General features: G+C 73.1%; 34 protein-coding genes and 2 pseudogenes. 24 read left to right on the top strand and 12 right to left on the bottom strand.

Annotation, left to right across the window (positions count from 1 at the left end; all coding sequences use genetic code 11):
- Window positions 1-123: 123 nt before the first annotated feature.
- Complete coding sequence (locus tag P3H78_RS29770) at window positions 124-1,302, bottom strand: saccharopine dehydrogenase family protein (RefSeq protein ID WP_276112285.1); 1,179 nt, start codon at window positions 1,300-1,302, stop codon at window positions 124-126.
- A 258-nt stretch (window positions 1,303-1,560) separates the two neighbouring features.
- On the opposite strand from P3H78_RS29770, the gene P3H78_RS29775 reads away from it, so the two are divergent.
- The 3 genes from P3H78_RS29775 (at window position 1,561) to P3H78_RS29785 (ending at window position 6,200) form a co-directional block, all read left to right on the top strand.
- Window positions 1,561-2,700 (top strand): CaiB/BaiF CoA transferase family protein, encoded by a 1,140-nt coding sequence (locus tag P3H78_RS29775; RefSeq protein WP_276112286.1) that lies wholly within the window; start codon window positions 1,561-1,563, stop codon window positions 2,698-2,700.
- A gap of 66 nt (window positions 2,701-2,766) precedes the next feature.
- Complete coding sequence (locus tag P3H78_RS29780) at window positions 2,767-3,981, top strand: acetyl-CoA C-acetyltransferase (protein ID WP_276112287.1); 1,215 nt, start codon at window positions 2,767-2,769, stop codon at window positions 3,979-3,981.
- A gap of 41 nt (window positions 3,982-4,022) precedes the next feature.
- Window positions 4,023-6,200, top strand: coding sequence for a 3-hydroxyacyl-CoA dehydrogenase NAD-binding domain-containing protein (locus tag P3H78_RS29785; RefSeq protein WP_276112288.1), 2,178 nt, complete (start codon window positions 4,023-4,025; stop codon window positions 6,198-6,200).
- A 12-nt stretch (window positions 6,201-6,212) separates the two neighbouring features.
- Here P3H78_RS29785 and P3H78_RS29790 read toward each other — a convergent pair whose 3' ends face one another.
- A complete protein-coding gene (locus P3H78_RS29790) occupies window positions 6,213-6,956 on the bottom strand; it encodes a MerR family transcriptional regulator (protein ID WP_276112289.1) in 744 nt (247 codons plus the stop codon).
- Between the two features lie 241 nt (window positions 6,957-7,197).
- Here P3H78_RS29790 and P3H78_RS29795 point away from each other — a divergent pair, with 241 nt between their 5' ends.
- Complete coding sequence (locus P3H78_RS29795; protein ID WP_276112290.1) at window positions 7,198-8,664, top strand: amino acid permease; 1,467 nt, start codon at window positions 7,198-7,200, stop codon at window positions 8,662-8,664.
- A gap of 134 nt (window positions 8,665-8,798) precedes the next feature.
- Here the strand turns inward: P3H78_RS29795 and P3H78_RS29800 are convergent, their stop codons facing one another.
- From P3H78_RS29800 to P3H78_RS29815, 4 genes are read right to left on the bottom strand one after another with little or no spacing between them, the layout of a single operon-like run.
- Window positions 8,799-9,209 (bottom strand): hypothetical protein, encoded by a 411-nt coding sequence (locus tag P3H78_RS29800; RefSeq protein ID WP_276112291.1) that lies wholly within the window; start codon window positions 9,207-9,209, stop codon window positions 8,799-8,801.
- Window positions 9,210-9,247: 38 nt separating this feature from the next.
- On the bottom strand, window positions 9,248-9,661 hold the full coding sequence (locus P3H78_RS29805; RefSeq protein ID WP_276112292.1) for a DUF4279 domain-containing protein: 414 nt from the start codon (window positions 9,659-9,661) through the stop codon (window positions 9,248-9,250).
- A 29-nt stretch (window positions 9,662-9,690) separates the two neighbouring features.
- Window positions 9,691-10,953, bottom strand: a complete 1,263-nt coding sequence (locus tag P3H78_RS29810) for a putative T7SS-secreted protein (RefSeq protein WP_276112293.1) — start codon at window positions 10,951-10,953, stop codon at window positions 9,691-9,693.
- The gene (locus P3H78_RS29815; protein ID WP_276112294.1) at window positions 10,950-12,482 is read right to left on the bottom strand and encodes a M1 family metallopeptidase; all 1,533 of its coding nucleotides are present in this window, start codon (window positions 12,480-12,482) and stop codon (window positions 10,950-10,952) included. Before P3H78_RS29815 ends, P3H78_RS29810 begins: the two co-directional genes overlap by 4 nt.
- Before the next feature lie 209 nt (window positions 12,483-12,691).
- Between P3H78_RS29815 and P3H78_RS29820 the strand changes: the two genes are divergently transcribed.
- Together P3H78_RS29820 and P3H78_RS29825 are read left to right on the top strand one after the other, a co-directional pair.
- The gene (locus tag P3H78_RS29820; RefSeq protein WP_276112295.1) at window positions 12,692-14,665 is read left to right on the top strand and encodes a Xaa-Pro dipeptidyl-peptidase; all 1,974 of its coding nucleotides are present in this window, start codon (window positions 12,692-12,694) and stop codon (window positions 14,663-14,665) included.
- Between the two features lie 218 nt (window positions 14,666-14,883).
- Window positions 14,884-16,521, top strand: a complete 1,638-nt coding sequence (locus P3H78_RS29825) for an ABC-F family ATP-binding cassette domain-containing protein (RefSeq protein WP_276112296.1) — start codon at window positions 14,884-14,886, stop codon at window positions 16,519-16,521.
- Between the two features lie 65 nt (window positions 16,522-16,586).
- Here the strand turns inward: P3H78_RS29825 and P3H78_RS29830 are convergent, their stop codons facing one another.
- The 3 genes from P3H78_RS29830 to P3H78_RS29845 all read right to left on the bottom strand — a co-directional run bounded on the left by P3H78_RS29830 (window position 16,587) and on the right by P3H78_RS29845 (window position 21,293).
- On the bottom strand, window positions 16,587-17,153 hold the full coding sequence (locus tag P3H78_RS29830; RefSeq protein ID WP_276112297.1) for a putative glycolipid-binding domain-containing protein: 567 nt from the start codon (window positions 17,151-17,153) through the stop codon (window positions 16,587-16,589).
- 68 nt (window positions 17,154-17,221) lie between these two features.
- Window positions 17,222-19,651, bottom strand: a complete 2,430-nt coding sequence (locus tag P3H78_RS29835; protein ID WP_276112298.1) for a Tex family protein — start codon at window positions 19,649-19,651, stop codon at window positions 17,222-17,224.
- A gap of 886 nt (window positions 19,652-20,537) precedes the next feature.
- Window positions 20,538-21,293 carry an enoyl-CoA hydratase/isomerase family protein gene (locus P3H78_RS29845; protein WP_276112299.1) on the bottom strand — a complete coding sequence of 252 codons (756 nt, stop codon included), beginning with the start codon at window positions 21,291-21,293 and terminating at the stop codon, window positions 20,538-20,540.
- Between the two features lie 121 nt (window positions 21,294-21,414).
- Between P3H78_RS29845 and P3H78_RS29850 the strand changes: the two genes are divergently transcribed.
- Both P3H78_RS29850 and P3H78_RS29855 read left to right on the top strand, forming a co-directional pair.
- Window positions 21,415-21,990 carry an HdeD family acid-resistance protein gene (locus P3H78_RS29850; protein WP_276112300.1) on the top strand — a complete coding sequence of 192 codons (576 nt, stop codon included), beginning with the start codon at window positions 21,415-21,417 and terminating at the stop codon, window positions 21,988-21,990.
- Window positions 21,991-22,256: 266 nt separating this feature from the next.
- Window positions 22,257-22,760 (top strand): ATP-binding protein, encoded by a 504-nt coding sequence (locus P3H78_RS29855; protein WP_276112317.1) that lies wholly within the window; start codon window positions 22,257-22,259, stop codon window positions 22,758-22,760.
- Window positions 22,761-22,777: 17 nt separating this feature from the next.
- Here the strand turns inward: P3H78_RS29855 and idi are convergent, their stop codons facing one another.
- The 3 genes from idi to galE all read right to left on the bottom strand — a co-directional run bounded on the left by idi (window position 22,778) and on the right by galE (window position 25,560).
- The gene (idi, locus tag P3H78_RS29860) at window positions 22,778-23,371 is read right to left on the bottom strand and encodes an isopentenyl-diphosphate Delta-isomerase (protein WP_276112301.1); all 594 of its coding nucleotides are present in this window, start codon (window positions 23,369-23,371) and stop codon (window positions 22,778-22,780) included.
- A 124-nt stretch (window positions 23,372-23,495) separates the two neighbouring features.
- Window positions 23,496-24,434, bottom strand: a complete 939-nt coding sequence (locus tag P3H78_RS29865; RefSeq protein WP_276112302.1) for a cation diffusion facilitator family transporter — start codon at window positions 24,432-24,434, stop codon at window positions 23,496-23,498.
- A gap of 154 nt (window positions 24,435-24,588) precedes the next feature.
- Window positions 24,589-25,560 carry a UDP-glucose 4-epimerase GalE gene (galE, locus tag P3H78_RS29870; protein ID WP_276112303.1) on the bottom strand — a complete coding sequence of 324 codons (972 nt, stop codon included), beginning with the start codon at window positions 25,558-25,560 and terminating at the stop codon, window positions 24,589-24,591.
- 268 nt (window positions 25,561-25,828) lie between these two features.
- Between galE and P3H78_RS29875 the strand changes: the two genes are divergently transcribed.
- The 16 genes and pseudogenes from P3H78_RS29875 to P3H78_RS29945 form a co-directional block, all read left to right on the top strand.
- Window positions 25,829-27,637 carry a DUF5941 domain-containing protein gene (locus tag P3H78_RS29875; protein WP_276112304.1) on the top strand — a complete coding sequence of 603 codons (1,809 nt, stop codon included), beginning with the start codon at window positions 25,829-25,831 and terminating at the stop codon, window positions 27,635-27,637.
- A complete protein-coding gene (locus tag P3H78_RS29880) occupies window positions 27,634-28,386 on the top strand; it encodes a phosphocholine cytidylyltransferase family protein (protein WP_276112305.1) in 753 nt (250 codons plus the stop codon). The genes P3H78_RS29875 and P3H78_RS29880 overlap by 4 nt, the downstream gene beginning before the upstream one ends.
- The gene (locus P3H78_RS29885; RefSeq protein WP_276112306.1) at window positions 28,374-29,435 is read left to right on the top strand and encodes an iron-containing alcohol dehydrogenase family protein; all 1,062 of its coding nucleotides are present in this window, start codon (window positions 28,374-28,376) and stop codon (window positions 29,433-29,435) included. Before P3H78_RS29880 ends, P3H78_RS29885 begins: the two co-directional genes overlap by 13 nt.
- Complete coding sequence (locus P3H78_RS29890) at window positions 29,413-30,192, top strand: CDP-alcohol phosphatidyltransferase family protein (protein ID WP_276112307.1); 780 nt, start codon at window positions 29,413-29,415, stop codon at window positions 30,190-30,192. The genes P3H78_RS29885 and P3H78_RS29890 overlap by 23 nt, the downstream gene beginning before the upstream one ends.
- A 5-nt stretch (window positions 30,193-30,197) precedes the next feature.
- Window positions 30,198-31,082, top strand: a complete 885-nt coding sequence (locus P3H78_RS29895) for a glycosyltransferase family 2 protein (protein ID WP_276112318.1) — start codon at window positions 30,198-30,200, stop codon at window positions 31,080-31,082.
- Between the two features lie 87 nt (window positions 31,083-31,169).
- Window positions 31,170-32,099, top strand: coding sequence for an ABC transporter permease (locus tag P3H78_RS29900; protein ID WP_276112308.1), 930 nt, complete (start codon window positions 31,170-31,172; stop codon window positions 32,097-32,099).
- Entirely contained in the window at window positions 32,092-32,895 is an 804-nt protein-coding gene (locus P3H78_RS29905) for an ABC transporter ATP-binding protein (RefSeq protein WP_276112309.1), read from the top strand. The genes P3H78_RS29900 and P3H78_RS29905 overlap by 8 nt, the downstream gene beginning before the upstream one ends.
- A 351-nt stretch (window positions 32,896-33,246) precedes the next feature.
- Window positions 33,247-34,143, top strand: coding sequence for a squalene synthase HpnC (hpnC, locus tag P3H78_RS29910; RefSeq protein ID WP_276112310.1), 897 nt, complete (start codon window positions 33,247-33,249; stop codon window positions 34,141-34,143).
- A complete protein-coding gene (gene hpnD, locus P3H78_RS29915; protein ID WP_276112311.1) occupies window positions 34,140-35,090 on the top strand; it encodes a presqualene diphosphate synthase HpnD in 951 nt (316 codons plus the stop codon). Before hpnC ends, hpnD begins: the two co-directional genes overlap by 4 nt.
- Window positions 35,090-35,167, top strand: a pseudogene (locus tag P3H78_RS33450) (hypothetical protein); the annotation flags it as partial. The gene hpnD and the pseudogene P3H78_RS33450, both read left to right, overlap by 1 nt.
- Window positions 35,161-36,585 (top strand): annotated as a pseudogene (gene hpnE, locus P3H78_RS29920) (hydroxysqualene dehydroxylase HpnE); the annotation flags it as partial. The pseudogenes P3H78_RS33450 and hpnE, both read left to right, overlap by 7 nt.
- 65 nt (window positions 36,586-36,650) lie before the next feature.
- Entirely contained in the window at window positions 36,651-37,790 is a 1,140-nt protein-coding gene (locus P3H78_RS29925; protein ID WP_276112312.1) for a polyprenyl synthetase family protein, read from the top strand.
- Window positions 37,791-37,902: 112 nt separating this feature from the next.
- Entirely contained in the window at window positions 37,903-39,912 is a 2,010-nt protein-coding gene (shc, locus tag P3H78_RS29930) for a squalene--hopene cyclase (protein ID WP_276112313.1), read from the top strand.
- Entirely contained in the window at window positions 39,912-40,553 is a 642-nt protein-coding gene (locus tag P3H78_RS29935) for a phosphorylase family protein (RefSeq protein WP_276112314.1), read from the top strand. The genes shc and P3H78_RS29935 overlap by 1 nt, the downstream gene beginning before the upstream one ends.
- A gap of 5 nt (window positions 40,554-40,558) precedes the next feature.
- Window positions 40,559-41,581, top strand: a complete 1,023-nt coding sequence (hpnH, locus tag P3H78_RS29940) for an adenosyl-hopene transferase HpnH (protein ID WP_276112315.1) — start codon at window positions 40,559-40,561, stop codon at window positions 41,579-41,581.
- Window positions 41,582-41,585: 4 nt separating this feature from the next.
- Window positions 41,586-41,783 (top strand): flavodoxin-dependent (E)-4-hydroxy-3-methylbut-2-enyl-diphosphate synthase (locus P3H78_RS29945; RefSeq protein WP_276112316.1); only part of this gene is annotated, 198 nt, incomplete at its 3' end.

Below are 41,783 nucleotides of genomic sequence, written 5' to 3' on the forward strand. Positions count from 1 at the left end.
GCCGGGCATTACGGTGGGACACGAAGACCTCCGTGCGGTGCAGTCCTAGACAGCTCCACCACACCGGAGGTCTTCGCCATGATCAAGCCCTGCAGCTGTCAACAACGCTCGTGATCAATACACCTAGCGGGTCGCCGCGACTCTGAAGGTGATGCCCGCCGCGCGCAGCCGCTCGATCAGCGCGTCGCCCATGGCCACGGCGGTGGTCAGCTGGCCCGCCACGGGGGGCAGGTCGTCGAAGGCCAGCGCGAGGGCCGCCTCGGCGAACATCTTCGCCGTCTCGTCGTAGCCCGGATCGCCGCCCGCGACCTCCGTGCGCACCCGGCGCCCTCCGCCCTCGCCGACGAAACGCACGGAGAACCAGCTCCGGGCCCGCTTCTCCGGGCTCGGGCCCTCGCCCGGCTTGAGCCGGCCGGACAGCCAGCGGCGCGCGGCCGGGACCTGGGCCGCGACGGCGACCGTGCCGACCGCCGCGATGCCGCCCAGCGCGAACGGCAGGTGCTCCACGGCCGCGTAGTGGCGGTAGCGGAAGTCGGGCCCGTAGCGGTCCAGGGCCCGTGCCGACCGGGCCACGATCTGCGGGTCGATCGTCGGCAGCGGCAGGGCCCACGCGCCGACCTCCTTGGCGAAGCGCGGCGCGCCGGCCGGGGCCGACGCCCGCCGCCCCACCAGACGCGGTTCGTACCGCCCCCGGTCCCGGGCCGCGGACCACATCTGCCGGGCCCGCGAGAACTGGGTGAGCGCGGAGGCGAAGGTGCCTCCCGAGAAGGCCGCGTCCACCCGGACGAACCCGTCCACGGTCAGCGGAACGCCCTCAGGCAGTTGCTGCATCGTGAAGTAGGCGCCCAGGTCGTGGGGGACGGAGTCGAACCCGCAGGCGTGCACCAGGCGCGCCCCGGACTCCCGCGCGCGGGCGTCGTGCCGGACGTAGACCAGGTCGACGAACTCGGGCTCGCCGGTCAGGTCCAGATAGTCCGTGCCGTGCTCCGCGCAGGCGGCGACCAGCTCCTCGCCGTAGTGCACGTAGGGGCCCACGGTGGTGGCCACCACGCGGGCCTGCCGGGCGAGTTCGTGCACCGAGGCCGGGTCGCCGACGTCCGCGCGCAGCACGTCGGGCTCCGCGCCGCCGGGCAGGTTCTCGCGCAGCTCGCGGAGCCGCTCCTCGCTGCGGCCCGCGATCGCCCAGCGCATCTCCCGGGGAGCGTGCGCGGCGAGATACTCCGCGGTGAGCGCTCCGACGAAGCCCGTGGCTCCGAAGAGCACGAGATCGTACGGACGGTCGGTCCTGTTCATCCTGCTCATGACACCCCTTGGTCCCGCTCCGGCCGGCTGTGGTCGCGCAGCCCGCGCCGCTGTCGGTGGCCGAGGCTAGCGTGAAGGGTGCGAGGCCCGGCGAGGGGCCCGAGGGTCCCGGCCACCGGGCGGCGGCCGGGCGGGCGGGCCGAGCGGGAGAAAGGCCGCGAACTTGACTAAGCGCTTGCTCGTCGGGTCTTGTGCCGACTGGAACACGTTCTTAGCATCGTCGGTGTTACATCGGTTGTGTCACAGCGAGGGGGCTGGATGACAACGGCTCGGACGCCGGGGCGGCACGGCCCGCTCACCGGCGTGCGCGTGGTCGAGCTCGCGGGCATCGGGCCCGGCCCGTTCGCCGCCATGCTCCTGGCCGACCTGGGCGCCGACGTCGTCCGGGTGGACCGGCCCGGCGGCCCCGGTCTCGGGATCGACCCCGCGCACGACGTCACCAACCGCAACAAGCGGTCGGTCCTCGTCGACCTGAAGGACCCCGACGGCCCCGGCCGCGTCCTCGACCTGGCCGCCCGCGCCGACGTCCTCGTCGAGGGCTACCGCCCCGGCGTCGCCGAGCGCCTCGGCGTGGGCCCGGACGCCTGCCACGCCCGCAACCCCCGTCTGGTCTACGGCCGGATGACCGGCTGGGGCCAGCAGGGCCCGCTCGCCCCGCGCGCCGGGCACGACATCGCCTACGTCGCCGTCACCGGCGCCCTCGGCCTGATCGGCCGTCCCGGCGAGCCGCCGGCCGTGCCCGCCAACCTCCTCGGCGACTACGCGGGCGGCTCGCTCTACCTCGTCGTCGGGATCCTCGCCGCCCTCCACCACGCGCGGGCCACCGGCGCCGGCCAGGTGGTGGACGCCGCGATCGTCGACGGCACCGCCCACCTGTCCGCCATGATCCACGGCATGCTCGCCGCCGGCGCCTGGCAGGACCGCCGCGGCGCCAACCTCCTCGACGGCGGCTGCCCCTACTACGGCACCTACGGGACCGCCGACGGCGGGTACATGGCGGTCGGTGCCCTGGAGGAGCGCTTCTACGGCGAGTTCCTCACCCTGCTCGGCCTGGCGGACCACGCCCCGGCCCACGCCGACCCCGGCCGCTGGGGCGCCCTGCGCGAGGCCGTCGCCGCCCGCTTCACGACCCGCACCCGGGACGAGTGGACGGAGGTCTTCCGCGACTCCGACGCCTGCGTCGCCCCCGTCCTGTCGCTGCGCGAGGCCCCGCACCACCCCCACCTCGCGGCCCGCGGCACCTTCACCGACCACGCCGGCATCACCCAGCCGGCCCCGGCACCCCGCTTCTCCGCGACCCCCACCGCCGTCCGGGCCGGACCCGCGCTCCCCGGCGCCGACACGGACGCCGTGGCCCGCGACTGGGACGTGCCCTCGCTCCGGGAGGACGGCGCCTGACGGACCCCCGGCCCGGCCGTCCCCCCACCCCGGCCCCGACCCCACCCCTCGTTGAAAGGCTTGTCAGTGAGCACCGAAGCGTACGTGTACGACGCGATCCGCACCCCGCGCGGGCGTGGCAAGGCCAACGGAGCCCTGCACGGCACGAAGCCCGTCGACCTGGTCGTCGGTCTCATCCACGAGATCCGCGACCGCTTCCCCGGCCTCGACCCGGCGGCCGTCGACGACATCGTGCTCGGTGTCGTCGGACCGGTCGGCGACCAGGGGTCCGACATCGCCCGCATCGCCGCCGTCGCGGCGGGGCTGCCGGACACCGTCGCGGGCGTCCAGGAGAACCGCTTCTGTGCCTCCGGCCTGGAAGCGGTCAACATGGCCGCCGCCAAGGTCCGCTCCGGCTGGGAGGACCTGGTGCTCGCCGGCGGCGTCGAGTCGATGTCCCGGGTGCCCATGGCCTCGGACGGCGGCGCCTGGTTCAACGACCCGATGACCAACCTCGAGACCAACTTCGTGCCGCAGGGCATCGGCGCCGACCTGATCGCCACCATCGAGGGCTTCACGCGCCGGGACGTCGACGAGTACGCCGCCCTGTCCCAGGAGCGGGCCGCCGCCGCCTGGAAGGACGGCCGCTTCGACCGCTCCGTCGTCCCGGTGAAGGACCGCGGCGGCCTCGTCGTCCTCGACCACGACGAGCACATGCGCCCCGGCACCACCGCCGACTCGCTCGCCTCGCTGAAGCCCTCCTTCGCCGACATCGGCGAACTCGGCGGCTTCGACGCGGTGGCGCTGCAGAAGTACCACTGGGTGGAGAGGATCGACCACGTCCACCACGCGGGCAACTCCTCCGGCATCGTCGACGGCGCCTCGCTGACCGCGATCGGCTCCCGTGAGGTCGGCGAGCGCTACGGCCTCACCCCGCGCGCCCGGATCGTGTCCGCCGCCGTCTCCGGCTCCGAGCCCACCATCATGCTCACCGGACCCGCCCCGGCCGCCCGCAAGGCGCTCGCCAAGGCCGGGCTGACCATCGACGACATCGACCTCGTCGAGATCAACGAGGCGTTCGCCGCGGTCGTGCTGCGCTTCGTCAAGGACATGGGCCTGTCCCTGGACAAGGTCAACGTCAACGGCGGCGCGATCGCGCTCGGCCACCCGCTCGGCGCCACCGGCGCCATCATCCTCGGCACCCTCGTCGACGAGCTGGAGCGCCAGGACAAGCGGTACGGCCTCGCCACGCTGTGCGTCGGCGGCGGCATGGGCATCGCCACGATCGTCGAGCGCGTCTGACCTCCCTGCGCCCCCCAGAGACCTCAACGGAGACCCCTGCCATGACCGAGAGCACCACCATCCGCTGGGAGCAGGACGACACCGGCGTCGTCACCCTCGTCCTCGACGACCCGGACCAGTCCGCGAACACCATGAACGCGGCCTTCCGCGCCTCCCTCGCCGCGGTCACCGACCGCCTGGAGGCCGAGAAGGACTCCATCCGCGGCATCATCTTCACCTCCGCCAAGAAGACCTTCTTCGCCGGCGGCGACCTGCGCGACCTCATCCGTGTCACCCCGGAGACGGCCCAGGACCTCTTCGACGGCGGCCTCGCCATCAAGCGCGACCTGCGCCGCATCGAGACCCTGGGCAAGCCGGTCGTCGCGGCGATCAACGGCGCCGCCCTGGGCGGCGGCTTCGAGCTCGCCCTCGCCTGCCACCACCGCGTCGCCCTCGACGCGCCCGGCACGAGGATCGGCTGCCCCGAGGTCACCCTCGGCCTGCTCCCGGGCGGCGGCGGCGTCGTGCGCACCGTGCGCCTGCTCGGCATCGCCGACGCGCTGCTGAAGGTCCTACTCCAGGGCACCCGGTACAACGCCCGGCGCGCCCAGGAGAACGGCCTAGTCCACGAGGTGGCGGCCACCCCCGAGGAACTCCTCGCGAAGGCCCGCGCGTTCGTCGACGCCCACCCCGAGTCGCAGCAGCCCTGGGACGTGCCGGGCTACCGCATCCCCGGCGGCACCCCGTCGAACCCGAAGTTCGCGGCCAACCTCCCCGCCTTCCCGGCCACCCTGCGCAAGCAGACCAACGGCGCCCCCTACCCGGCCCCGCGCCGCATCCTCGCGGCCGCCGTCGAGGGCGCCCAGGTCGACTTCCAGACCGCCCAGGTCATCGAGGCCCGCTACTTCGTGGAGCTGGCCGCCGGGCAGACCTCGAAGAACATGATCCAGGCGTTCTTCTTCGACCTCCAGGCCGTCAACTCCGGCGCCAGCCGCCCCGACGGCGTGGACCGGCGCACCGTGCGGAAGGCCGCCGTGCTCGGCGCCGGGATGATGGGCGCGGGCATCGCCTACGCCTGCGCCCGCGCCGGCATCGACGTCGTCCTCAAGGACGTGTCCCTGGAGGCCGCCGTCAAGGGCAAGGGCTACTCCGAGCAGCTGTGCGACAAGGCCGTCGCCAAGGGCCGCACCAGCCGGGAGAAGGCGGACGCGCTGCTCGCCCGCATCACGCCCACCGCCGACGTCCAGGACCTCGCCGGCTGCGACGCGGTGATCGAGGCCGTCTTCGAGGACGCCGCCCTCAAGCACAAGGTCTTCGAGGAGATCGAGCAGGTCGTCGCGCCCGACGCGCTGCTCTGCTCCAACACCTCCACCCTGCCCATCACCCTGCTCGCCGAGGGAGTGGAGCGGCAGACCGACTTCGTCGGACTGCACTTCTTCTCGCCCGTCGACAAGATGCCCCTGGTGGAGATCATCAGGGGGGAGCGCACCGGCGATGAGGCCCTGGCCCGCGCCTTCGACCTGGTCCGGCAGATCGACAAGACGCCCATCGTCGTCAACGACTCGCGCGGCTTCTTCACCTCCCGGGTGATCGGCCACTTCATCAACGAGGGCGTCGCGATGGTCGGCGAGGGGGTCGAGCCCGCCTCCGTCGAGCAGGCCGCCGCGCAGGCGGGCTACCCGGCCAAGGTGCTGTCCCTGATGGACGAGCTCACCCTGACCCTGCCGCGCAAGATCCGCAACGAGTCCCGGCGCGCCGTCGAGGAGGCGGGCGGCACCTGGGCCGCGCACCCCGCCGAGGCCGTCATCGACCGCATGGTCGACGAGTTCGGCCGCCCGGGCCGCAGCGGCGGCGCCGGCTTCTACGAGTACGGCGAGGACGGCCGGCGCGCCGGGCTGTGGCCGGGACTGCGCGAGCACTTCACCCGGCCCGGGCACGAGATCCCGTTCCGGGACCTGCAGGAGCGCATGCTCTTCTCCGAGGCGCTCGACACCGTCCGGCTGCTCGAGGAGGGCGTGCTGACCTCGGTGGCCGACGCCAACATCGGCTCCCTCCTCGGCATCGGCTTCCCGGGCTGGACGGGCGGCGTGCTGCAGTACGTCAACGGCTACGAGGGCGGCCTGCCCGGCTTCGTGGCCCGCGCACGGGAGCTCGCCGAACGCTACGGCGAGCGCTTCACCCCGCCCGCCCTGCTGGTGGAGAAGGCGGAGCGCGGGGAGACCTTCACCGACGCGCGCTGACGCGTCCGCCGCTCACGCCGAGGAAGCGCCCCCGGGATCCCCCTCCCGGGGGCGCTCCGCGCGCGGGCCGTCGATCCACTCCCGCAGCTCCTCCTTCAGCGCCCGCTGGAAGGTGGTCAGCAGCGCCTGCACCACCAGCGGGTGCATGTGGGCGGACAGCGACCGCACGTCCTGCGCGTCCCGCTCGGCCACGGCCTCCCGCAGCAGCCGCGACAGCTCGCGCGCGGCCGCCCGGGCGTGCCCGACCAGTGCGGTGCGGGCCGCGAGGACCGTCCCCTCGGACAGCGGCACGTCGAGCAGCTCCACGCCGAGGCGCAGCAGGCCGGAGTCGACGCGGTAGGCGTCCCCGTCCCGGGCGAGCACGTCCATCGACGCCAGGCGCTCCAGGTCCTCCCCGCTCAGGCTGCGGCCGGCCCGCCGCTCCACCTCCGCCGCCGACAGGGTCTCCCGCGCGTCCGGCGTCCAGGAGGCGACCACCGCGCGGTGCAGGGCGAGGTCGTGCGGGGTGAGGTCCGGCGGCAGCTGCCGCAGGTGGCGCTCGATCGCGGCGAGGGTCATGCCCTGGTGCTGCATCTCCTCGATCAGCGCGAGCCGGGCGAGGTGCTCCCGCCCGTAGCGCCCCACCCGGCGCGGTCCGATCTCGGGGGGCGGCAGCAGGCCGCGGGTGCCGTAGAAGCGGACCGTGCGCACCGTGACACCGGCCCGCGCGGCCAGCTCGTCGATCGTGAGGGTCGGCTCCCCGGTGTCGGTCGTCATGTGCAGCAGTATCGCTGTCTCACCAGTGCTGTGAAACCCGGATCCGCCCCCGGCGGAACCCGTGGAGCGCGCGCGGAGATCATGTGAGAAGGACCGCTGTGTGACATGGGCCATCGCATGAGAAGTGATCTCCCTGGGAAGCTGCTGCCTTGGTCTGTACCGCGTCATGGGTGGTGCGGGCCGCGACACGTACGGCCCCCCGGGCGCACACCGCCCGGGGCCCAAGGAAGTGGAACCACCCGTGAGCAAGGACTCCGTGCACACGGCACCCGTCGCCGAACACCCCCAGGCGACCGGGACGCCCGCAGACGCGGGCGACGCCGGTTACAGCAAGGACCTCAAGCACCGCCACGTCAACATGATCGCCATCGGCGGCGCCATCGGCACCGGACTGTTCCTGGGTGCCGGCGGCCGCCTCCACACCGCGGGCCCGGCCCTGGCACTGGCCTACCTGGTCTGCGGCGTCTTCGCGTTCTTCGTCGTCCGCGCCCTGGGCGAGCTGGTCCTGTACCGGCCCTCGTCCGGGTCGTTCGTGTCGTACGCGCGCGAGTTCCTCGGCGAGAAGGGTGCCTACGTCGCCGGCTGGATGTACTTCCTGAACTGGTCGACCACCGGCATCGCCGACATCACCGCGATCGCGCTCTACACGCACTACTGGAGCATGTTCACGCCGGTCCCGCAGTGGGTCCTGGCGCTGATCGCCCTGGCGGTCGTCCTCACGGTGAACCTGATCTCGGTGAAGATCTTCGGCGAGATGGAGTTCTGGTTCTCCATCGTCAAGGTCGCCACCCTGGTCGGCTTCATGCTGATCGGCATCTTCCTGCTGGCCACGCAGCACCACGTCGGCGGCCAGGCCCCCGGCATGCACGTGATCTCCGACCACGGCGGCGTCTTCCCGCACGGCATGATGCCGGTCGTCCTGGTCATGCAGGGCGTGATCTTCGCCTACGCCGCCCTGGAGCTGGTCGGCGTCGCGGCCGGCGAGACCTCCGAGCCGGAGAAGATCGTCCCGCGCGCGGTGAACTCGATCATGTGGCGCGTGGGCCTCTTCTACTGCGGTTCGGTCGTCCTGCTCGCCCTGCTGCTGCCCGGTTCGGTCTACTCGGCCGACGAGAGCCCCTTCGTCACCGTCCTGTCCCGGATCGGCGTCCCCGCCGCCGGCGACGTGATGAACCTGGTGGTCCTCACCGCCGCCATGTCCTCGCTGAACTCCGGCCTGTACTCCACCGGCCGCATCCTGCGCTCCATGGCCATGGCGGGCTCGGCGCCCAGGTTCACCCGCGTGATGAGCCGCAGCCAGGTGCCCTACGGCGGCATCCTGCTGACCTGCGCGGTCTGCGTGCTCGGCGTGGGCCTGAACTACCTGATGCCCAGCCAGGCCTTCGAGATCGTGCTGAACGTCGCCTCCCTCGGCATCGTCAGCACCTGGGTGATCATCATGATCTGCCACCTGGTCTTCGTCCGCCGCGCCAAGGAGGGCCTGGTCACCCGGCCGACGTTCCGCCTGCCCCTCAGCCCGGTCACCGAGATCGCCACGATCGTCTTCCTGCTGGCCTGCCTCGGCATGATGTGGGACGACCCCGAGGTCGGCCGCAAGACCCTGCTCCTCATCCCGCTGATCGCCGTCCTCCTGGTCGCCGGCTGGTTCGGCGTCCGCCGCCGCGTCTCGCAGGCCGCGGACCGGGAGCTGTCGGGCATCACCGAGTAGGGTCCGACTCCGGACGGCTCTGGTCCAGAGCAGGGACGACGCGAGTACGACCGCCACCTCGTAGGAGGTGGCGGTCTTCTCGTCTCTGGTGGCAATGCCGCGGAACGCGCCGCCGTAGACCGCCGTCCGGGGGTTCAGTCGAGCCAGGCGAGGGGGTCTTCCTCGTCCTCCCCGGATTCCCGGACCGTCGTGAAGGTGACGGGGACCTCTAGCTCTGCAAGACCCGCGAGAACGCCCGGCGAGATGAGGAGTCCCGTTCCTGACTCCTCGGCAATTCCTGCCAGATCGACCTTAACGGATTTTCCCGCCTCCTTCAGCGCGTCCAGCGCCGGCTTGCGGCGGCTGAGGAGTCCGATAAGCTTCTCGGCCTGTTCGTCGACGCTTTTCGAATGCCGCTCGTCAACGGTGAGCGTGGCCCAGCCAGGGCTGGAATACGTGTCCACTCCTTTGGACGAAGAGAACTCTTCGCTGTCGGTCAGTTGCAACTCGGTAATCAGAAAAGTGGAATTCACTTCCTGACCTGTGATGACCAGGGACGTGCTCAAATTACCCCACGGTTTCAACTTCGCTCCAGTCCGTACTTTCAGCGCTCGTTCATATTGGCCGCGACTCGGAGGGGGAGTCCGAGCAATGCAATTCGCTTGACTTCCTCCGGCTGGAGGGTGAGGGTGCAGTCGTTCCCGGAAAATCCGTAGATGTCGACGATCACCTCGTATCCCCGTTCGATCAGTTGCACGAGTTCGGTCCGCTTGCTTTCCGCAGTGGCAAGGATGTTTCCCAGCTGCTCATGAAGGTCCCGACTGACGTTCGAGTCGCAGTTGATTCCCCACTGTCCGTCGATCTCGCCCGGGCGACTCCATTTGCTGGGTCCCGGGTTGCGTACCCCGGTGGGCTCGATGCCGAGGAAGGACGTGATTTCCTCGGGCTGGAGATCATGCCCCTTGATGGCGAGTGATACATCCGTCAACACCCAGTGACGTTTTTTTGTTGCATCCATGTACGGCTCTCCTTGCAGGTTGAGACATTCTACTTGAGCTCGCGGCACGCAGCCCAGTGAACATTTCCCATACCAGGCTTCAGCAGTTCGCTCAGCGGGGTCTCTCTGTCAACGCTCGTCGAATTCTCGAACACGCTGAAACCTCCACCGCCTGTTGAGGCGGGAGGCCCCAGCGTGTAGTTTGGAATTGCCTTCCCCGGTCCGAATGTCTCTACGTAACCTCCCGGGTACACGCCTCGCTCGACAGTCAGACCGTTGAGTCCGGGAAGTGCATCTCTGTGCTGCACGTAGAAAGAGATGTGGGTTCCCTCGGGGATGACGGTTTCGCCGGCCCTGCTTTTGAGATAACCGTGACCGGCGAAGACTTTTTCCCCGTCCATTCGGCCACCGGCGAGCACTCGGTCCGCATAGTACCGGCCATCAGTGTCCGGCCATTTCTTGTTCACTATCTGCGGGTTGGAGTCGCGCAGCGCCTGCATGACATCGGCGCGCTCGGGCATAGGGTCCTGGGAACCTCTGGCGACCTGACGCTCGAAGCTCTCCCTTAATCCGCGTTGCGCTGCCGACTCCAGGCCCTCCTTGGCCGCCATACGCAGTCCGCCACGGGCGAGGCCTGCGCCTTTGGTGCCGACGAGTTCGGGGATGAGGCGGCCGACGAATTCGGAGGGGTCCTTCTTGAAGCCGTCGATCGCTGCCTGGGGGACGCGTTCGGGGTGGGTGGCGGTGGAGACCAGTCCGGCCAGGGTCATGCTGACGTTCTGGGCGTAGGCGGCCGGGTGGGTGAGGTTGTAGGGGTCCATCGGGTCGAGGCCGCGGGCGAAGTTGACCAGGCCCCCGGTGCCCTTGAGGACACCGCCCACGACGTGGGTGAGTTCGGTGTTGGCGGCCTGCAGACCGTCCGTGAAGTCGTTCCCGAGGCGTTCCAGCGGCGGCGGTTCGGCGGGTGCGTGTGCGAGGGCCGCCTTCACCTTGCTCTGCGCTTCGGATGCGGCCGTGTTGCGCTGCTTGCGCGCCTCGCGCAGTTTGTCGAAGGCCGCCTTGGCGTCGGCCTTCCCCGCGTTGTGGTCCGGCTCCGGCTTCGGTCCCGGATCCTGCTCCGCCCGGACCTTGGCGGTATACACCTGGGCCTTGATCCGGTAGGCGTCGGCCGCTTCCTTCGCAGCCCTGGTGCCCTGCTTGTAGAGCTCGACGGCCTCCTCGGTCTGCGTCTGCGCCCACTTCACCGTGTCCGCGTACGCCTCGCCTGCGTCGGCAAAGGACGCCCGATTGCCGTCTTCGTGACGCCAGGTCAACGCTGTAACAGCGTCTGCGTACGCGTCGTTCCTGCTCCGGGCGAGATCCGTCTGAAGGTGGCCCCCGGCGCCCGGCCGCCGCGGACGGCCATCCTCACGGCGACGGCAGGGGCGACGGCCGCCGCCCGCGCCGCGGGCGCGGCCGGCTTCGACGGCTGGAACAGCCAGGTGTCGAAGAGCGTCCCGAGCCGCTTCCCGGACACCTTCTCGGCGTACTTCTCGAAGTCGGCCACCGAGGCGTTGCCGTACGCGTGCTGCTTCGGCCAGCCCTTCAGGACCGCGAAGAAGGCGCGGTCGCCGACGGCGTTGCGCAGCGCCTGGATCGCCAGCGCGCCCCGGTCGTAGACGGGCAGCTCGAACTGGTTCTCCGGGCCCGGGTCGCCGGGCTTCACGGTCCAGAAGGCGTCGTCGGCCGGATGCGACGCGTACACGTAGTCGGCGAGCTCCTGCGTGGTGCCCTCGCCCTCGTGCTCGGACCACAGCCACTGCGCGTACCGGGCGAACCCCTCGTTGAGCCAGATGTCCTTCCAGCCCTTGAGCGACACGTCGTCGCCGTACCACTGGTGGGCCAGCTCGTGCACGACGACGGAGGTGTTGGAGCCGGCCGCGAACTGCTTCGGGCTGTAGTAGACCCGGGTCTGCGTCTCCAGGGCGTACCCGGTGGTGGTGGCGGGGACGTAGCCGCCGGCCGAGCTGAACGGATACGGCCCGAAATAGCCGCTCAGCCAGTCGACCAGTTCCCCGGTGCGCTCCACGCTCGCCCGCGCCGCGCCGTCGTTGGCGCCGAGGTTCCGGCTGTACGCGTTGATCACCGGCACCCCGCCCTCGGAGGTGCCCGTGGTGATGTCGAACCGGCCGATCGCGAGCGTGGCCAGATACGTCGCCTGGGGCTTGTCCTGCCGCCAGTTGTAGCGGGTCCAGCCGCGCTGCGAGACGGTCGACTGCAGTGTGCCGTTGGAGAGCGCCTGGGTGCCGTCCGGCACGGCGACCGACACGTCGTAGGTGGCCTTGTCCCGGGGGTGGTCGTTGCTCGGGAACCACCACCATGCCGCCTCGGGCTCGTCCGCCGCGACCGCTCCGTCCGCGGTGCGGTGCCAGGTATTGAAGCCGTAGGCGCTCTTCGTCGACGGCACCCCGTGGTAGCGGACGACGACCGTGACCGGGGTGCCCTTGGCCAGCGGGTTCTTCGGCGTGACCACCAGCTCGTGCTCGCCGGAGGAGGTGAAGGCGGCCCGGGCGCCGTTCACCCGCACCTCGCTCACGTCCAGCAGGAAGTCCAGGTCGAAGCGGGAGAGGTCCTGCGTGGCCCGCGCCTGGATCGTGGCGGTGCCCTGGAGCTCGTCGGTCGAGGGCCGGTAGGCCAGCCGGAGGTCGTAGTGGGAGACGTCGTACCCCCCGTTGCCGTACATCGGGTAGTAGGGGTCGCCGATGCCCGGCGCGCCGGGGGAGTAGGTCGCGGCGGAGGCCGGGATCGCCAGCAGCAGGGACGCGGCCGCGAGTGCGCCCGGAGCGATGGTTCTGCGGTGCACGAGAACTCCAAGTCGTAGGGGCACGGAATCTGTCCGGAGCCTATTGAGTCCCCGCCCTCCCGGGCGTGTCCATGACTGCTCCTGTCACACGATCGCCATCCGGCCGCCACGCACGACCGGCCCCTAAGGATCGTTCTCGGCCACCTGCGTCCGACAGGGCATCAAGTGTGCTCTTCTGTAGGGCAGTTGACCCCGGTAGCGTCCCGCCCATGCCGACACGCATGCGCTGTGCGCACCTGAGACCGCTCCTCGTGGCGGTCGTCGCCGCCCTGGCGGCCGCACTCCTCACCCCGGCGGCGGCCGCCCACGGCGCCCCGCGCGAGAGCCGGCCCGCTGACGAGAGCCGGCCCGTCTACTCGTACGCGAACGCCGTCCGCGAGGCGGTCTGGGTGGACACCGGCCTCGACCTCGACGGCGACGGCCGCACCGACCGCGTGGCCGCCGACATCGTCCGGCCCCGCGAACCCGCGCTCCGGGGCCGGAGAATCCCCGTGATCATGGACGCCAGCCCCTACTACTCCTGCTGCGGGCGCGGCAACGAGAACCAGAAGAAGACGTACGACGCGCACGGCGCCGTCGCGCGGATGCCGCTCTTCTACGACAACTACTTCGTGCCCCGCGGCTACGCCGTGATCGGTGTCGACCTCGCCGGAACCAACCGCTCCGACGGCTGCGTCGACGTCGGCGGCCCCTCCGACGTCCAGTCCGCCAAGGCCGTGATCGACTGGCTCGGCGGCCGCGCCCGCGGCTACACCACCCGCACTGGCTCGACCCGGGTCACCGCGGACTGGAGCAACGGCCGCACCGGCATGATCGGCAAGAGCTGGGACGGCACCATCGCCAACGGCGTGGCCGCCACCGGCGTGCCCGGCCTGCGCACCATCGTGCCGATCAGCGCCATATCCTCCTGGTACGACTACTACTTCGCCCAGGGCGCGCCGCTCTACGACTCCGGCCCCGACTGGCTCTCCGACTACGTCGAGAGCCCCGCGGCCCGCTCCCACTGCGCCGCCGTGCAGCACCGGCTCGTCACGGGCGCCCCGCGCAACGGCGACTGGACCCCGCTGTGGACCCGGCGCGACTACGTCCGCTCCGCCGCCCGCGTCCGGGCCAGCGTCTTCCTGGTGCACGGCCTGCAGGACCTCAACGTCCGCACCAAGAACTTCGGCCAGTGGTGGGACGCCCTCGCCGCGCACGGCGTCCACCGCAAGATCTGGCTCTCGCAGACCGGCCACGTCGACCCCTTCGACTACCGCCGCGGCGCCTGGGTCGACACCCTGCACCGCTGGTTCGACCACGAACTCCTCGGCTACGACAACGGAATCGACCGCGCGCCCATGGCCGACGTCGAGCGCCACCCCGACCAGTGGGTGACCTCCGCGGTCTGGCCGCCGAGCGGCACCGCCCCCGCCGTCCTGCGGCCCGCCCCCGGCGACCGCGCCGGCGTCGGCGTCCTCGGACTGCGCCGCGCCCGCGGCACGGAGACCTTCACCGACGACCCCCGGCACAGCGAGACCGACTGGGCCGCGCAGATCGGCACGCCCACCCCGGACAAGGCCGGCTTCGTCAGCCGCCCCCTCACCCGCGACCTGCGGCTGTCCGGCTCCTCCCGGGTCACCGTCACCGCCACCCCGACCACGTCCGCGGCCCACCTGTCCGCCGTCCTCGTCGACGTGGGCCCCGACACCATCCGCGACTACGCCGACGCCGCCGAGGGCATCACCACGTTCACCGACCGCACCTGCTGGGGCGCGAGCACCGCCGCGGACAGCGCCTGCTTCCTGCGCACCGCGGCCCGCACCACCGCCGTCGACCGCACCGTCGTCAGCCGAGGCTGGGCCGACCTCGGCCACTGGGCCCCGGGCCTGAAGGGCGTCCCGCTCACCCCGGGACGGGCCTGCACCATCACCCTGGACCTGGCCGCCACCGACCACGTGGTGCCGAAGGGCCACCGGCTGGCGCTGATCGTCGCGGGCACCGACAAGGACCTCATCGATCCGCCCGCCGGGACCCCGACGCTCACCCTGGACCTGGCGCGCACCTCGGCCCGGCTCCCACTGGTGGGCGGCGAGGCCGCCTTCGCCCGCGCCACCGCAGGCCCGGGCCCGGCCGCCGCGCTCTCCGGAGACACGGCCGCCGGCGTCGGCGCCCCGCGCGCCGTGTCCCGGATCCCCGGGCACTGACCGGACCGGGCGGCCGGGTCCACCGGCCCGGCCGCCCGCCCGCCGCCACGGGAGCGCGCCTCCGGCCCTGCCGCCACCGGCGGCCGGTGTCGGGTCCCGCCGCCCGGACGCCGGGGCGGCGCCACGCATGCGGACGGCAACCGCCCTCCGCGCGCCGCCCCCTCCCACGGACTGCGCACCCGGCGGCCGCCGCCGTGCCCGCTAGGATCAGCGGTCTGATGACTGCCACCCTCGTCGCCAAGAACCTCGCCGCCGGGCACGGCGACCGCTCCCTGTTCAGCGGGCTGGACCTCGTCGTCGCCCCCGGGGACGTGATCGGGCTCGTCGGTGCCAACGGCGCCGGCAAGTCCACGCTGCTGCGGCTGCTGGCCGGGCTCAGCGCGCCCGAGCAGGGCGAGCTCAGCCTGTCGCCGCCCGCCGCGACCGTCGGCCACCTGCCGCAGGAGCCGGAGCGCCGGCCGGGCGAGACGGTGCGCGCGTTCCTCGCCCGCCGCACCGGCGTCGCCGAGGCCCAGAGGGTGATGGACGACGCCACCCAGGCCCTGGTGGACGGGGCCCCGGGCGCCGACGACTCCTACGCGGCCGCTCTGGAGCGCTGGCTCGCGCTCGGCGGCGCCGACCTCGACGAACGGGCCGACGAGGTCGCCGACTCCCTCGGCCTCGCCGTCGACCTGGACCAGCCGATGACCGCCCTCTCCGGCGGCCAGGCCGCCCGCGCGGGCCTCGCCTCCCTCCTGCTGTCCCGCTACGACGTCTTCCTCCTCGACGAGCCCACCAACGACCTCGACCTCGACGGCCTGGAGCGCCTGGAGCGGTTCGTCGGCGGACTGCGCGCCGGCACGGTCGTCGTCAGCCACGACCGCGAGTTCCTCACCCGTACCGTCACCAAGGTCCTCGAACTCGACCTCGCCCAGAGCCGGATCACCCTGTACGGCGGCGGGTACGGGGCCTACCTCGAGGAGCGCGAGGTGGCCCGCCGGCACGCCCGCGACGACTACGAGGAGTACGCGGCCAAGTGGACCGCCCTGCAGGAGCGGGCGCAGACCCAGCGCTCCTGGATGGACAAGGGCGTCAAGAACGCCCGCCGCAAGGCCGGCGACAACGACAAGATCGGCCGCAAGTTCCGCAGCGAGGCCAGCGAGAAGCAGGCGGCGAAGGCCCGCCAGACCCAGCGCCTCATCGAACGCCTCGACGTGGTCGAGGAGCCGCGCAAGGAGTGGGACCTGCGGATGGAGATCGCCGCGGCCCCGCGCTCGGGCGCCGTCGTCGCCACCCTCCGCGACGCCGAGGTGCGGCGCGGCGGCTTCGTGCTCGGCCCGGTGACCCTCCAGCTCGACTGGGCGGACCGGGTGGCCGTCACCGGGGCCAACGGCTCCGGCAAGTCCACCCTGCTGGCCGCGCTGCTCGGCCGGATCCCGGTGGACGCCGGGCACGCCGCGCTCGGTTCCGGTGTCGTCGTCGGGGAGGTCGACCAGGCCCGCCGGCTCTTCCACGGCCCCGAGTCGCTGCTCGACGCCTTCTGCGCGGCCGTTCCTGACACCGAGCCGGCCGACGTCCGCACCCTGCTCGCCAAGTTCGGCCTGAAGGCGGACCACGTGCTGCGCCCGGCGGCCACGCTGTCCCCGGGCGAGCGCACCCGGGCCGCCCTCGCCCTCCTCCAGGGCCGGGGCGTGAACCTCCTGGTCCTGGACGAGCCGACCAACCACCTCGACCTGCCCGCCATCGAGCAGCTGGAGTCCGCCCTGGACGGCTACCCGGGCACGCTGCTCCTGGTCACCCACGACCGCCGGATGCTGGACGCGGTCCACGTGACCCGCCGGCTGGAGGTCGCGGACGGCAAGGTGACCGAGCGGTAGGGCCCTTACCGCCCGGGACCGGGCCGGATCGACCGGGCCGGGCGGCGGAGCGTGCGAGCCCCGTGTCAGGCCCCCAGCCGGGTGGCGAGCTGCGGGTAGTCGGCGACGCAGCCGTCCGCGTCGATCTCCAGATCGCTGGTGAAGCCGCCGGAGGCGTAGCGCACCCGCGCGCCCCGGTCCGTGCGGGCGAGGTGGGTGTAGGTCTGCCGGGACGGCAGCACGGCCAGGTCGGGCACGGACACCCAGGCCATCAGGAACTCCCGCTCGCCGGGACCCCGGTGCAGGCCGTGCCGGAGCACGGGCATGGTGTTGGTGAGCGGGCACAGCCCCAGGTCGCAGTCCAGCGCGCCGGTGACCTCCGGCAGCGGCGCGCCGTTCGCCGTCCACCCGCCGGAGCCGTCGTGCCGCAGGTCCAGGGACCGGGTCGGCCCCGCGGACGCGACCGTGACGAGGAGCCGGCGGGTCACCCAGTCCTCAGCCGTCTCCAGCGCGTAGTCGACCCAGTAGGGCTCCGGCGCCGTGGCCACCGCCCGGCCGTGCGCGCGCAGGCTGCGGCGGCCGAACTCGATCCAGGCGGTGCCGTATCCGCGGCCCGCGGTGACGTCCCAGGTGATGACGCGTGTCGTCGGCATGCCGTCACCCTACGGGCGGGCCGGGCCCGGACCCCCGTGGTGGAGCGGGGAGTCCGGGCCCGGACGGCTCAGCGGCCGCCGTTGTTCCTGCCGAGCAGGCCCGCGCGCCGCAGCGCGTCGGCCATGGCGCTGTTCGCGGGCGGAGCCGGCTGGCGCCCGCCGCCCTGCCGCCCGCCGCCCTGACCGCCGCCGCTCTGCCCGCCGCCGCTCTGCCCGCCCCGGTTCTGCCCGCCGCGGGGCTGGCGCTGCTGCGGCGGGCGTCCGCCGCGCCGGCGGCCCTCGCCCCCGCCGCCCTGCTGCCGCTCCTGCGGCGCCGCCGCCTCGTCGTCCAGGCGCAGCGTCAGGGAGATCCGCTTGCGCGGGATGTCGACGTCCAGCACCTTCACCTTGACGATGTCGCCGGGCTTGGCGACCTCGCGGGGGTCCTTCACGAAGGTCCTCGACATCGCCGACACGTGCACCAGGCCGTCCTGGTGGACGCCGACGTCCACGAACGCGCCGAACGCGGCCACGTTGGTGACGACGCCCTCCAGGACCATGCCCGCCGACAGGTCCGAGATCTTCTCCACGCCCTCCTTGAAGGTGGCCGTGCGGAAGCCGGGACGCGGGTCGCGCCCCGGCTTCTCCAGCTCCTTGAGGATGTCGGAGACCGTCGGCAGACCGAAGCTGTCGTCCACGAAGTCGCCGGGCTTCAGGGAGCGCAGCATCCCCGTGTTGCCGATCAGCGACGCCACCTCCTGGCCCGTGGTGCTCACCATCCGCCGCACCACCGGATACGCCTCGGGGTGGACGCTGGAGGAGTCCAGCGGGTCGTCGCCGCCGCGGATCCGCAGGAAGCCCGCGCACTGCTCGAACGCCTTCGGGCCGAGCCGTGACACGCCCTTCAGCTGGGCCCGGGACAGGAAGGGGCCGTTGGCGTCGCGGTGCGCCACGATGTTCTCCGCGAGGCCGGAGGTGATGCCCGACACCCGCGCGAGCAGCGGGACGGACGCCGTGTTGACGTCCACGCCCACGCCGTTGACGCAGTCCTCGACGACCGCGTCCAGCGACCGGGACAGCTTCACCTCGGACAGGTCGTGCTGGTACTGGCCGACACCGATCGACTTGGGGTCGATCTTCACCAGCTCCGCCAGCGGGTCCTGCAGCCGGCGGGCGATGGAGACCGCCCCGCGCAGCGACACGTCCATGTCCGGAAGCTCCTGCGAGGCGTAGGCGGAGGCCGAGTAGACCGACGCGCCCGCCTCGGACACCATCACCTTGGTGAGCTTCAGCTCCGGGTGCTTCGCGAGCAGTTCACCGGCGAGCCGGTCGGTCTCCCGGGACGCCGTGCCGTTGCCGATCGCGATCAGCTCGACCGCGTGCTCCTTCGCCAGCCGGGCCAGCTTCGCCAGCGCCTCGTCCCAGCGGTTGGCCGGGACGTGCGGGTGGATGACGTCCGTCGCCACGGCCTTGCCCGTCGCGTCGACCACGGCCACCTTCACCCCGGTGCGGAAGCCGGGGTCCAGACCCAGCGTGGCGCGGGTGCCGGCCGGTGCGGCGAGCAGCAGGTCGCGCAGGTTCGCCGCGAAGACGTCCACCGCCTCGTCCTCGGCGGCGGTGCGCAGTCGCAGCCTCAGGTCGATGCCGAGGTGCACGAGGATGCGGGTGCGCCACGCCCAGCGGACCGTGTCGGCCAGCCACTTGTCGCCCGGCCTGCCGCGGTCGGCGATCCCGAAGCGGTGCGCCACGATCCCCTCGTACGAGGACGGGCCGTCGGCCTGCTCCTCGGGCTCCAGGACGAGGTCCAGGACCTCCTCCTTCTCCCCGCGCAGCATCGCGAGGATCCGGTGCGAGGGCAGCTCGGTGAAGGGCTCGGCGAAGTCGAAGTAGTCGGCGAACTTGGCTCCCGCCTCCTCCTTGCCCTCGCGTACCCTGGCGGCCAGCCGCCCGCGCCCCCACATGCGCTCGCGCAGCTCGCCGATGAGGTCGGCGTCCTCGGAGAACCGCTCGGTGAGGACGGCCCGCGCGCCGTCCAGCGCGGCCTGCGGGTCGGCGACGCCCTTGTCGGCGTCGACGAAGGCGGCGGCCGCCGCGAGCGGCTCCACCGACGGGTCGCCGAGCAGCCCCTCGGCCAGCGGCTCCAGGCCCGCCTCGCGGGCGATCTGGGCCTTGGTGCGGCGCTTCGGCTTGAACGGCAGGTAGATGTCCTCCAGCCGGGCCTTGGTCCCGGCCTCCCGGATCCGCGCCTCCAGCTCGTCGGTGAGCTTGCCCTGCTCGCGCACCGACTCCAGGATCGCCGTCCGCCGGTCCTCCAGCTCCCGCAGATAGCGCAGCCGCTCCTCGACCGTGCGCAGCTGCGCGTCGTCGAGCATCTCGGTCGCTTCCTTGCGGTAGCGGGCGATGAAGGGCACCGTCGAACCGCCGTCCAGCAGTTCCACGGCGGCCTTGACCTGCCGCTCCCGTACGCCGAGTTCCTCGGCGATCCTGCCTTCGATGGACCCTGCGAGGGGTGTCGTCACGATCGCGTACCGCCTTCTCCACTTCGGGTTGCGCGGCAATTGTGGCAGGCGGGACCGACACCGGGTGAGCAGGGCGCCCCCGGCGGGGCGCATTCCGCGGCCGCTCGCCCCGCCCCGCGCACCCGGCGCCCGTCCCGTACGCTCCCGCCGGCCGGGCGCGCCCCCGCGCCGCCGGACGCGCCCGGGGCCGTCCGACGTCGCGCCCGCGCACCGGGCCGCCAGGAGCCGGGGACGGGCCGCGCCGCGCCGATCCGGGGGACCCGCAGGCGGATCGCGATCGCCGTCCACGACGGATGCACCGCACGCGACGCCGTCGGCCCGTACGAGACCCTGTCCCGGCTGCCGGCTGCCGGCACCGTCTTCGCCGCCGAGCGCCCCGGCGAGGTCCGGTCGGATGCCCGGGGCCCTCGGCGGCGTCGCCGACCGGAGTCTCGACGAGGTGCCGCGGCCCGACGTGCCGGTCGTTCCGAGCGGTCCCGGCCAGAGCGCCCTGACGGAGCACCGGCCGCTCCCGGACCGGCTGCGCGCGGCGGCACGGCCTCCACCCGAGACGACCTCGGTGTGCACGGCCTCTCTAACTGCCGACCGCGGCCGGGCCGCTGCCGGGCCGTCGGGCGGCCTCCCACCGGCCGGCCCCCGGGCAGCTGCCCGCGTACGGCGCCGAACCGGCCGGGGAGCGGGCCGTCGGCGACGGCACGTACGTCACCGCGGCGGAGGTCTCCGGCGGCATCGACACGGCGCTGACCCTGCCGGCCGGATCGCGGGCGACGACCGCGCCCGGGCCGTCCGGCGCGCCGTCGAATACGCCCCGCGGCCGCCCTGCGACGCCGGGTCCCCGTACACGGCGCCCGCGCGCCCGGTGAGGAGCCGCGGGCGCGCAGCCGCCTCACTCCGCGGGGGGAACCGTCCAGTTGAACCGCGGGGGCCGGCGCTCCAGGAACGCGGCGACGCCCTCCGCGGTGTCGCCCCCGGCGCGCGCCTGGCCCGTCCAGTGGGCGTCCCGGTCGGTGCGCCCGCCCGCGAACTCCTTCGCCGCGGCCTGCGTCAGCTGCGAGCGGGCGGTCAGGATCCCGGTGAACTCCGCCACGCGCTTGCCGAGTTCGCCCTCCGGCAGCACCTCGTCGACCAGCCCCGTACGCAGTGCACGCCCGGTGTCGATCAACTCACCGGAGAACAGGAGGTACTTGGCCGTCGCGGGGCCCACGAGGGAGACCAGCCGCCGGGTGGAGGAGGACGGGTACACGATCCCGAGCTTCGCCGGTGTCACCCCGAACAGCGCGCCCGTCTCGGCGAATCGCAGGTCGCACGCCGCCGCGAGCTGCGCCCCGCCGCCCACGCAGTGCCCGCGCACGGCCGCCAGCGTCGGCTTCGGGAAGGCCGCGAGTGCCTCCTCGGCCAGCACCGCCAGCCGCTGCGCCTCCTCGGGCGATTCGCGCAGCGTGGAGATGTCGGCCCCGGAGCAGAAGGTCCCGCCCTCGCCGGTCAGCACGAGCGCCCGGACGCCACCGTCGGCCGCGAGGTCCGCGAGCAGGGGCGGCAGGGCCCGCCACATCGCGGCCGTCATGGCGTTGCGCTTGGCCGGGTGGTGGACGACGACGGTGGCGACCCCGTCGGCGACGTCGTGCAGCAACTGCGGCTCCATGGGCCGGATGCTATCCGCCGGTCCACACGTTTGATCAAGAAGGGCCGGGGGAGAGATACGACACGGCGGCTTCGGGGGCGCGGCAGGGGTTCCGGACCGGCCGGGCACCGAGGAGGCGCTGATGACCGGGCCCACCACCTCGCGGGGCGAGGCGGAGCGGCTGCGCCGCGGATTCGGCCGGCTCGCCGCGCTGGGGGCGGTCCTGGTCCTGGCCGGGCTCGTCGGGCTCGTCCACACCGGCCTCGCCGGTGCGACGTCCATGCTGCTCTTCGGCTGGCTGCTGCTGATCGGCGGCCTCGTGGGGCTGCTGCACGCCGTCCAGTCCCGGGACTCCGCCTTCTTCTGGCTCGGCGTCGTCGTCGCCGCGCTCAACCTGGCCGCCGGGATCGTCGTCGTCCGCGAGCCGCACGCCACCGCCGCCGCGCTCACCATGTTCGCCGCGCTGCTGTTCCTGACGGCCGGCCTGTTCCGGGTCGTCGGCGCCGTGGTGGTGCGCGGCCCGCAGTTCGGCTGGACGCTGCTCGTGGGCGCCTTCGACCTGATGCTGGGGGTCCTGGTACTGGCCTCCTGGCCCGGCGGCCCGCGCGCCATCGGCTGCTTCTTCTCCCTCGCGCTGCTCTTCGACGGGCTCGGGCTGTTCGCCACCGGCTTCGGCGGCCGCCGCGTCGTCGGCCTGGTCGCCGACCGGACCGCCTGAAGCGGGCCCGGGGCCGGGGGCGTGCGCCCCGGGGCCGGCCCGGCGCACTCCTCCGGCCGCGGCCGACGGCTGCGGCTCCTGCGCCGCACGGTTCAGGAAGGTGGCGCGGTGGCGACAGGACCGGTCCCACACGTGACCGTGTCATACGCACCCGGTCAGAAAGCGCTCTATACCAGCTGACTTCTGTTCAGCCGTTGGGGTCGGACCGGCGCAGTACCAACACTCGACGTGTGGTGACAATCGAGCGCGAGGGCGGCGACCCGACGATGGACGGCCACGGGCGCGGTGACGGCTCGCGCCCCCAGGGCGGCGCGGGGGCACTCCCGGACGGCGGACCGCCGCGTCCGGCGCCGTACGAGGGCGTCTGGCGGTTCACCGCCCCGGCGGTCGACGCCTCGGTCCCGCAGGCCCGGCGCGCGGTGCGCGACCTGCTGGGGCGCCAGGGCGTGCCCGCCGGCGACGACCTGGCGTACGGCCTGCTGCTGATCGTCTCCGAGCTGGTCACCAATGCCGTGCGGCACGCGGCGGTGCTGTCGCCCATGCTCGCCGTGGAGGTCGCCGTCGGAGCGGAGTGGGTGCGGGTGTCGGTGGAGGACAACCACCCTTACCGCCCCACCGCCCTGGAGGCCGACCACGGCCGGACCGGAGGGCGCGGACTGCTCCTGGTCCGCGAGATCGCCCGCGAGGCCGGCGGCGTCTGCGACGTCGAGCACACGACGAGCGGCGGCAAGGTGATCTGGGCCGCCCTGCCACTGAGACCCCCGCACTGAGCGGGGGCCGCCCGCGCTCACCAGCCGGCGGACGGGCCCGTCAGCTCGCGCACCGCCGGACGCACCGCGTCCAGCACCGTCGGGAACCAGGCGGAGAAGGTGTCCCGGGCGTGCCGCTCTGCCAGCTCGGCCGGAGTGACGAAGGCCGTGTCCCCGACCTCCTCCGGATCGGGCCGCAGGGGCGACTGCACCAGGCCCACGAAGAGGTGGTTGTACTCCTGCTCCACCAGGCCCGAGTCCGGGTCCGGGTGGTTGTAGCGGACCGTGCCCGCCTCGGCCATCAGCGACGGCGAGACCCCGAGCTCCTCGTACGTCCGCCGGGCGGCCGCCGCGAAGGGCGCCTCACCGGGGAAGGGGTGGCCGCAGCAGGTGTTGGACCACACGCCGGGGGAGTGGTACTTGCCGAGCGCCCGCTGCTGCAGCAGCAACCGGCCGCGCTCGTCGAAGAGGAACACCGAGAAGGCACGGTGCAGCCGCCCCGGGGGCTGATGGGCGGCGAGTTTCTCCTCGGTGCCGATCGTCACGCCGTCCTCGTCGACCAGCTCCAGCAAGATCGCGTCCGTGGCGCCGTTCGACGAGCTCTGCGTCGCGGTGGCAGGTGTGATCGACATACCCATCCTTCACATCGGTCCTCGGCGGCCAAGTCTGCCGTACGAAAGCGGCACTCCCGGCGCTTCCCGGCACTCCCGCATGTCCGGACGTACTACGGGGCCGCGGGGCTCGACCAGGTGTGCGTCAGTGGCACAGACGTGCCTCGTGCTCCGCGTGGCCGCTCGGTTCCAGCTGGAAGGTGCAGTGCTCCACGTCGAAGTGGTCGCCGAGGCAGCCCTGCAGCTCGTGCAGCAGCTTCTCGTGGCCGATGGCGCTCAGCGCCTCGGTGGTGACGACCACGTGCGCGGACAGCACCGGCATGCCGGAGGTGATCGTCCAGGCGTGCAGGTCGTGGACGTCCTCGACGCCGTCCAGGGCCAGGATGTGGGCCCGCACCTCGGCCATGTCGACGTCCTTGGGGGCCGCCTCCAGCAGCACGTCCAGGGTCTCGCGCAGCAGCCGGACCGCGCGCGGCACGATCATCAGTGCGATGAGCAGGGAGGCGATCGGGTCGGCGGCCTTCCAGCCGGTGAGCAGGATCACCGCGCCCGAGACCATGACCGCCAGGGAGCCCAGTGCGTCCGCGGCGACCTCCAGGAACGCGCCGCGCACGTTGAGGCTCTCCCGCTGGCCGCGCATCAGCAGCGTCAGCGAGATCGAGTTCGCGACCAGGCCGATCAGGCCGAACACGATCATCAGGCCGGCCTGGGTGTCGGCCGGCTCCAGGAACCGCTGGACGGCCTCGTAGAGCACGTAGCCGCCGACGCCGAGCAGCAGCAGGCAGTTGGCCAGCGCGGCGAGGATCTCGGCGCGGGCGTAGCCGAAGGTGCGGTTGCCGCTCGGCGGGCGGTTGGCGACGTGGATGGCCAGCAGGGCCATGCCGAGCCCCAGGGCGTCGGTCGCCATGTGGGCCGCGTCCGCGACGAGTGCGAGGGAGTCCGCGACGACACCGCCGACGATCTCCACCACCATCACGGTGAGCGTGATCGACAGCGCGACGCGCAGCCTGCCCCGGTGAGCGGCCGCCGCCGTGCCGGTGGCGGCGACGCCGTGCGCGTGCCCGTGGTCGTGACCGGCCCCCATGTGCCTTTCCACCCTCCTGCGGTCCGTGGTCCCGTGTTCCGCCCGTGATCACAGTGAACTACGGGCGGGGGGTATCGGGCAACGCGACGCTGAACACCGTTGTCATGTGCCCTGACCTGGGTAAACGAACCCCAGGTCAGGCCGGGGCCGGGAATCACGAGCCGTGGTGCGCCTGCCACCCGCGCCAGGCCGAGGAGACCATCTCCGGGACCCCGCGCCGGGCCCGCCGGCCGAGCTCGGCCGCGGCGCGTCCGGCGGAGGCGACGGCCCGGGGCGCGTCCCCCGGGCGCCGCGCCTCGACGACGGGCGGCCGCCGGTCGCCGGTGGCCTCGCCGATGGCGGCGAGCAGCTCCCGCACCGACACGCCCTCGCCCCGGCCGATGTTGAGGGTCAGGTCCCCGGACGCGTCCGGACGGGGCAGGCGCCGGGCCGCGGCGAGGTGGGCGTCCGCGAGGTCGGCCACGTGGAGGTAGTCCCGGACGCAGGTGCCGTCGGGGGTCGGGTGGTCGTCGCCGAAGACGCGCGGCGCCTCGTCCCGGGTGAGGCGGTCGAACACCATGGGGACGATGGTGGAGACGCCGGTGTCGGCCAGTTCCGGGGCGGCCGCGCCGGCCGCGTTGAAGTAGCGCAGGCAGGCGGTGGCGATGCCGTGCGCCCGGCCCGCGGCCCGCACCAGCCACTCGCCGGCCAGCTTCGTCTCGCCATACGGATTGACCGGGACGCACGGGGTGTCCTCGGTGATCAGGTCCACGTCGGGGTTGCCGTAGACCGCCGCGGACGACGAGAACAGCATCCGCCCGACGCCGGCCTCCGCGACCGCCTCCAGCAGCGTGACCAGTCCGCCCACGTTCTCCCGGTAGTACCGCTCCGGCTGCGCCACCGACTCGGCGACCTGCTTGCGGGCCGCCAGGTGCACCACGCCGGTCACCCCGTGCTCGGCGCAGACCCGCCCGAGCAGCGCGCCGTCGAGGTACGACCCGTGCACGAGCGGCACCCCCTGCGGCAGCCGGCCGGCGTGCCCGGCCGACAGGTCGTCCAGGGCGACGACCTGCTCCCCGGCCCCGTTCATGACCCTGGTCACATGGGCCCCGATGTAGCCGGCTCCGCCGGTGATCAGCCACGCCATGGCGGCCCACCCTGTGCCGGGTGCCGTACGCCGTGCCGTGAATGCCCGTTCTGCGGCGGAGTTTGTCGCCCGGCACCCGGATCACCCATGATGATCGCGGCGAAGGCCGCAGCAGACCACGCTGATCGCCCGCTGAACGGGCGGTGAACGCGGTCTTCCCCGCATCCGATAGCCTCTGCCGACATGCCGCCGGGTGTCACGGGCGAGCGGCGCCATCACCATGTACACGACCGGCGCGGGTGCGTCGGCACCCAGGGAGTGAGTTCGGTTGTCGACCGCCATCCTCACCGGTCAGCCGGTCCCCGGATCGTCGATCGAGGGCGATCTGCGGTCCCTCGGCTTCGACGTGCGGGTGGCCTCCGACACCACCGAGGCGGAGACCCTCCTCGCCCAGGCACCCGTGGACGAGCGGGTCGCCGTCGTGGACGCGCGGTTCGTCGGCCACCTCCACGCCCTGCGCCTGGGCCTGACCGACCCCCGCTTCGACCTCGCCGCCGTCCCCGGCGCCGTCACGGTGCGCCCGGCCGGCCGCCAGGCCCTGACCCGCGCGATGGCCCGCGAGAACTCCGCGGGCGGCGGCAACGGCCCCACCGCCGACAGCCTCGCCGACCGCATCGCCGGCTCGCTGGACGCCGACGGCCTGGCCGTGCACCGCCCCGAGCTCGGCAGCCTGGTCGCCGCCGTGCCCACCGACCCGCAGGGCCGCAACGAGGCTCGCCAGGCCGTCGCCGCCGTCGACGACGAGGCGGTGCGCCTGAAGTCGGCGGTGAAGTCCCGCGACGGCTTCTTCACCACCTTCTGCATCAGCCCGTACTCCCGTTATGTCGCCCGCTGGTGCGCCCGCCGGGGCCTCACCCCCAACCAGGTCACCACCGCCTCCCTGCTCACCGCCCTGATAGCGGCCGGCTGCGCGGCCACCGGGACCCGCGGCGGGTTCGTCGCGGCCGGCGTGCTGCTCATCGCCTCCTTCGTGCTGGACTGCACCGACGGCCAGCTGGCCCGCTACTCGCTGCAGTACTCCACCCTCGGCGCCTGGCTGGACGCCACCTTCGACCGGGCCAAGGAGTACGCCTACTACGCCGGCCTCGCCCTCGGCGCGGCCCGCGGCGGCGACGACGTCTGGGCGCTCGCCCTCGGCGCGATGGTCCTGCAGACCTGCCGGCACGTGGTCGACTTCTCCTTCAACGAGGCCAACCACGACGCCACCGCCAACACCAGCCCCACCGCCGCCCTGTCCGACCGGCTCGACAGCGTCGGCTGGACCGTCTGGCTCCGCCGGATGATCGTCCTGCCGATCGGCGAGCGCTGGGCCCTCATCGCCGTCCTCACGGCGGCGACCACGCCCCGCATCACCTTCTACGTGCTGCTCGCCGGATGCGCCGTCGCGGCGGCGTACACCACCGCCGGCCGCGTGCTGCGCTCGGTGACCCGCACCGCCCACCGCACCGACCGCGCGGCGCAGGCGCTCGCCGACCTCGCCGACAGCGGCCCCCTCGCCCAGGCCCTCGGCGGCCCGGCGCGCGGCGTGGCCCGCAGGCTGCCCGGCATCGCGACCCCGGTCCTCGCGCTGGCCGGCGGCCTCGCGGTCACCGCCACCGCCGCACTCACCGGCTTCGGCGGCCTCTGGCCGGTCCTCGCGGCCGCCGTCTACGTCCTGACCTCGGCCGTCGCCGTCGCCCGGCCGCTCAAGGGCGCCCTCGACTGGCTCGTGCCGCCGTTCTTCCGGGCCGCCGAGTACGGCACCGTGCTCGCCCTGGCCGCCCGGGCCGGCGCACACGGAGCCCTCCCTGCGGCTTTCGGCCTGGTGGCCGCCGTCGCCTACCATCACTACGACACGGTGTACCGCATCCGCGGTGACGCCGGAGCGCCGCCGGCCTGGCTGGTGCGCGCCGCCGGGGGGCACGAAGGGCGGACGCTGCTCGTCACCGTCCTCGCCGCGCTGCTCACCGCCTCGCAGTTCGCGGTCGCGCTCACGGCCCTCGCCGTGGCCGTCGCCCTGCTGGTGCTCGCCGAGAGCATCCGCTTCTGGGTGTCCTCCGGGGCACCCGCCGTACACGACGAAGGAGAACCCGCATGATCGGCCTCGTGCTGGCGGCCGGCGCCGGACGGCGTCTGCGCCCCTACACCGACACCCTGCCCAAGGCGCTGGTGCCGGTGGGGCCCGCGGGCATGGAGGACGGGATCACGGTCCTCGACCTCACGCTCGGGAACTTCGCCGAGATCGGCCTCACCGAGGTCGCGATCATCGTCGGCTACCGCAAGGAGGCCGTCTACGAGCGCAAGGCCGCCCTCGAGCAGAAGTACGGCCTCAAGCTCACCCTGATCGACAACGACAAGGCCGAGGAGTGGAACAACGCCTACTCCCTGTGGTGCGGCCGTGACGCCCTCAAGGACGGCGTGATCCTCGCCAACGGCGACACCGTCCACCCGGTCTCCGTCGAGAAGACCCTCCTGGCCGCCCGCGGCGAGGGCCGCCGGATCATCCTCGCCGTGGACACCGTCAAGCCGCTCGCCGACGAGGAGATGAAGGTCGTCGTCGACCCCGGGACGGGCGTCGAGAAGATCACGAAGCTGATGGACCCCGCCGAGGCCACCGGCGAGTACATCGGCGTCACCCTCATCGAGGGCGAGGCCGCCCCCGAGCTGGCCGACGCGCTGCGGGCCGTGTGGGAGACCGACCCGCAGCAGTTCTACGAGCACGGCTACCAGGAGCTCGTGAACCGCGGCTTCCGTATCGACGTGGCGCCGATCGGCGAGGTCAGCTGGGTCGAGATCGACAACCACGACGACCTCGCCAAGGGACGGGAGATCGCGTGCCAGTACTGACCCGGCTCATTCCGTCGCCGGTCGTCGTCGACATCCGCCCGGGTGCCCTCGACGACCTGGCCTGCGTGCTCGCCGACGAGCGCATCTCGCACTCCGGCCGGCTCGCCGTCGCCGTCAGCGCCGGCTCCGGCGCCCGGCTGCGCGACCGGATCGCCCCGAACCTGCCCGGCGCCACCTGGTACGAGGTCGGCGGCGGCACCCTCGACGACGCGATCCGGCTGGCCGACGAGATGAAGTCCGGCCACTTCGACGCGGTCGTGGGCCTGGGCGGCGGCAAGATCATCGACTGCGCCAAGTTCGCCGCGGCGCGCGTCGGACTGCCGCTGGTCGCCGTGCCCACGAACCTCGCGCACGACGGCCTGTGCTCCCCGGTCGCCACCCTCGACAACGACGCGGGCCGCGGCTCCTACGGCGTGCCCAACCCGATCGCCGTCGTCATCGACCTCGACGTCATCCGCGAGGCCCCGGTCCGCTTCGTGCGCTCCGGCATCGGGGACGCCGTCTCCAACATCTCCGCCATCGCCGACTGGGAGCTGTCCCACGGCGTCAACGGCGAGAAGATCGACGGCCTCGCCGCCGCCATGGCCCGCCAGGCCGGCGAGGCGGTGCTGCGGCACCCGGGCGGCATCGGGGACAACGACTTCCTCCAGGTCCTCGCCGAGGCGCTGGTCCTCAGCGGGATCGCGATGTCGGTCTCCGGCGACTCCCGGCCGTCCTCCGGCGCCTGCCACGAGATCAACCACGCCCTCGACCTGCTGTTCCCGCAGCGGGCCGCGAGCCACGGCGAGCAGTGCGGACTGGGCGCGGCCTTCGCGATGCACCTGCGCGGGGCCCACGAGCAGTCGGTGTACATGGCCGGGGTGCTGCGCCGGCACGGGCTGCCCGTGCGGGCGGAGGACATCGGCTTCACGGCGGACGAATTCGTCCGGGCCGTGGAGTTCGCCCCGGAGACCCGGCCCGGCCGCTACACGATCCTCGAACACCTCGACCTCACGACCGACCAGATCAAGGACACCTACGCCGACTATGTCAAGGCCATCGGTAGCTGAACTCCGCCCGGTCGTCCACCCCGCGGGGGTGAAGGACCGGCGCAGCGGTGAGCACTGGGGTGGACGCCTCTACATGCGCGAGGTGTCCCTGCGCGTCGACCGCTACCTGGTGAACACCAGGGTCACGCCCAACCAGCTCACGTACCTGATGACCCTCTGCGGCGTCCTCGCGGCCCCGGCCCTGCTGGTGCCGGGCATCTGGGGCGCCGTGCTCGGCGTCGTGATGGTCCAGCTCTACCTGCTGCTGGACTGCGTGGACGGCGAGATCGCGCGCTGGCGCAAGCAGTACTCTCTGGCCGGGGTCTACCTGGACCGGGTCGGCGCCTATCTCACGGACGCCGCGGTGCTCGTGGGCCTCGGCCTGCGCGCCGCCGACCTGTGGGGCGGCGGCCGCATCGACTGGCTGTGGGCCTTCCTCGGGACCCTGGCCGCTCTCGGCGCGATCCTGATCAAGGCCGAGACCGATCTGGTGGGCGTGGCCCGCCACCAGGCCGGCCTGGCGCCGGTACAGGAGGCGGCCGCCGAGCCGCGCTCCTCCGGCATGGCGCTGGCCCGCCGGGCCGCCGCGGCGCTCAAGTTCCACCGGCTGATCCTCGGCATCGAGGCGACCCTGCTGATCCTCGTCCTCGCGATCGCGGACCAGATCCACGGCGGCCTGTTCTTCACCCGCCTCGGCACCGCCGTCCTCGCGGGGATCGCCCTGCTGCAGACCCTGCTGCACCTGGTGTCCGTCCTGGCCTCGAGCAGACTGCGGTGAGCACCGTGTCCCACCCCCTCAAGGTCGGCGCGGTCGTCATCACCATGGGCAACCGGCCCGACGAGCTGCGCGCGCTGCTCGACTCGGTCGCCCAGCAGGAGGGCGACCGGGTCGAGGTGGTCGTCGTCGGCAACGGCTCGCCGGTCCCGGACGTCCCCGAGGGGGTGCGGACCGTCGAGCTGCCCGAGAACCTGGGCATCCCCGGGGGCCGCAACGTGGGCATCGAGGCCTTCGGCCCGAGCGGCCGGGACGTCGACGTCCTGCTCTTCCTCGACGACGACGGACTCCTCGCCGGGCACGACACCGCGGAGCTGTGCCGCCAGGCCTTCACCGCCGACCCGGCGCTCGGCATCATCAGCTTCCGCATCGCCGACCCGGAGACCGGGGACACCCAGCGCCGCCACGTGCCGCGGCTGCGCGCCTCCGACCCGATGCGCTCCTCCCGGGTCACCACCTTCCTCGGCGGCGCCAACGCCGTCCGCACGCAGGTCTTCGCGGAAGTCGGCGGGCTGCCGGACGCGTTCTTCTACGCCCACGAGGAAACCGATCTGGCATGGCGGGCCCTCGACGCGGGCTGGATGATCGACTACCGGTCCGACATGGTGCTGTACCACCCGGCCACCGCTCCCTCGCGGCACGCGGTGTACCACCGCATGGTCGCCCGCAACCGCGTCTGGCTCGCGCGGCGCAACCTCCCGGCGCCCCTCGTCCCCGTCTACCTCGGGGTCTGGATGCTGCTGACCCTCCTGCGCCGCCCCTCGCGTCCGGCGCTGCGGGCATGGTTCGGCGGTTTCCGGGAAGGCTGGAGCACACCCTGCGGACCGCGCCGGCCCATGAAGTGGCGCACCGTGTGGCGGCTGACCCGCCTGGGCCGCCCGCCGGTCGTCTGACCCGCACGCCCTCGCGCGCCCGGGCCGTCGGCCGGCCCGTGCCGCCCCGGTGGCGGCCGCCCGGACCCGAAGACGAAGGCACCCACCGTGAGTGAGACAACGCCCGACGGCGGCGTCGCCCTCGGCGCCGCACAACCGTCCGACGAAGGCCTCACGGCGGCGGAGCTCGCCGCCCGGCACGGCCTGGCCGTCAGCGGCGCCCGCCCCCGGCTCGGCGCGTACGTGCGCGGCCTGTGGGGCCGCCGCCACTTCGTCCTCGCCTTCTCCCAGGCGAAGCTGACCGCCCAGTACAGCCAGGCCCGGCTCGGCCAGCTCTGGCAGGTGGCCACCCCGCTGCTGAACGCGGCCGTGTACTACTTCATCTTCGGCGTGATCCTGAGGGCCAGCCGGGGCATGACCACCGACACCTACATCCCCTTCCTGGTCATCGGCGTGTTCGTGTTCACCTTCACGCAGAGCTCGGTGATGGCGGGCGTGCGGGCGATCTCCGGCAACCTGGGCCTGGTGCGCGCGCTGCACTTCCCGCGCGCCGCCCTGCCCGTGTCCTTCGCCCTCCAGCAGCTCCAGCAGCTGCTGTTCTCGATGATCGTGGTGTTCGCCGTGGTGATCGGGTTCGGCAGCTACCCGGGCCCGTCCTGGCTGCTCGTCGTCCCGGTGCTCGCGCTGCAGTTCCTCTTCAACACCGGCCTCGCGCTGATCATGGCCCGGCTCGGCGCGAGGACCCCGGACCTCGCCCAGCTGATGCCGTTCGTGCTGCGGACCTGGATGTACGCGTCCGGCGTGATGTTCTCCATCAACGGCATCCTGGCCGGCCGGCCGGAGTGGTTCATCCGGCTCATGCAGGTCAATCCGGCCGCGGTGTACATGGACCTCGTACGGTTCGCGCTGGTCGACGGCTACGGTGCCTCCCACCTGCCGCCGCACGTCTGGGCGGTCGCCCTGTTCTGGGCCGTGGCGTTCTTCGGCGGCGGGTTCGTGTTCTTCTGGAAGGCGGAGGAGAGGTACGGCCGTGGCTGACCAGCCCCAGGAACAGGACGCCGCGGAGGTCCCGGAGCAGCGGATCCCCACCGTCATCGCCGACGAGCTGCACATCGTCTACCGCGTCAACGGCGCGAAGACCGGCAAGGGCAGCGCCACCGCGGCGCTCAGCCGGATCCTCCGGCGCGGCGAGCAGCGCGGCGTGCGTACCGTGCACGCCGTCAAGGGCGTGTCCTTCGTGGCCTACCGCGGCGAGGCAATCGGCCTGATCGGCTCCAACGGCTCCGGGAAGTCCACCCTGCTGCGTGCCATCGCCGGTCTGCTGCCCGCGGAGAAGGGCAGGGTCTACACCGACGGCCAGCCCTCGCTGCTCGGCGTGAACGCGGCCCTGATGAACGACCTGACGGGCGAGCGCAACGTCATCCTCGGCGGCCTGGCCATGGGTATGTCGCGCGAGCAGATCAAGGCGCGCTACCAGGAGATCGTCGACTTCTCCGGCATCAACGAGAAGGGCGACTTCATCACGCTGCCGATGCGGACGTACTCCTCCGGCATGGCGGCCCGGCTGCGGTTCTCCATCGCCGCGGCCAAGGACCACGACGTCCTCATGATCGACGAGGCACTGGCCACCGGCGACCGCAGGTTCCAGCAGCGCTCCGAGGAACGCATCCGGGAGCTGCGCGAGGAGGCCGGCACCGTCTTCCTGGTCAGCCACAACAACACCTCGATCCGCGACACCTGCGACCGGGTGCTGTGGCTGGAACGCGGCGAGCTGCGCATGGACGGCCCCACCGAAGAGGTGCTCAAGGAGTACGAGAAGTTCACCGGCAAGTAGCGCCGGACGCCGGTGGAGGCGGCCGGCCGCACCCCGCGTCTGCAAAGGAAGTGTCAACTCCGGTCCGGTGGCGGAATTTTGACACCAATCGGTGTGTTGTTGTGATGCGCGGGACACCCCGGCGGAACTCCCTGCGTTGTACAACGTAAGCTGTACCGGTCCCCGAAAGCGGCAAGTGGGGCGATATGGCCCGACACCCTCCCGGAGCCGTTCGACGGAGGGCCGGGCGGCGTGTCCGAAATAGTGTGCATTGGGTCGGCAGTGTAGAACGGGAGATGTGACGGCGATGGCTACGGAAACTCCCCAGCTCGACGCAGCACGTGCCGTCCCCGCCCAGGGAAGCGCACGGTGGTGACGGGAACCGATGCGGCGCGCGACCTCGAGCGTGCCACGCTGGACAAGGCCGCGGGCGAGAACTTCCCCGTGGCCCCCTTCTTCCTGCCCCGGCCGTGGCGCGCCGACCTCATGGCCGTCTACGGCTTCGCCCGACTGGTCGACGACATCGGCGACGGCGACCTCGCCCCCGGCGGCGCCGACGCCCGCCTGCTCGGCGTGTCGGCCACCGCGGCGGAGGACCGGCTCTCTCTCCTCGACGCGTTCGAGGCCGACCTGCGCCGGGTCTTCGACGGCACGCCCCGCCACCCGCTGCTGCGCCGCCTGCAGCCCACCGTCCGCCGTCACGCGCTGACCCCGGGGCCGTTCCTCGACCTGATCGCCGCCAACCGCCAGGACCAGCTCGTCGGCCGGTACGAGACCTACGAGGACCTCCTCGCCTACTGCGCCCTGTCCGCCAACCCCGTGGGCCGCCTCGTCCTCGCCGTCACCGGCACCTCGACCCCCGAGCGCATCCGCCGCTCCGACGCCGTCTGCAGCGCCCTGCAGATCGTCGAGCACCTCCAGGACGTCGCGGAGGACCTCGCCCGCGACCGCGTCTACCTGCCCGCCGCCGACCTGAAACACTTTCACGTCCAGGAGGCCGACCTCGCCGCCCCCTCCGCGGGCGCGTCGGTGCGCGCCCTGGTCGCCTTCGAGGCGGAACGCGCCCGCCGCCTGCTGGATGAGGGCGCCCCCCTGGTGGGGAGCGTCCACGGCAGGCTGCGGCTGCTGCTCGCGGGGTTCGTGGCGGGGGGGAGGGCGGCGATCCGTGCGATCGCCGCCGCCGAGTACGACGTCCTTCCCGGCCCGCCCGCGCCCGGCACCGTCCGATTGCTGCGCGAGGTGGGCGTGACCCTGCGAGGAGAGAGGTGATCCGGGCCGTGGAATCCCCGCCCCTCGTGTCCGCACCGGTACTCGCCGCCTACAGCTACTGCGAGGCCGTCACCGGCCGGCAGGCCCGCAACTTCGCGTACGGCATCCGGCTGCTGCCCACGCCGAAGCGGCGCGCCATGTCGGCGCTGTACGCGTTCTCCCGGCGTGTCGACGACATCGGCGACGGGACCCTCGCGGACGACGTCAAGACCGCCCGGCTGGAGGACACCCGCGCCCTGCTCGCCCGGATCCGCGACGGCGCGGTCGCGGACGACGACACCGACCCCGTGGCGGTGGCGCTCGCCCACGCGGCCCGTGCCTTCCCGATCCCGCTCGGCGGCCTGGACGAGCTGATCGACGGCGTGCTCATGGACGTGCACGGCAAGACGTACGAGACCTGGGACGACCTGAAGGTCTACTGCCGGTGCGTCGCCGGGGCCATCGGCCGGCTCTCCCTCGGTGTGTTCGGCATCGAACCCGGCGCGCGCGGCGCCGAACGCGCCCCCGAATACGCCGACACGCTCGGCCTCGCCCTCCAGCTGACGAACATCCTGCGGGACGTCCGCGAGGACGCCGGGGGCGGCCGGACGTACCTGCCCGCCGACGACCTCGCCAAGTTCGGCTGCACGACAGGATTCCAAGGACCGAACCTGCCGGCGGGCGCCGACTTCGCGGGCCTGGTCCACTTCGAGGTCCGCCGGGCCCGCGCCCTCTTCGCCGAGGGCTACCGGCTCCTGCCCATGCTCGACCGGCGCAGCGGGGCCTGCGTCGCCGCGATGGCCGGCATCTACCGCCGCCTGCTCGACCGGATCGAGCGCGAGCCCGACGCCGTGCTGCGCGGCCGGGTCTCGCTCCCCGGACGCGAGAAGGCCTACGTCGCCGTGCGGGGGCTGTCCGGGCTGGACACCCGGCACGTGAGCCGGCAGACCGTCAGGAGGCGGGCCTGATGGACCACCGCTTCCACGCCGGCCCCGCCGCCGGCAAGCGGGGGGCAACCCTCCGCCGCCGCCCGGCGTCCCTGCCGAGGACGGCCGGCCGGGGCGCGACCCGCCGGCCCGCCGGGCGCACGGGGGAGGACGCACGATGACCGACGGCAGGCGCCCCCGGGACCAGCGGGACGGCTCCCCGAGACCGGCCGGCCGACACGCCGTCGTGGTCGGCGGCGGCCTCGCGGGCATCACCGCCGCCCTCGCCCTCGCCGACGCCGGCGTCCGCGTCACCCTCCTGGAGGGCCGCCCCCGGCTGGGCGGCCTCGCCTTCTCCTTCCGGCGCGGCGACCTCACCGTCGACAACGGCCAGCACGTGTACCTGCGCTGCTGCACCGCCTACCGCTGGTTCCTCGGCCGGATCGACGCGGCCGCGCTGGCCCCGCTCCAGAACCGTCTCGACGTGCCCGTCCTCGACGCCACCCGGCCCGAGGGACGACGGCTCGGACGGCTGCGGCGCGACCCGCTGCCCGTCCCCCTGCACCTCGGCCGCAGCCTCGCGTCCTACCCGCACCTCTCCCTCGCCGAGCGCGCCGCCGTCGGGCGCGCCGCGCTGGCCCTCAAGGGACTGGACCCCGCCGACCCGGCGCTGGACACCCAGGACTTCGGCAGCTGGCTCGCCGCGCACGGCCAGTCGGCGCGCGCCGTGGAGGCCCTGTGGGACCTGGTCGGCATCGCCACCCTCAACGCGGTCGCCGGCGACACCTCGCTCGGGCTCGCCGCGAAGGTCTTCAAGACCGGACTGCTCTCCGAGCCGGGCGCGGCCGACATCGGCTGGGCGCGTGTCCCGCTGGGCGACCTGCACGACCGGCTGGCCCGCCGGGCGCTCGGCTCCGCGGGCGTGCGCGTCGAGACCCGGACCCGCGTCTCCGCCCTCTCCCATGAGGAGAGCGGCTCCTGGAGCGTCCAGGTTCCCGGCGAGCGGCTGCACGCCGACACCGTCGTCCTCGCCGTCCCGCAGCGCGAGACCTTCGGCCTGCTGCCGCCGGACGCCCTCGACGCCCCCGAGCGGCTGCTGCGGATCGGCACCGCGCCCATCCTCAACGTCCACGTCGTCTACGACCGCAAGGTCCTCGCCCGCCCCTTCTTCGCCGCGCTGGGCACACCCGTGCAGTGGGTGTTCGACCGCACCGAGGCCTCCGGCCTGAGCGGCGGTCAGTACCTGGCGCTGTCCCAGTCGGCCGCGCAGGACGAGATCGACGCGCCCGTCGCCGCTCTGCGTGAGCGCTACCTGCCCGAGCTGCGGAGGCTGCTGCCCGCGGCCCGCGACGCCGGCGTCCGCGACTTCTTCGTCACCCGGGAGCGCACGGCGACGTTCGCGCCCACCCCCGGCGTCGGCCGCCTCAGGCCCGGCGCCCGCACCAAGGCACCCGGCCTCTTCCTGGCCGGAGCGTGGACCGCCACCGGGTGGCCCGCGACCATGGAGGGTGCGGTCCGCAGCGGCGTGAGCGCGGCCGACGCCGCCCTGCGCGCCCTCGGCCGGCCCCGCCCGAGCCACCTCTTCGCCTGCGAGGAGGCGGCATGACGCCCGAACGGCGCCGCGCGGCAGGCCCCCGCATCCCCCGTACCGCAACAAGGAGAGAGACTGTGCCCACTGTGCCCCCGGCCTCGACGCCCGATCGAAGGACCGAGGTGGACGTGACCGCGCTGCTGGAGCGCGGCCGGACCCTGGCCACGCCGGTCCTGCGCGCGGCGGTCGACCGCCTGGCACCTCCCATGGACACGGTCGCCGCCTACCACTTCGGCTGGATCGACGCCGACGGCCGCCCCGCCCACGGCGACGGCGGCAAGGCCGTGCGTCCCGCCCTCGCGGTGCTCTCCGCCGAGGTCGCCGGGGCCGCCCCGGAGACCGGCGTGCCCGGCGCGGTCGCCGTGGAGCTGGTGCACAACTTCTCCCTGCTGCACGACGACCTCATGGACGGCGACGAGCAGCGCCGCCACCGCGACACCGTCTGGAAGGTGCACGGTCCCGCCCAGGCCATCCTGGTCGGCGACGCCCTGTTCGCGCTGGCGGGCGAGGTCCTGCTGGAGCTGGGGACCGTGGAGGCCGGCCGCGCCACCCGCCGCCTGACCACCGCCACCCGCGCCCTGATCGACGGCCAGGCCCAGGACATCTCCTACGAGCACCGCGACCGCGTCAGCGTCGAGGAGTGCCTGGAGATGGAGGGCAACAAGACCGGCGCGCTGCTCGCCTGCGCCAGCTCCATCGGCGCGGTGCTCGGCGGCGCGGACGACGCCACCGCCGACGCGCTGGAACGGTACGGCTACCACCTCGGACTGGCCTTCCAGGCGGTCGACGACCTCCTCGGCATCTGGGGCGACCCGGAGGCCACCGGCAAGCAGACCTGGAGCGACCTGCGCCAGCGCAAGAAGTCCCTGCCGGTCGTGGCCGCCCTCGCCGCGGGCGGTCCCGCGTCCGAGCGGCTCGCCGAGATGCTCGCCGCCGACGCCAAGAGCAGCGACTTCGAGAGCTTCTCGGAGGAGGAGTTCGCCGCCCGCGCCGCCCTCATCGAGGAGGCCGGCGGCCGCGCCTGGACCTCCGAGGAGGCCCGCCGCCAGCACGCCGTGGCCGTCGGGGCCCTGGACTCCGTGGACATGCCCGAGCAGGTACGGGCAGCGTTCACCGCGCTCGCCGACTTCGTCGTCGTACGAAAGAGATGATCACTATCGGTCGAACACTCCGCGCGTAGTCGCCGACCGGTGCTGCACGGTGGCACCGGCCGACGGCGGACCCACCGCAGCACGACTCGCACGACTGCACGAAGGGGAAGCCATGACAGCGACGACCGACGGAAGCACCGGGGCCGCTCTGCCGCCCCGCGCTGCCGCGGCCAGCGACACCGTACTCACCACCCCCGAGGCGCCCGGGGCGGTCCAGGCCGCCGAGCGCGCGGTCCGGCGCGCCACCGGCCATCTGCTCGCCCGGCAGGACGCCGAGGGCTGGTGGAAGGGCGACCTCGAGACCAACGTCACGATGGACGCCGAGGACCTGCTGCTGCGTCAGTTCCTGGGCATCCAGGACGAGGCGACCACCCGCGCCGCCGCGCTCTTCATCCGCGGCGAGCAGCGCGAGGACGGCACCTGGGCCACCTTCTACGGCGGCCCCGGCGAACTGTCCACGACCATCGAGGCCTACGTGGCCCTGCGCCTGGCCGGCGACGCGCCCGACGCCCCGCACATGGCGAAGGCCGCGGCCTGGGTCCGCGCCCGCGGCGGCATCGCGGCCTCCCGGGTCTTCACCCGGATCTGGCTGGCCCTGTTCGGCTGGTGGAAGTGGGAGGACCTGCCCGAACTCCCGCCGGAACTCATCTACTTCCCGAGCTGGCTGCCCCTCAACATCTACGACTTCGGCTGCTGGGCCCGGCAGACCATCGTCCCGCTCACCATCGTCTCCGCGAAGCGGCCGGTGCGCCCCGCGCCCTTCGCCCTGGACGAGCTGCACACCGATCCGGCCCTGCCCAACCCGCCCAGGCCCTTAGCCCCCGTGGCGAGCTGGGACGGCGCCTTCCAGCGCCTGGACCAGGCCCTGCACGTGCTGCGCCGGATCGTCCCGCGGCGGCTGCGCCGGGCCGCGATGAACACCGCCGCCCGCTGGATCATCGAACGGCAGGAGAACGACGGCTGCTGGGGCGGCATCCAGCCCCCGGCCGTCTACTCCGTCATCGCCCTGCATCTGCTGGGCTACGACCTCAACCACCCCGTGATGCGCGCCGGCCTGGAGTCGCTGGACCGTTTCGCCGTCCACCGCGAGGACGGCGCCCGGATGATCGAGGCCTGCCAGTCACCGGTCTGGGACACCTGCCTGGCCACCATCGCCCTCGCCGACGCGGGACTGCCCGCCGACCACCCCCAACTGGTCAAGGCGGCCGACTGGATGCTCGGCGAGCAGATCGTGCGCCCCGGCGACTGGGCGGTCAAGCGCCCCGGACTCCCGCCCGGCGGCTGGGCGTTCGAGTTCCACAACGACAACTACCCCGACATCGACGACACCGCCGAGGTCGTCCTCGCCCTGCGCCGCGTCCGGCACCACGACCCGGAGCGGGTCGACAAGGCCGTGGCCCGGGGCGTCCGCTGGAACCTCGGCATGCAGTCCGCCAACGGCGCCTGGGGCGCCTTCGACGCCGACAACACCAGCCCCTTCCCCAACCGGCTGCCCTTCTGCGACTTCGGCGAGGTCGTCGACCCGCCGTCCGCGGACGTCACCGCGCACGTCGTCGAGATGCTCGCCGCCGAGGGCCTCGCCCACGACCCGCGCACCCGCCGCGGCATCCAGTGGCTGCTGGCCGAACAGGAGCCGGAGGGCTCGTGGTTCGGACGCTGGGGCGTCAACTACCTCTACGGGACCGGCTCGGTGGTTCCTGCCCTCACGGCCGCCGGCCTGCCCGGCTCCCACCCGGCGCTGCGCCGGGCGGTGGCCTGGCTGGAGTCGGTGCAGAACGACGACGGCGGCTGGGGCGAGGACCTGCGCTCCTACCAGGACGCCAAGGAGTGGAGCGGCCGCGGAGCCTCCACCCCCTCCCAGACCGCGTGGGCGCTGCTCGCCCTGCTGGCGGCGGGGGAGCGGGACTCCCGGGCCGTCGAGCGCGGCGTCGAGTGGCTCGCCGCCACCCAGCGGGAGGACGGTTCCTGGGACGAGCCGTACTTCACCGGCACCGGCTTCCCCTGGGACTTCTCCATCAACTACCACCTGTACCGGCAGGTCTTCCCGCTCACCGCGCTCGGCCGGTACCTCCACGGCGACCCCTTCGCGGCCGCGGGCCGCGCCGAGGCCGAGGGGGGCTGATGGCCGGCCGGGACGGCACGGCACCGCTGCTGATCGCCTGCGCGCTCGGCATCGAACGGCTGGCCCTGCGCCTGGGCGACGCCCGGGACGCCGCGGGGCCGGTCACCGTCCTGCGCACCGGCATGGGACCCGCGGCGGCGGAACGCTCCGTCGCCGGGGCCCTCTCCGGTCCCTCCCGGGCCGGTGCCGCCGTGCTCGCCACGGGATTCTGCGCCGGCCTCGCCCCCGGCATGCACCCCGGAGACCTCGTCGTCGCCGAGGAGACCCGGGACCCGCGCGGCGCCGTGCCGTGCGCCGGCACCGACCTGCTCGTCGAGGAACTCGCCCGCACCCTGCCCGCACGCACCGTCCACACCGGGCCGCTGGTCGGCTCCGGCCACGTCGTCCGCGGACCGGAGCGGGCCGCGCTCGCCGCGACCGGCGCGGTCGCGGTCGACATGGAGTCGGCGGCCACGCTCCTGGCCGCCGTCCGCGCGGGCGCACGCCCCGTTGCGGCCGTCCGGGTGGTCGTGGACGCTCCAGAACATGAACTCGTCCGGATCGGCACGGTGCGCGGTGGAATATCAGCTTTCCGTGTTCTTCGCTCCGCGCTGCCGACTTTCTTCGAATGGCACCGTAATGTGCTGCTCCCCAGGAGGTGAGCCAGATGGCCATGCCGCTGCGCCAGTCCATCAAGGTCGCTACATACTTGGCTGAACAGAAGCTGCGCCGACGGGACAAGTTTCCGCTCATCGTCGAGCTCGAACCCCTCTTCGCGTGCAACCTGAAGTGCGAGGGTTGCGGCAAGATCCAGCACCCGGCCGGCGTGCTCAAGCAGCGCATGCCGGTCGCACAGGCCGTGGGGGCGGTGCTGGAGTCCGGCGCGCCGATGGTGTCCATCGCGGGCGGCGAGCCCCTGATGCACCCTCAGATCGACGAGATCGTGCGCCAGCTGGTGGCCCGGCGGAAGTACGTCTTCCTCTGCACCAACGCGATGCTGCTGCGCAAGAAGATGGACAGCTTCACGCCGTCGCCCTACTTCGCCTTCGCGGTGCACATCGACGGCCTGCGCGAGCGGCACGACGAGTCGGTGGCGAAGGAGGGCGTGTTCGACGAGGCCGTGGAGGCCATCAAGGAGGCCAAGCGGCGCGGCTTCCGGGTGACCACCAACTCGACCTTCTTCAACACGGACACCCCGCAGACCGTGGTCGAGGTCCTGAACTTCCTCAACGACGACCTCCGGGTGGACGAGATGATGATCTCGCCCGCCTACGCCTACGAGAAGGCCCCCGACCAGGAGCACTTCCTGGGCGTGGAACAGACCCGCGAGCTGTTCCGGAAGGCCTTCGCGGGCGGCAACCGGCGGCGCTGGCGCCTCAACCACTCCCCGCTCTTCCTCGACTTCCTGGAGGGCCGGGTCGACTTCCCCTGCACCGCCTGGGCGATCCCCAACTACTCCCTCTTCGGCTGGCAGCGCCCCTGCTACCTGATGAGCGACGGGTACGTCCCCACGTACCGCGAGCTGGTGGAGGACACCGACTGGGACCGCTACGGCCGGGGCAAGGACCCGCGCTGCGCCAACTGCATGGCGCACTGCGGCTACGAGCCCACCGCCGTGCTGGCCACCATGGGCTCCCTGAAGGAGTCCCTGCGGGCCCTGCGCGAGACCGTCTCCGGAAACCGCGAGTGACGCCGTGACCGCGGTCTCCCTGGGCGTTCCCGAGGTGCCGCCCCGGCCCGTCGCCGGCCGCCGCAGGAGCCGGCGGATCCAGGTCGGGTCGGTGGCGGTGGGTGGGGATGCGCCGGTGTCGGTGCAGTCGATGACGACGACGCGGACGTCGGACGTGGGTGCGACGTTGCAGCAGATCGCGGAGCTGACGGCGTCGGGGTGC

It is taken from the genome of Streptomyces tropicalis, from assembly GCF_029269835.1.
In the GTDB taxonomy this organism is placed as follows: Bacteria; Actinomycetota; Actinomycetes; order Streptomycetales; family Streptomycetaceae; genus Streptomyces; species Streptomyces tropicalis.

Coding starts and splice junctions, on each gene's coding strand:
- P3H78_RS29845 (WP_276112299.1), bottom strand. CDS start 21,293: ATGGAGCCGCAGTTGCTGCACGACGTCGCCGACGGGGTCGCCACCGTC.
- P3H78_RS29825 (WP_276112296.1), top strand. CDS start 14,884: ATGACTGCCACCCTCGTCGCCAAGAACCTCGCCGCCGGGCACGGCGAC.
- P3H78_RS29890 (WP_276112307.1), top strand. CDS start 29,413: ATGTCAAGGCCATCGGTAGCTGAACTCCGCCCGGTCGTCCACCCCGCG.
- hpnH (WP_276112315.1), top strand. CDS start 40,559: ATGGCCATGCCGCTGCGCCAGTCCATCAAGGTCGCTACATACTTGGCT.
- P3H78_RS29785 (WP_276112288.1), top strand. CDS start 4,023: ATGACCGAGAGCACCACCATCCGCTGGGAGCAGGACGACACCGGCGTC.
- P3H78_RS29925 (WP_276112312.1), top strand. CDS start 36,651: ATGACGCCCGAACGGCGCCGCGCGGCAGGCCCCCGCATCCCCCGTACC.
- P3H78_RS29855 (WP_276112317.1), top strand. CDS start 22,257: ATGGACGGCCACGGGCGCGGTGACGGCTCGCGCCCCCAGGGCGGCGCG.
- P3H78_RS29805 (WP_276112292.1), bottom strand. CDS start 9,661: ATGGATGCAACAAAAAAACGTCACTGGGTGTTGACGGATGTATCACTC.
- P3H78_RS29880 (WP_276112305.1), top strand. CDS start 27,634: ATGATCGGCCTCGTGCTGGCGGCCGGCGCCGGACGGCGTCTGCGCCCC.
- P3H78_RS29850 (WP_276112300.1), top strand. CDS start 21,415: ATGACCGGGCCCACCACCTCGCGGGGCGAGGCGGAGCGGCTGCGCCGC.
- P3H78_RS29790 (WP_276112289.1), bottom strand. CDS start 6,956: ATGACGACCGACACCGGGGAGCCGACCCTCACGATCGACGAGCTGGCC.
- P3H78_RS29830 (WP_276112297.1), bottom strand. CDS start 17,153: ATGCCGACGACACGCGTCATCACCTGGGACGTCACCGCGGGCCGCGGA.
- P3H78_RS29770 (WP_276112285.1), bottom strand. CDS start 1,302: ATGAGCAGGATGAACAGGACCGACCGTCCGTACGATCTCGTGCTCTTC.
- P3H78_RS29935 (WP_276112314.1), top strand. CDS start 39,912: ATGGCCGGCCGGGACGGCACGGCACCGCTGCTGATCGCCTGCGCGCTC.
- P3H78_RS29775 (WP_276112286.1), top strand. CDS start 1,561: ATGACAACGGCTCGGACGCCGGGGCGGCACGGCCCGCTCACCGGCGTG.
- galE (WP_276112303.1), bottom strand. CDS start 25,560: ATGGCGTGGCTGATCACCGGCGGAGCCGGCTACATCGGGGCCCATGTG.
- shc (WP_276112313.1), top strand. CDS start 37,903: ATGACAGCGACGACCGACGGAAGCACCGGGGCCGCTCTGCCGCCCCGC.
- P3H78_RS29865 (WP_276112302.1), bottom strand. CDS start 24,434: ATGGGGGCCGGTCACGACCACGGGCACGCGCACGGCGTCGCCGCCACC.
- P3H78_RS29820 (WP_276112295.1), top strand. CDS start 12,692: ATGCCGACACGCATGCGCTGTGCGCACCTGAGACCGCTCCTCGTGGCG.
- idi (WP_276112301.1), bottom strand. CDS start 23,371: ATGTCGATCACACCTGCCACCGCGACGCAGAGCTCGTCGAACGGCGCC.